The organism is Micromonospora sp. NPDC000207, assembly GCF_040300925.1.
Classification (GTDB): Bacteria; Actinomycetota; Actinomycetes; order Mycobacteriales; family Micromonosporaceae; genus Micromonospora.
The window spans coordinates 1-40,796 of the sequence record NZ_JBEPEQ010000050.1 but is presented as its reverse complement, the minus strand read 5'-3'; the positions used below and the strand labels follow the sequence as shown (position 1 = coordinate 40,796).

General features: G+C 69.2%; 62 protein-coding genes and 1 tRNA gene. 54 read left to right on the top strand and 9 right to left on the bottom strand.

Annotation, left to right across the window (positions count from 1 at the left end):
- Positions 1-476 (bottom strand): DivIVA domain-containing protein (locus ABT336_RS14705; RefSeq protein WP_350897098.1); only part of this gene is annotated, 476 nt, incomplete at its 3' end.
- 274 nt (positions 477-750) lie between these two features.
- Between ABT336_RS14705 and folP the strand changes: the two genes are divergently transcribed.
- The gene (gene folP / locus ABT336_RS14700; protein WP_350897097.1) at positions 751-1,620 is read left to right on the top strand and encodes a dihydropteroate synthase; all 870 of its coding nucleotides are present in this window, start codon (positions 751-753) and stop codon (positions 1,618-1,620) included.
- Positions 1,621-1,688: 68 nt separating this feature from the next.
- On the opposite strand, the gene ABT336_RS14695 is transcribed toward folP, so the two are convergent.
- The gene (locus ABT336_RS14695) at positions 1,689-2,066 is read right to left on the bottom strand and encodes an NADH-quinone oxidoreductase subunit A (protein ID WP_350897096.1); all 378 of its coding nucleotides are present in this window, start codon (positions 2,064-2,066) and stop codon (positions 1,689-1,691) included.
- Positions 2,067-2,182: 116 nt separating this feature from the next.
- Positions 2,183-2,365 carry a hypothetical protein gene (locus ABT336_RS14690; RefSeq protein ID WP_350897094.1) on the bottom strand — a complete coding sequence of 61 codons (183 nt, stop codon included), beginning with the start codon at positions 2,363-2,365 and terminating at the stop codon, positions 2,183-2,185.
- 355 nt (positions 2,366-2,720) lie between these two features.
- On the opposite strand from ABT336_RS14690, the gene ABT336_RS14685 reads away from it, so the two are divergent.
- Together ABT336_RS14685 and ABT336_RS14680 are read left to right on the top strand one after the other, a co-directional pair.
- On the top strand, positions 2,721-4,568 hold the full coding sequence (locus tag ABT336_RS14685; RefSeq protein WP_350897093.1) for a 2-oxoacid:acceptor oxidoreductase subunit alpha: 1,848 nt from the start codon (positions 2,721-2,723) through the stop codon (positions 4,566-4,568).
- Complete coding sequence (locus ABT336_RS14680; protein ID WP_350897092.1) at positions 4,561-5,595, top strand: 2-oxoacid:ferredoxin oxidoreductase subunit beta; 1,035 nt, start codon at positions 4,561-4,563, stop codon at positions 5,593-5,595. The genes ABT336_RS14685 and ABT336_RS14680 overlap by 8 nt, the downstream gene beginning before the upstream one ends.
- Before the next feature lie 182 nt (positions 5,596-5,777).
- Here ABT336_RS14680 and ABT336_RS14675 read toward each other — a convergent pair whose 3' ends face one another.
- Positions 5,778-6,794, bottom strand: coding sequence for a potassium channel family protein (locus tag ABT336_RS14675; RefSeq protein ID WP_350897091.1), 1,017 nt, complete (start codon positions 6,792-6,794; stop codon positions 5,778-5,780).
- Between the two features lie 299 nt (positions 6,795-7,093).
- Here ABT336_RS14675 and ABT336_RS14670 point away from each other — a divergent pair, with 299 nt between their 5' ends.
- Positions 7,094-7,591, top strand: coding sequence for a hypothetical protein (locus ABT336_RS14670; RefSeq protein ID WP_350897090.1), 498 nt, complete (start codon positions 7,094-7,096; stop codon positions 7,589-7,591).
- A gap of 174 nt (positions 7,592-7,765) precedes the next feature.
- Positions 7,766-8,401: a GAP family protein gene (locus tag ABT336_RS14665; RefSeq protein WP_350897089.1), complete on the top strand. Its 636-nt coding sequence runs from the start codon at positions 7,766-7,768 to the stop codon at positions 8,399-8,401.
- Between the two features lie 202 nt (positions 8,402-8,603).
- On the opposite strand, the gene ABT336_RS14660 is transcribed toward ABT336_RS14665, so the two are convergent.
- A tRNA-Ser gene (locus ABT336_RS14660) sits at positions 8,604-8,661 on the bottom strand.
- 283 nt (positions 8,662-8,944) lie between these two features.
- Here ABT336_RS14660 and ABT336_RS14655 point away from each other — a divergent pair.
- The 4 genes from ABT336_RS14655 to ABT336_RS14640 all read left to right on the top strand — a co-directional run bounded on the left by ABT336_RS14655 (position 8,945) and on the right by ABT336_RS14640 (position 12,236).
- Complete coding sequence (locus ABT336_RS14655) at positions 8,945-10,090, top strand: DNA cytosine methyltransferase (RefSeq protein WP_350897088.1); 1,146 nt, start codon at positions 8,945-8,947, stop codon at positions 10,088-10,090.
- A gap of 1 nt (position 10,091) precedes the next feature.
- Complete coding sequence (locus ABT336_RS14650; protein ID WP_350897087.1) at positions 10,092-10,847, top strand: GIY-YIG nuclease family protein; 756 nt, start codon at positions 10,092-10,094, stop codon at positions 10,845-10,847.
- Positions 10,848-11,003: 156 nt separating this feature from the next.
- Entirely contained in the window at positions 11,004-11,663 is a 660-nt protein-coding gene (locus tag ABT336_RS14645) for a very short patch repair endonuclease (protein WP_350897086.1), read from the top strand.
- Positions 11,664-12,053: 390 nt separating this feature from the next.
- Complete coding sequence (locus tag ABT336_RS14640; protein ID WP_350897085.1) at positions 12,054-12,236, top strand: hypothetical protein; 183 nt, start codon at positions 12,054-12,056, stop codon at positions 12,234-12,236.
- A 6-nt stretch (positions 12,237-12,242) separates the two neighbouring features.
- Here the strand turns inward: ABT336_RS14640 and ABT336_RS14635 are convergent, their stop codons facing one another.
- Together ABT336_RS14635 and ABT336_RS14630 are read right to left on the bottom strand one after the other, a co-directional pair.
- On the bottom strand, positions 12,243-12,902 hold the full coding sequence (locus tag ABT336_RS14635) for a YdcF family protein (RefSeq protein WP_350897084.1): 660 nt from the start codon (positions 12,900-12,902) through the stop codon (positions 12,243-12,245).
- Positions 12,903-12,912: 10 nt separating this feature from the next.
- Positions 12,913-13,677 carry a GntR family transcriptional regulator gene (locus tag ABT336_RS14630; RefSeq protein ID WP_350897083.1) on the bottom strand — a complete coding sequence of 255 codons (765 nt, stop codon included), beginning with the start codon at positions 13,675-13,677 and terminating at the stop codon, positions 12,913-12,915.
- Between the two features lie 495 nt (positions 13,678-14,172).
- Between ABT336_RS14630 and ABT336_RS14625 the strand changes: the two genes are divergently transcribed.
- The 13 genes from ABT336_RS14625 (at position 14,173) to ABT336_RS14565 (ending at position 24,630) form a co-directional block, all read left to right on the top strand.
- Complete coding sequence (locus tag ABT336_RS14625; protein WP_350897082.1) at positions 14,173-14,469, top strand: hypothetical protein; 297 nt, start codon at positions 14,173-14,175, stop codon at positions 14,467-14,469.
- Positions 14,462-14,704, top strand: coding sequence for a hypothetical protein (locus ABT336_RS14620; RefSeq protein ID WP_350897081.1), 243 nt, complete (start codon positions 14,462-14,464; stop codon positions 14,702-14,704). Before ABT336_RS14625 ends, ABT336_RS14620 begins: the two co-directional genes overlap by 8 nt.
- Positions 14,701-14,970, top strand: coding sequence for a hypothetical protein (locus tag ABT336_RS14615; protein WP_350897080.1), 270 nt, complete (start codon positions 14,701-14,703; stop codon positions 14,968-14,970). The genes ABT336_RS14620 and ABT336_RS14615 overlap by 4 nt, the downstream gene beginning before the upstream one ends.
- A gap of 96 nt (positions 14,971-15,066) precedes the next feature.
- The gene (locus tag ABT336_RS14610; RefSeq protein ID WP_350897079.1) at positions 15,067-15,792 is read left to right on the top strand and encodes a GntR family transcriptional regulator; all 726 of its coding nucleotides are present in this window, start codon (positions 15,067-15,069) and stop codon (positions 15,790-15,792) included.
- Positions 15,793-15,961: 169 nt separating this feature from the next.
- Positions 15,962-16,372 carry a hypothetical protein gene (locus ABT336_RS14605; RefSeq protein ID WP_350897078.1) on the top strand — a complete coding sequence of 137 codons (411 nt, stop codon included), beginning with the start codon at positions 15,962-15,964 and terminating at the stop codon, positions 16,370-16,372.
- A 208-nt stretch (positions 16,373-16,580) separates the two neighbouring features.
- Complete coding sequence (locus ABT336_RS14600; RefSeq protein ID WP_350897077.1) at positions 16,581-17,009, top strand: hypothetical protein; 429 nt, start codon at positions 16,581-16,583, stop codon at positions 17,007-17,009.
- Between the two features lie 146 nt (positions 17,010-17,155).
- Positions 17,156-17,383 carry a hypothetical protein gene (locus tag ABT336_RS14595; RefSeq protein WP_350897076.1) on the top strand — a complete coding sequence of 76 codons (228 nt, stop codon included), beginning with the start codon at positions 17,156-17,158 and terminating at the stop codon, positions 17,381-17,383.
- A complete protein-coding gene (locus ABT336_RS14590) occupies positions 17,374-18,801 on the top strand; it encodes an FtsK/SpoIIIE domain-containing protein (RefSeq protein WP_350897075.1) in 1,428 nt (475 codons plus the stop codon). Before ABT336_RS14595 ends, ABT336_RS14590 begins: the two co-directional genes overlap by 10 nt.
- Positions 18,798-19,496 (top strand): DUF2637 domain-containing protein, encoded by a 699-nt coding sequence (locus ABT336_RS14585; protein WP_350897074.1) that lies wholly within the window; start codon positions 18,798-18,800, stop codon positions 19,494-19,496. The genes ABT336_RS14590 and ABT336_RS14585 overlap by 4 nt, the downstream gene beginning before the upstream one ends.
- Positions 19,493-21,280, top strand: coding sequence for a replication initiator (locus ABT336_RS14580; protein WP_350897073.1), 1,788 nt, complete (start codon positions 19,493-19,495; stop codon positions 21,278-21,280). Before ABT336_RS14585 ends, ABT336_RS14580 begins: the two co-directional genes overlap by 4 nt.
- Positions 21,281-21,304: 24 nt before the next feature.
- Complete coding sequence (locus tag ABT336_RS14575) at positions 21,305-21,490, top strand: helix-turn-helix transcriptional regulator (RefSeq protein ID WP_350897072.1); 186 nt, start codon at positions 21,305-21,307, stop codon at positions 21,488-21,490.
- Positions 21,487-22,866, top strand: a complete 1,380-nt coding sequence (locus ABT336_RS14570; protein ID WP_350897071.1) for a tyrosine-type recombinase/integrase — start codon at positions 21,487-21,489, stop codon at positions 22,864-22,866. Before ABT336_RS14575 ends, ABT336_RS14570 begins: the two co-directional genes overlap by 4 nt.
- 414 nt (positions 22,867-23,280) lie before the next feature.
- Entirely contained in the window at positions 23,281-24,630 is a 1,350-nt protein-coding gene (locus tag ABT336_RS14565) for a tyrosine-type recombinase/integrase (protein WP_350897070.1), read from the top strand.
- Here ABT336_RS14565 and ABT336_RS14560 read toward each other — a convergent pair.
- On the bottom strand, positions 24,627-25,037 hold the full coding sequence (locus ABT336_RS14560) for a helix-turn-helix domain-containing protein (protein WP_350897069.1): 411 nt from the start codon (positions 25,035-25,037) through the stop codon (positions 24,627-24,629). The two genes, ABT336_RS14565 and ABT336_RS14560, sit on opposite strands and share 4 nt — an antisense overlap.
- Positions 25,038-25,177: 140 nt before the next feature.
- Between ABT336_RS14560 and ABT336_RS14555 the strand changes: the two genes are divergently transcribed.
- From ABT336_RS14555 to ABT336_RS14500, 12 genes are all read left to right on the top strand, one after another.
- Complete coding sequence (locus ABT336_RS14555; protein WP_350897068.1) at positions 25,178-25,429, top strand: helix-turn-helix domain-containing protein; 252 nt, start codon at positions 25,178-25,180, stop codon at positions 25,427-25,429.
- Positions 25,426-25,731, top strand: a complete 306-nt coding sequence (locus ABT336_RS14550) for a hypothetical protein (RefSeq protein WP_350897067.1) — start codon at positions 25,426-25,428, stop codon at positions 25,729-25,731. The genes ABT336_RS14555 and ABT336_RS14550 overlap by 4 nt, the downstream gene beginning before the upstream one ends.
- Positions 25,728-26,516, top strand: coding sequence for a phage antirepressor N-terminal domain-containing protein (locus ABT336_RS14545; RefSeq protein WP_350897066.1), 789 nt, complete (start codon positions 25,728-25,730; stop codon positions 26,514-26,516). The genes ABT336_RS14550 and ABT336_RS14545 overlap by 4 nt, the downstream gene beginning before the upstream one ends.
- A gap of 200 nt (positions 26,517-26,716) precedes the next feature.
- A complete protein-coding gene (locus tag ABT336_RS14540) occupies positions 26,717-26,962 on the top strand; it encodes a hypothetical protein (RefSeq protein ID WP_350897065.1) in 246 nt (81 codons plus the stop codon).
- On the top strand, positions 26,962-28,584 hold the full coding sequence (locus tag ABT336_RS14535) for a DNA cytosine methyltransferase (protein WP_350897064.1): 1,623 nt from the start codon (positions 26,962-26,964) through the stop codon (positions 28,582-28,584). Before ABT336_RS14540 ends, ABT336_RS14535 begins: the two co-directional genes overlap by 1 nt.
- A gap of 127 nt (positions 28,585-28,711) precedes the next feature.
- A complete protein-coding gene (locus ABT336_RS14530) occupies positions 28,712-28,888 on the top strand; it encodes a hypothetical protein (protein ID WP_350897063.1) in 177 nt (58 codons plus the stop codon).
- Positions 28,885-29,157, top strand: a complete 273-nt coding sequence (locus tag ABT336_RS14525; RefSeq protein WP_350897062.1) for a hypothetical protein — start codon at positions 28,885-28,887, stop codon at positions 29,155-29,157. The genes ABT336_RS14530 and ABT336_RS14525 overlap by 4 nt, the downstream gene beginning before the upstream one ends.
- Positions 29,158-29,509: 352 nt before the next feature.
- On the top strand, positions 29,510-29,965 hold the full coding sequence (locus tag ABT336_RS14520; RefSeq protein ID WP_350897061.1) for a hypothetical protein: 456 nt from the start codon (positions 29,510-29,512) through the stop codon (positions 29,963-29,965).
- On the top strand, positions 29,962-30,240 hold the full coding sequence (locus ABT336_RS14515; RefSeq protein ID WP_350897060.1) for a hypothetical protein: 279 nt from the start codon (positions 29,962-29,964) through the stop codon (positions 30,238-30,240). The genes ABT336_RS14520 and ABT336_RS14515 overlap by 4 nt, the downstream gene beginning before the upstream one ends.
- Entirely contained in the window at positions 30,237-30,494 is a 258-nt protein-coding gene (locus tag ABT336_RS14510) for a hypothetical protein (RefSeq protein ID WP_350897059.1), read from the top strand. The genes ABT336_RS14515 and ABT336_RS14510 overlap by 4 nt, the downstream gene beginning before the upstream one ends.
- A complete protein-coding gene (locus ABT336_RS14505; protein ID WP_350897058.1) occupies positions 30,487-30,885 on the top strand; it encodes a hypothetical protein in 399 nt (132 codons plus the stop codon). Before ABT336_RS14510 ends, ABT336_RS14505 begins: the two co-directional genes overlap by 8 nt.
- Positions 30,878-31,246 carry a hypothetical protein gene (locus tag ABT336_RS14500; protein ID WP_350897057.1) on the top strand — a complete coding sequence of 123 codons (369 nt, stop codon included), beginning with the start codon at positions 30,878-30,880 and terminating at the stop codon, positions 31,244-31,246. The genes ABT336_RS14505 and ABT336_RS14500 overlap by 8 nt, the downstream gene beginning before the upstream one ends.
- 287 nt (positions 31,247-31,533) lie before the next feature.
- On the opposite strand, the gene ABT336_RS14495 is transcribed toward ABT336_RS14500, so the two are convergent.
- The gene (locus ABT336_RS14495; RefSeq protein WP_350897056.1) at positions 31,534-31,731 is read right to left on the bottom strand and encodes a hypothetical protein; all 198 of its coding nucleotides are present in this window, start codon (positions 31,729-31,731) and stop codon (positions 31,534-31,536) included.
- A 124-nt stretch (positions 31,732-31,855) separates the two neighbouring features.
- Here ABT336_RS14495 and ABT336_RS14490 point away from each other — a divergent pair, with 124 nt between their 5' ends.
- From ABT336_RS14490 to thyX, 20 genes are all read left to right on the top strand, one after another.
- Complete coding sequence (locus ABT336_RS14490) at positions 31,856-32,032, top strand: hypothetical protein (RefSeq protein ID WP_350897055.1); 177 nt, start codon at positions 31,856-31,858, stop codon at positions 32,030-32,032.
- The gene (locus tag ABT336_RS14485) at positions 32,029-32,313 is read left to right on the top strand and encodes a hypothetical protein (RefSeq protein ID WP_350897054.1); all 285 of its coding nucleotides are present in this window, start codon (positions 32,029-32,031) and stop codon (positions 32,311-32,313) included. Before ABT336_RS14490 ends, ABT336_RS14485 begins: the two co-directional genes overlap by 4 nt.
- The gene (locus ABT336_RS14480) at positions 32,310-32,930 is read left to right on the top strand and encodes a hypothetical protein (protein ID WP_350897053.1); all 621 of its coding nucleotides are present in this window, start codon (positions 32,310-32,312) and stop codon (positions 32,928-32,930) included. The genes ABT336_RS14485 and ABT336_RS14480 overlap by 4 nt, the downstream gene beginning before the upstream one ends.
- Complete coding sequence (locus ABT336_RS14475; RefSeq protein ID WP_350897052.1) at positions 32,927-33,112, top strand: hypothetical protein; 186 nt, start codon at positions 32,927-32,929, stop codon at positions 33,110-33,112. The genes ABT336_RS14480 and ABT336_RS14475 overlap by 4 nt, the downstream gene beginning before the upstream one ends.
- A complete protein-coding gene (locus ABT336_RS14470; protein WP_350897050.1) occupies positions 33,112-33,936 on the top strand; it encodes a PD-(D/E)XK nuclease-like domain-containing protein in 825 nt (274 codons plus the stop codon). The genes ABT336_RS14475 and ABT336_RS14470 overlap by 1 nt, the downstream gene beginning before the upstream one ends.
- Entirely contained in the window at positions 33,933-34,640 is a 708-nt protein-coding gene (locus ABT336_RS14465) for an ERF family protein (protein ID WP_350897049.1), read from the top strand. The genes ABT336_RS14470 and ABT336_RS14465 overlap by 4 nt, the downstream gene beginning before the upstream one ends.
- Positions 34,637-35,539, top strand: coding sequence for an exonuclease domain-containing protein (locus ABT336_RS14460; RefSeq protein WP_350897048.1), 903 nt, complete (start codon positions 34,637-34,639; stop codon positions 35,537-35,539). Before ABT336_RS14465 ends, ABT336_RS14460 begins: the two co-directional genes overlap by 4 nt.
- A complete protein-coding gene (locus tag ABT336_RS14455) occupies positions 35,536-36,210 on the top strand; it encodes a hypothetical protein (RefSeq protein ID WP_350897047.1) in 675 nt (224 codons plus the stop codon). Before ABT336_RS14460 ends, ABT336_RS14455 begins: the two co-directional genes overlap by 4 nt.
- Positions 36,210-36,557: a hypothetical protein gene (locus tag ABT336_RS14450; RefSeq protein WP_350897046.1), complete on the top strand. Its 348-nt coding sequence runs from the start codon at positions 36,210-36,212 to the stop codon at positions 36,555-36,557. The genes ABT336_RS14455 and ABT336_RS14450 overlap by 1 nt, the downstream gene beginning before the upstream one ends.
- Positions 36,557-37,063, top strand: coding sequence for a hypothetical protein (locus tag ABT336_RS14445; protein ID WP_350897045.1), 507 nt, complete (start codon positions 36,557-36,559; stop codon positions 37,061-37,063). Before ABT336_RS14450 ends, ABT336_RS14445 begins: the two co-directional genes overlap by 1 nt.
- A gap of 10 nt (positions 37,064-37,073) precedes the next feature.
- Positions 37,074-37,445, top strand: coding sequence for a hypothetical protein (locus tag ABT336_RS14440; protein WP_350897044.1), 372 nt, complete (start codon positions 37,074-37,076; stop codon positions 37,443-37,445).
- Complete coding sequence (locus ABT336_RS14435; protein ID WP_350897043.1) at positions 37,442-37,585, top strand: hypothetical protein; 144 nt, start codon at positions 37,442-37,444, stop codon at positions 37,583-37,585. The genes ABT336_RS14440 and ABT336_RS14435 overlap by 4 nt, the downstream gene beginning before the upstream one ends.
- Entirely contained in the window at positions 37,585-37,953 is a 369-nt protein-coding gene (locus ABT336_RS14430; RefSeq protein WP_350897042.1) for a hypothetical protein, read from the top strand. Before ABT336_RS14435 ends, ABT336_RS14430 begins: the two co-directional genes overlap by 1 nt.
- Positions 37,950-38,324, top strand: a complete 375-nt coding sequence (locus ABT336_RS14425; RefSeq protein WP_350897041.1) for a VRR-NUC domain-containing protein — start codon at positions 37,950-37,952, stop codon at positions 38,322-38,324. The genes ABT336_RS14430 and ABT336_RS14425 overlap by 4 nt, the downstream gene beginning before the upstream one ends.
- A complete protein-coding gene (locus tag ABT336_RS14420; RefSeq protein WP_350897040.1) occupies positions 38,317-38,523 on the top strand; it encodes a hypothetical protein in 207 nt (68 codons plus the stop codon). Before ABT336_RS14425 ends, ABT336_RS14420 begins: the two co-directional genes overlap by 8 nt.
- A gap of 1 nt (position 38,524) precedes the next feature.
- Entirely contained in the window at positions 38,525-39,430 is a 906-nt protein-coding gene (locus ABT336_RS14415; protein WP_350897039.1) for a DUF5131 family protein, read from the top strand.
- Positions 39,427-39,789, top strand: a complete 363-nt coding sequence (locus ABT336_RS14410) for a DUF4326 domain-containing protein (protein ID WP_350897038.1) — start codon at positions 39,427-39,429, stop codon at positions 39,787-39,789. Before ABT336_RS14415 ends, ABT336_RS14410 begins: the two co-directional genes overlap by 4 nt.
- Positions 39,786-40,088 carry a WhiB family transcriptional regulator gene (locus tag ABT336_RS14405; RefSeq protein WP_502891180.1) on the top strand — a complete coding sequence of 101 codons (303 nt, stop codon included), beginning with the start codon at positions 39,786-39,788 and terminating at the stop codon, positions 40,086-40,088. Before ABT336_RS14410 ends, ABT336_RS14405 begins: the two co-directional genes overlap by 4 nt.
- A gap of 59 nt (positions 40,089-40,147) precedes the next feature.
- Positions 40,148-40,432, top strand: coding sequence for a hypothetical protein (locus tag ABT336_RS14400; protein ID WP_350897037.1), 285 nt, complete (start codon positions 40,148-40,150; stop codon positions 40,430-40,432).
- On the top strand, positions 40,432-40,796 hold a 365-nt coding region (gene thyX / locus ABT336_RS14395; protein WP_350897036.1), incomplete at its 3' end, for an FAD-dependent thymidylate synthase. The genes ABT336_RS14400 and thyX, both read left to right, overlap by 1 nt.

The following is a 40,796-nucleotide window of genomic DNA, read 5'->3' as shown; positions in this document are numbered from 1 at the left end:
GTCGGGACCGGCTGCGCGGCGTCCGCCGTCGTGGGGACCGGCTGCGCGGCGTCCGCCGTCGTGGGGACCGGCTGCGCGGCGTCCGCCGTCGTGGGGACCGGCTGCGCGGCGGGCTGCTCGACCGCCCGGTCCCGGGTACGGCGCAACGCGTCGGCCTCCTCGGTCCGCCCGTCCCGCAGGGCCGCGACCTCGGCCTCCAACACCTCGATCAACTCTGTCTTGTAGCCGATGTCGTACGCCGCCCGGTTGAGCGCCTGGTCGACCTGGTCCATCCGGTATCCACGCAGGGCGGTGTCGAAGCGGACCTCCCCCACGTCGGCCTCGCGCAACGGGCGACCACCGGGCAGCGGAGCGGAGCTTCCGTCCGGCTCGACCGGCACCAGGCCGGGATCCCGGCCGGTGACCAGGACCGTCACCCCGAACACCACGGCGCCGACGGTCAATGCCACGACCAACAGCAGGAGAACCTGACCCATGGACAGATCGTGGCATGCCGGCCCGTTCGGAGCGAGCCCTGCCACCCGATGGATCCGGATCAGTGCGTCGGACCGTCCACCCGGTGCCGTCCGCTGACGGCCGACCGGTGCCGGTGCACGGCCGGCCGACCGGCTAGCGTCGGACCGGCCGGACGAGGTGACCGGCCGACGCCGGGAGCCGGGCACCCCTCGCGACCAGCGTCGGCGACCCCGACACCGGCCGGACACTCACCCCTTCGCACCCCGGTGCGGTGACAGGAACCGAGGAGGCACCATGGCCGAGCCGCTCCGGCTGGGCGGGCGGAGCTTCGCCCCCGGCGAGCTGGTGGTGATGGCGATCGTGAACCGTACCCCCGACTCGTTCTTCGACCGGGGCGCGACCTACGCCGCCGACAGCGCGCTGCGGGCCGTCGAGAGGGCGGTGACCGAGGGCGCGGAGATCATCGACATCGGCGGGGTGAAGGGTGATCCGGGGGCGGAGGTCGACGTCGCTGAGGAGATCCGGCGCACCGTCGACACCATCGCCGCCGTCCGGGCCGCCTTCCCGGAGGTGGTGATCTCGATCGACACCTGGCGGGCGGAGGTGGCCACGGAGGCCGTCGCGGCCGGGGCGGACCTGCTCAACGACACCTGGTCCGGGGCCGACCCGGCGCTCGCCCGGGTCGCCGCCGCCACCGGTGCCGGGCTGGTCTGCTCGCACGCCGGCGGGCTCGCCCCCCGGACCCGTCCGCACCGGGCCGCCTTCGACGACGTGGTGGCCGACGTCGTGACCACTGTCACCGGGCTCGCCGAACGCGCCGTCGACCTGGGGGTACGCCGAGACGGCATCCTGATCGACCCGGCCCACGACTTCGGCAAGAACACCCGCCACTCCCTGGAGGTCACCCGCCGACTGGGTGAGCTGACGGACACCGGCTGGCCCCTGTTGGTGGCCCTGTCGAACAAGGCCTTCATCGGCGAGACCCTCGACCTGCCGATCCCGGACCGGCTGGAGGGCACCCTCGCCGCCACCGCCGTCTCGGCCTGGTTGGGGGCCCGGGTCTTCCGGGCGCACCAGGTCCGGCCCACCCGACGGGTGCTGGACATGGTCGCCTCGATCCGGGGCGACCGCCCACCCGCCCTCACCCGTCGCGGCCTCGCCTGAGCGGCGCGACGAACCCGTCGCAGCCTGGCCCGGCAGGGTGCGGCGGGCTCGCCCGGGCTGGGCGGGGGTCAGCTCCAGCGCAGCACGTTCTTGCGCCAGGCGTAGAGGACGCCGAGCGCCAGGACCCCGATGAAGACCGCCATCTCGACGACTGTGACCAGGCCGAACCCGGGCCGGGCGAAGACCACCGCCCAGGGGAAGAGGAACACCGCCTCGACGGCGAACAGCACGTACAGGTACGCGTACACGTAGTAGCGGATCTGCATCTGCGCCCAGTCGGACCCCACCGGATCGAGCCCGCACTCGTAGTTGGTCCGCTTGCCGCGCGGCTCGGCGGGCCGGGCCGGTCGCAGCACCCGGTTCGCCCCGAAGGCCACCAGGAGGAAGAGCACGCTCGCGATCAGGAGCAGCCCCAGAGTGGCGTACGAGCCGAGGTAGCCGGTCACGATGGGTCAGACTACCGGCCGCACAGCGCGACCGCCCCGAACACGTTACGCATTTGTTTCCTTCCGGCTCGCTTTCCCGGGGGGCGATTGCCAAATAATGGGTCTCCATCGCACGGTCACTGCGGTCGGACGCCCCGCACCCGGATGATTCCGGCGCCGGTGGCTCCCGACCACGGCGTACCCGGGCCGGTGCCGGCGACGGCACCGCGTACGGCAAGCTGGGTGACCTGGGCGTTGGCACCGGACGGGGCGGCGGCGGCATCCAACGGCACCGGGGCCGTCGTCGCCTCCCCGGACATCCGACACGGACGTCCACGACGTCTCGCCCGACGACCACGAGGGCCGTCGGAGACCGCTTCACGGCCACCCCGGCACCCCGACGACGCGGTGCTGCGCGTGATCTGAATTACGGCGGGCGAGGCAAAGTGGGAGGTTTAGTCACCAACCACCCCTCGATCGAGTCCCAGTCGGCGGACCTCCGGGCCGATCAGACCGCCCACGGGACGTAGGCTCTCAGAGGAGAACCACAGCAGGCCGCGTCCCGCCACCGGGCCGGCGGCGGGGAAACCGAGGAGGTCGTGTGTCCGGGCAAGGCGAGGTCACCTTCATGTTCGGCCGCCCGGGGGACCGCACCCAGCGAAGCGAGGTACAGCCGTGACCAAGCAGGTCCGCCAACTGGATCGGGTGATCATCCGGTTCGCCGGGGACTCCGGCGACGGCATGCAGCTCACCGGTGACCGGTTCACCTCGGAGACCGCCCAGCTCGGCAACGACATCTCGACGTTGCCGAACTTCCCCGCCGAGATCCGGGCTCCTGCCGGCACCCTGCCGGGGGTGTCCAGCTTCCAGGTGCACTTCGCCGACTACGACATCCTGACCCCCGGCGACTCGCCGAACGTGCTGGTCGCGATGAACCCGGCGGCGCTGAAGGCCAACCTGGCCGACCTGCCCCGGGGCGCGGACATCATCGTCAACACCGACGAGTTCACCAAACGGAACCTGGCCAAGGTCGGCTACGCCAGCAGCCCGCTCGACGACGACTCCCTCGACGCGTACGCGGTGCACCCGGTGGCGCTGACCTCGATGACAGTCGGCGCGCTCGCCGAACTCGCGGTGTCGAAGAAGGACGCCGAACGGGCGAAGAACATGTTCGCCCTCGGCCTGCTCTCCTGGATGTACTCGCGGCCGTACGAGTCGACGATCCGGTTCCTGGAGCGCAAGTTCGCCAAGCGGCCGGAGCTGGTCGCGGCGAACATCGCGGCCTTCCGGGCCGGCTGGAACTTCGGCGAGACCACCGAGGACTTCTCAGTCCGGTACGAGGTCAAGCCGGCGAAGATGCAGCCCGGCACGTACCGCAACATCACCGGGAACGCGGCGCTCTCGCTCGGCCTGGTGGCCGCCGGGGTCCGCTCCGGGCTGCCGGTGTTCCTCGGGGCGTACCCGATCACCCCGGCCTCGGACATCCTGCACGAGCTGAGCAAGCACAAGAAGCTCGGCGTGGTGACCATGCAGGCCGAGGACGAGATCGCGGCGGTGGGTGCGGCACTCGGCGCCTCCTACGGCGGCGCGCTCGGCATCACCACCACCAGCGGTCCCGGCGTGGCCCTCAAGAGCGAGACGATCTCCCTGGCCGTGGCGTTGGAGCTGCCCCTGGTGATCGTGGACGTCCAGCGGGCCGGCCCCTCCACCGGGCTGCCGACCAAGACCGAGCAGGCCGACCTGAACATGGCGCTGTTCGGCCGACACGGTGAGGCCCCGGTCGCGGTGATCGCCCCGAAGTCCCCGTCGGACTGCTTCCACGCCGCCCTTGAGGCGGCCCGGATCGCCCTGACCTACCGGACGCCGGTGATCCTGCTGTCGGACAACTACGTCGCCAACGGCTCCGAGCCGTGGCTGCTGCCCGATGTGGAGACCCTGCCCGACCTGCGGGTCGACTTCGCCACCGAGCCCAACGGCGAGGACGGCACCACCTTCCTCCCCTACCTGCGCGACCCGGTGACCCTGGCCCGCCCGTGGGCCGTCCCCGGCACCCCGGGGCTGGAACACCGCATCGGCGGCCTGGAGAAGGCCGACAAGACCGGTGACATCTCGTACGACCCGGCCAACCACGACTTCATGGTGCGGATCCGGGCCACCCGGATCGAGACCATCCCGGTGCCGGACGTCGAGGTCGAGGACCCCGACGGCGACGCCCGGGTGCTGGTGCTCGGCTGGGGCTCCACGTACGGGCCGATCGGTGCCGCCTGCCGGGGGCTGCGTCAGCGGGGACTCCCCATCGCCCAGGCGCACCTGCGGCACCTCGCCCCGATGCCTGCCAACCTGGGCCAGGTGCTGCGCTCGTACGACCGGGTGGTCATCCCCGAGATGAACCTCGGGCAGCTCGCCCACGTGATCCGGGCGACGTACCTGGTCGACGCGATCGGCTACAACCAGGTCCGGGGCCTGCCGTTCACGGCCGCGGAGCTGGAGACGATGCTGGAAGAGGTCCTCAAGAATGTCTGAGCCAGTCACCCTGAAGCTCACCGCCAAGGACTTCAAGTCCGACCAGGAGGTGCGCTGGTGCCCCGGCTGCGGTGACTACGCGATCCTCGCCGCCGTGCAGCAGTTCATGCCGGAGCTGAACATCCCCCGGGAACGGATCGTCTTCGTCTCCGGGATCGGCTGCTCGTCGCGGTTCCCGTACTACATGAACACGTACGGTCTGCACTCGATCCACGGTCGGGCCCCGGCGATCGCCACCGGCCTGTCCGTCTCCCGGCCGGACCTGTCGGTCTGGGTGGTCACCGGGGACGGCGACGCCCTCTCCATCGGCGGCAACCACCTCATCCACGCCCTGCGGCGCAACGTCAACCTCAAGATCCTGCTGTTCAACAACCGGATCTACGGGCTGACCAAGGGGCAGTACTCGCCCACCTCCGAAGTCGGCAAGGTCACCAAGTCGACCCCGGTCGGGTCGGCGGACGCCCCGTTCAACCCGCTCTCGCTGGCGCTGGGCGCGGAGGCCAGCTTCGTCGGCCGGACCATCGACTCGGACCGCAAGCACCTCCAGTCGGTGCTGCGCGCCGCCGCCGAGCACCAGGGTTCGGCGTTCGTGGAGATCTACCAGAACTGCAACATCTTCAACGACGGGGCCTTCGAGCAGCTGAAGGAGCCCGGCGTCCGGGACGACCACCTGATCCGGCTGGAGCACGGCCAGCCCATCACGTTCGGCAAGGACGGGCAGTTCTGCGTCGTCCACCCGCCGGGCGGGTTCGGTCTGGAGGTACGCGACACCGCCACCACCCCGGCCGACCAGATCGTGGTCCACGACGCGGGGGTCGCCGACCCGGCGTACGCCTTCGCCCTGTCCCGCCTCCCCGGCCTCGACCTGCGCAACACCCCGATCGGGGTGTTCCGGTCGGTCGACCGACCCACCTACGACAAGTCGGTCCAGGAGCAGGTCGCCGCCGCCAAGGCCAGCACCACCGACAGCCCCGAGCAGCAGCTCACCGGGCTGCTCGCCGCCGGCGACACCTGGACCATCGTCTGACGACGGTGGGGTGACCGCCGTACCACGTCCGTAGCAGAAGTGGCCCTCCCCCGGGAGGGCCACTTCTTTCGTCTCCGCCCCCGGTGGGTGTGCAGGTCAGGGCCTCGCCCTTGGAACGCCCGGGTCGGGATCCTCGCCCTCGGAACGCCCGGGTCAGGGGCCTCGCCCTCGGGACGTGCAGGTCAGGACGACGAGGTGGACTGCTGGGGGCGGTCGTCACGGACGTGCACGAGCATGTCGCCGGTCTCGATGGCGGCGGCGGACCGGTCGGCGAGGGTGACCACCTTCCCCCGACGGACCAGGGCGATGACCAGGCACTCCAACTCGCGGGGCGACCGGCCCACCTCGTCGCGCTGCGCGGACCGCATGGCCAGGGCCATCCCCTGACCGGGGGTGAGCAGATCCTCGACCACGTCGATCAGCGGCGGGGCCGAGGTCGACAGGCCGAGCAGCCGACCGGCGGTCGCCGACGAGACGATCACATGGTGGGCACCGCTCTGCTTGAGCAGCGGAGCGTTCTCCGCCTCCCGGGCCGCGGCGATGATCCGCACCTGACCGGCAGTCAACTGACGGACGGTGAGGGCTACCAGCACCGATGCGTCGTCGCTGTCCGTCGCGATGATCACCGCCTTGGCGCTGCGGACGTGCGCCTCGTTGAGGGTGGCCGACCGGGTCGCCGAACCCTCGATCGCGACCAGCCCTGCCGAGGTGGCCTGGCGCAGGGCGAGCCCGCTCTTCTCCACCACCACGATCCGGGACTTGTCCAGGCCGTTCTCCAACAACGCCGAGACCGCGCTGCGGCCCTTGGTGCCGTAGCCGCAGATGATGACGTGATCCTTCACCGTTCTCCCCCAACGGGACAGCCGGAGCCCGGTCCGGTACTGCTCGGTCAACACCTCGAGAGTCGTGCCGACCAGGATGATCAGAAAGAGGACCCGGGCCGGGGTGATGAACAGGACGTTCACCAGCCGGGCCGAGTCGCTGGCCGGGGTGATGTCGCCGTACCCCGTGGTGGAGAGCGACACCACCGCGTAGTAGAAGGCATCAAGGAGGGTGATGCCGTCCTCGTTGACGTCCCGGTAGCCGTTGCGGTCGAGGTAGACGACGGCGACGACGGCGAAGACCAGGCCCACGGCGGCGGCCAGGCGAAGGCTGAGAGCGCGGAGCGGGCCACGCCGCTGCGCCGGAAAATGGATCACCGTCGAACCGGGACCACTGCGGTCAGGTGCACGTCCACAACATAGCGGGTACGGCCCCGACCCCATGCCGTGGTCTGCCCGTCCGCCCCTCGGCAGCTCTTGCCCGGCGAGGGCCGTCACTCCCCACCCGGCGGCGACCGTGACTCCCAGCCCGGCCGCCGCCGTTACCCACCGGGAGCTGACTCCAGGCCGGTCCCGATGCCACCAAGCCGACTTCCCACCGTGGCCGATCGGCAACCGTCGATCACCATGCTGAGGGGGCGCGACGGACGGGGACACTGGGACTGATCTGCGCGTTGATGCTGGCCGGGCTGACCGGCCGCAGCGCGCCCACCGAGGGCGCGGTCGGGGTGCGGCTGAACGCCGACGGCCGGCTGGTCGGGGTCTTCGACTGGTGCCGGGGCAAGGCCGGGGCTGACATGATCGCCCTCTGTCTCAGCGACGACCTCGGCGGGGTCACCGACGAGGTGACCCAACTCAGGTGGGAACCCGGCCTCAGCTCCCCCACCACGGAGGAGGTCGTGCTGCTCGGCCTGGCGGCCGACTGGCAGACGGAGCAGGCACCGCCCACGTTGAACGACAGCCAGGTCCACAACCTGCGCGCGTGGAACGAGGACGAAGGAGCAGTGCAGAGCTTCCCCTTCCGGATCAGCGAGCTGCGCGGCCGGACCGGCCCCGACGTGATCCTCACCAAGCAGTGGGAGGGCGACGGCAGTGAGCACGGTGGTGGCTACGTGGCCACGTTCCACACACCCGAGGGCTTCGCCCGCCACGCCGACAAGGTGTGCGACGACTGAAGGTCCACACGCCCGGCCCCCGCACCGGGGCCGACCCTGCTCACGCCGGGGCCAACCCTGCTCGCGCCGGGGCCGACCCCGGTGTTCGACCGAAGGCCCGCACCTGGCCCCCTCGGTCGGTCTGGATCCTCGGAACAGCGACCTGGCGAGGGTCGACTCGGAGAGGATGTGACAGTGAATCTGCTGGGTGTCCTACCGCTGGCAGTGGTGATGATCGCCGGTCCGCAGATCATCGCCGCGATCTTCCTCGCCTCCAGCCGGGACCCGAAGCGGAGTTCGCTGGCCTTCCTGACGGGCGCCGGTCTCGCCATGCTCGTCGCGCTGACAGCGTGGTACGTCGTCTTCCACCTGGTCCGTGTGGCGGGGAGCGGACATGACAGACATGACGGCACGCGTCGCGCGATCGACTGGGTGGTCCTGCTGGTTCTGCTGGCCCTGATGGTCAGGGTCTTCGTCCGCCGCAAACGCACCCAGCCGCCGAAGTGGATGGGCAGGCTGCAGCAGGCCAAGCCCCGTTACGCCTTCGGGCTGGGCTTCCTGCTCTTCATCGCCATGCCCAGCGACCAGGCCAACATGCTCGCAGTCGCGGCGAGCCTGGCAGGCCACGACAAGCCGTGGTGGCACCTGCTGCCGTTCCTGTTTCTGACACTGCTGCTCCTGGCACTGCCACTGCTCGCCCTGCTCGCGTTCGGCCAGCGGGCGGCAGCGGCGCTGCCCAAGATCCGGAACTGGGCCAACGACCACTCGTGGGTGGTCAGCGAGGCGGTGATCCTGATCTTCATCGCGATCGTCGGCTCCCAGATGGTCTGACCAGCGCCCCCACTGCGGACCTCCCCAGGAGGGCAGGGCCTCGAGACAGACAGTCGGATCTCGGCAGATCCAAGATCATTTGCACGTACTTTGCACGGATAGCTACAAGCGATGACTTCGGGAGGCATCCGGCTACACAAGTCAGCCGATCGACGAGGGGAAGTATCCGCAGGCCACATGGCTTCTTTGCCGATCTTCGAGGTGCCCCCGGCAGGATTCGAACCTGCGACACACGGTTTAGGAAACCGACTCAGCCAGGCTGGTGACTGCCCCCGTGACCTGGGTGTGCAAGCCGCCCACTAGCACAACCAATCAAGATCGTTGCACGCCCTCTGCACGGAGCTGTGGCTGCCTGGGGACGCGACTTGAGGGCGCTGCATCCTTGCCACCTCTTCGGCCGGACCCGTCACGGGCCTGACCAAGGGCCGGCCCTGCCCAGCCTACGGGTGCCCCCGAGTGACCATCTATGCACCATCTGTACGTTTGAGCGCATGCCGGTGCGCCGGTGCAGCGGTGAGCCTATGGCGCCTGTAGAGTGCTGCCGTGGTTGAAGAGTCGGCAGGTGATGCGCAGCCGGCCATCCGGGCAGCGGAATTTTTTGCGGGCATCGGGCTGGTCAGGGAGGCCCTAGAGCCACTTGGTGTAGAAGTGGTGTGGGCCAACGACATCGAGAAGGCAAAGCGCGACGCGTACGCCGCCAACCACGACGCCGCACACTTTCAGCTAGAGGACGTCCGCGAAGTCCGGGCCATCCACCTGCCGCCAAACGTCGAGCTAGCGACAAGCAGCTTTCCTTGCATAGATCTGTCACTTGCCGGCAACCGCCGTGGCCTTGTTGGCTCCCAGTCAGGGATGTTCTGGGAGTTCGCGAGGGTTCTGGAAGAGATGCAGGACCAAAGCCCGCGCGTGGTCCTGCTGGAGAATGTCCATGGCTTTGCCACAAGTCATGGCGGCAAGGATCTCGCCGACGCCCTTGCCAGGCTTTCCGAGCTTGGCTACTCCTGCGACGTGTTCGCTGTCGATGCCCGCCACTTCGTGCCACAGTCACGTCCTCGGATGTTCATAGCAGGGGTCCGAGGTGGACTCCCGCCGGAGGCGCAGACTGGCATCCCCCCGCTCTCGGACGTCCGCCCCGCCTGGGTGCAGCGGGTGCATGCCGAACATCAACACCTTCGCATGCACTATTTGCCGCTCCCTCGACTTCCCTTGGGTCCGCAGGACTTGTCTGAGGTCGTCGAGAAGATCGGCGAGGGTGACTCTCGCTGGTGGGGCCACGACCGGGTGTCTGCCTTCGTGGAGTCCCTCAGCCCGCTGCAAGCTGCTCGGATGGAAGCTCTGCGTGACTCCACGGGTATCTCCTGGCGGACCGCCTACCGCAGGACGAGGAAGGGTGTTGCTGTCTGGGAGCTTCGGCGGGACGCGATCGGTGGCTGTCTTCGTACCACCGGTGGTGGCTCCAGCAAGCAAGCGCTCGTTGAGCTGGGGAGGGGTGAGATCCGTGTCCGCTGGATGACGCCCCTGGAGTACGCGCGAATGATGGGCGCGGGCTCCTACAAGCTCAGCGGCGGAACGCCAAACCAGGCGCTGTTTGGCTTCGGAGACGCTGTCGTCGTAGACGTGATCCGTTGGATCGGTCAGCACTACCTGCTTCCTGTGCTGCGCTGGCACAAGGTGCCGCAAGCCGCGTAGCATGCTCGGACTGTCCGAGGACGTCTGGAGCGCCGTGGCAAGAATCTCGAAGAAGGACCAGCCGCCGCGCGCGGTGCAGCTCATCCGCGCCGAACTGGTCAAGGTTATGGCACTCGATGACCCCAACGGCCTGGGGTACCGAATCGGCGACGCCGTTGGCGTCTACGCATACTTTGACTACGACGATGAACCGATTTATGTCGGCCAGACTTCGTCCTCCTTTCGCGACCGAGTCTCCCGCCATCTCACAGGACAACGATCGGATGCGGTCGCAAAGTTCATCCTCGACCCTTTCGAGGTGGCCTCGGTATCGATGTGGAGCCTGCCACACGTTGCCGTAGCGGAGAGCATCAAGAAGCCAGGGCACATAGCAGGGGCAGCCGAAAAGAAAGCTCTCCTAAATCCGTACGAGTACACGGTATACAAGACCCTCGAAACGCAATCAAAGTTTCACGCCATCTTGAACGAGGGGGTTATCCAGCCCACCGAATTGGTCGAGCTTCCGCCGGTCGTGCACGCACGAATCATTCCAGAGGGACTATGGGAGGACAGGAAGCACTCAGACGTACGCATCGCCCGTCGGGCAGCCACCATCTCCCGCCTGTCTCAGATGATCTCGGAGCGTGAGGTGTCGGGCGGGATGCGCCGGACTCTTCTCCTGCAAGCTCGGCGGCTTACATGGCTTGCTCAGCAACGCATCCACGAAGTCGGCGTCGAGCTGCCCGACGCGGAGGACGCGACGATTGGCGACGAGTAGATCCGGCCTTCGGTGCCGTAGTATTGAAGGGTGCCACGACGCCGCGTGGAACTTGCTGCCGACGACCCGCGTCACGGGACCACGAACGGTTACGGCAACCTCGGGTGCCGTTGTGCGCTCTGCCGTGAGGCTAAACGGCAGAGCCACAGCCGATACATGCGAGAGGCGCGGAAGACAAAGGGGCTTGTCAGCAACACAACCAGCCACGGCACGTCGTACCGCTATGATGTCGGCTGCCGGTGCGACGAGTGCAGAGAGGCGCACAACGCTAAAAGTCGGGAAACCAAACGGCGGCTTCGAAAGCAGCGGCTCAGTGGGAATGGTGAGCCATTGACTGAGCGACTCCCGCCACCGCCGCCGCCCTCGGCGGCGTCTGCGTCCATGCGTTCAAACCGGCATCGAGACACCCTGCCTGAGCTGCGGCTACGCAGAGCACTTCATGCACTGGGCCACCGTTACCGGGTTGCGCTGCCGGTCACGGCGGCTGGAGTGCGAGTCCGTCCTGATCTCGTTTATCCCAAGCGGAAGCTTGTAGTGTTTGTCGATGGCTGCTACTGGCATTGCTGTCCGGAGCACGGCAGAGCGCCTAGTGATCCAACGGGGTATTGGAGGGCGAAGCTTCAGCGCAATGTTGAGCGAGATCTTGCGGTCACCAACGCTCTTCAGGCGGAAGGATGGCATGTCATACGCGTTTGGGAGCATGTTCCTCTTGACGATGCGGTGGCTCTCGTCGAGGCGGCCTGGCAGAGAAGCTGCCGCGCCACCCCGCATCCTCCATCTGATGAAGCGGCTGCTCCGGCGTCTCCTGCTCGGTAGCCCACATCTGTCATCCCCTCTGCCGTCGACCCGCCCTCCTGAGGAGCGGGCCGCCGCCCGGCTCGCCACGTCTCCCAGCGGCTTCGCTCGGTGAGCTGGATATCCGGTGGCAAGCCGCGCAGCGGCGCGGCAGCCGATCGCCCTGCCCTCGACGGCGGCCACGTCGCTCGCGATCGTCACGGCCTGGCTGTCCATCAACGTATTGGTCTAACCGTCCGGCGCGCCGGCCGATGCCGGCCGGAGGCCGCCAGCAGGCCGAGTGCGCCGGACGGGCCGCGCCTGTGCGGCCCTTGATCCTTACTGAGATTGTTTCGGCAACGGGTGGGGCTTGACCGTGGCTCCGTCAGCTACACCACCGGTGGGGTCTGCCGGTTGGCTAGGCTCTGCGTCATGAGGCAGGCGAATGCGGGTCGGGCGTACGCGGACGGCACGGCTATCGAGTCGGTGCTGAGTGAGTTCATCGAGGCGGTGCAGGCGGGGAACTCGGTGCCGCTGGCCAAGGACGGTGAGGTGGTGGCGGTCGTGGTGTCGCCTGAGGTGGCTGAGGCTGGACGGCGTGCGCTGGGCCAGTAGCCGCCCCTACACGAGTCGGCTGGTGTAACCGGCGTCGACCAGGCGGGCGTAGGCGGCGCGTACCTCGTCGGGGACGTGTTGGGGGATGGCGTAGCCGAGTTCGGCGTACTTGCCGATGCGTTGGGTGTCGCCGACGAGCATGTCCATGACCTTCTTGGTGTTGCCGATGCTGGTTAGGTAGTCGTCGAGTGAGAGCGGGTGGGACGCGCAGATTACGTCGACCTCGGGCCAGAGTTTCTTGCAGGTGGCGTAGGCACGGCGCTGTTGGTACGGCCGGGACATGAGGATCACCGACCGGGCGGGGACCTGGTGCTCGGCGAGAAGCGTCCGGGTGTTCTCGATGTTCTGGCCGGTGTTGGTGGCCTGGGTGTCGATGAGGATGGCGTCGGCTGGTACGCCGTGGGTGATGGCGTGTTCGCGGTAGTGGACGGCTTCGCCTCGGGGGAAGGTCTCGATGGTGGTGGGGGCGTTGGCCCCGGTGAAGACGAGGGTGGGATACATCCCTCGGTGGTAAAGGTCGGTGGCCACTTTGGCGACGCCGAGGTCGTGGCTGCCGAGCCCGACGCCCACATCCACGGGCACGATGTCGTGGTGCATGTGGTGGTAGTCCCACAGGCATTCGACGTCCGCCCGGTGTGCGGCGGGAATGGTTGAAGGCGTCGTCATCGGTGGTCTCTCAGTCCGGGATCTTGAAGGTGTACGTCCAGGTGAAGCGAGACGCGGCGTGGACTCCGCGCGCGAACTCGACCGGTCGTCCGTCGTAGGTGACCGTGGTGCGGTGCAAGATCATGACCGGCTCACCTGCGGGGAGCTGGAGAAGTTGGGCTTCCTCGGGTGTGGGCATGCGGGCGCGTACGGTCTCGGTGATCGCGTCGGGTTCGAGTCCTCGGCTGGTGAGGATGCCGAATCCGCCGCCTTGTCCAGCGGGGCCGGGTGTCGGGTCGACCAGGGATGTGCCCTCGACATCCTCGCGCCGGTAGTAGCTGGTGAGGGTGTGCGTCGGCACGTCGGCTTCTCTGACCAGGCGGGCGCGTTCGTAGACCGGTGTGCCGGGGGTCAGTCCCAGTGCTTCGGCGGTCTCGGCGTCGGCCTCGGTCAGGCGTACCTCGTTGGTCTGGTCGCCGGGCGTCCAGGGGCGGCCGGTTGCTTCGCGGTCGGCGGCGAACGCGACGAGTCCTGACTTCCACTTGCTCTTGGCGTAGCGGTCGGTGCCGAGTCGTTTCATGGCGACGCGTGGCCGGACGACGGTGCCACGTCTGCGGACGGGTGTGACCAGTCCTTCGGCTTCGAGGACGCGGACGGCCTGGCGGACGGTGTTGATGTTGACGCCGTGTTCGGCGGCGATCTCATCCTGCTTGGGCAGGGTGCTGCCCTCGGGGTAGTCGCCTCGTTGGATGGCCTCGCGCAGGAGCGCGGCGAGATCCCGGTACCCGATGCCCATCTGCTCCTCCTGGCCGGTGCGGTGTGCAGAGCTATCTCTACCAGCAAGTGTGCCCACGCCGCGAACATTAGAGCTAGTTCTATTGGCAGCGCCATGGCCGATCGGGTCACATAGAGCTAGTTCTAATGACTGGGTGGTGGGAGATCGTGATGCATGGTCCTACGGAAGTGCCGACTACGTCCGGATCATCCTCGATCCCACCCGGCTGCACCGTCCGTACCGTCGCGCCCGGCGTGGTTCGAGTCGGTGAAGCGTGCTCCTCCTGCGCTGGTAGATCATGGATCTACGTGCGCCAGCGGGTCGACGTCCGCGCTCTCGTACACGGGCTTTCCTCCGGCCGTCGGCTGCACCGACGGCCCTGCCTGGACTGCGCTGGCTCCGGTCGCGCGCCGGTTCGCTGAGGTCGGCGGCGGTATGGATCCGCGCAATGAGCGTCGGCCCAGGGTAGGCCCGCCCGCCCCGGTGCCCCGCAGCCAGAGCACTCCTCGGCCGGGCATGCCGGTGTCGGGGGACCTGGTGTTGCTCGACCAGCGGGCGTCGGTGCAGTTCGCCGGTGCGCGGTCGATCTGGCTGCGGGTGTCGTCGGTGTCGGACCGGCCGACGTACTTCGGGTGGGTGTGGTTGACCGGCTACGCAGTCGACCCGGTCACCGGGAACGCCACAGCGCGGCGTGAGGTGTTCGTGCGGATCGCCGGAATGCAGATCCTTCCCCGCAACGCTGCGGCGCGGAGCCCGGCTGCCGTGCGGCGGCGCAACGCCGGGCCGGGAGCAGACCGGGGGCGTCGTGTTTGACCTGCGGATCCGGCTGGGGTCGGTGCTACGGATCGAGGCGGCCGACCGGTACCGGCCATCGGACGGACCCGTGACGGTGTGGGTGACCGGCGTCCGCCTGGTCCTCAACCGGCCAGAACGCGACGAGTGGGTGTGGGTCGAGGGAATCAAGATCGGCGACACCAGCGGCCAGGGAACGCAGACCCAGATCCTGATCCGCGCCAGCCGCCTCCCGAACGGGGGGCCGGTCCGGTGACCACCTACCTGTCGGCCGCAGCGCGGGAGCACCTGGCGGTAGCTCAGTCACAGCTCGACCGACACACCCCCACAGCGGCCACCGGTCGATGCGGTGGCTGCGGTGAGGCGGGGCCGTGTCGGCAGCGGCGGGCGGCGTTACGGGCGTTCGGCCGGTACGGGGTGCTGCCGCGTCGGTGGCCGGGGGCGTCTCGTCCGGATCTGGTTCGTGGGGTGCCGTCGTGGTCGGGGTGGCTTGCCGCTGTGGTGGATGCGGCGCTGCGCTGACGGCCTCGGGGACGGTTGTCCTGGCTTGTTCTGTCATGCACACAACTCATAAGCTGCGGTTATTGTCGCAGCGTTTCGATAGTGGGGTGGCCCGCGATGGCGTACGAGATTCCGACGCCGAAGTATCTGCGCGTGTTGAACACGCTGCGCAAGCGCATCGAAGACGGCGACTACGCGCCCGGGGCGGCACTGCCGTCGGAGAGCCAACTGTGTACGGAGTTCGGGGTGTCCCGGCCGACAGTGCTCAAGGCCCTGGGCATTCTGAAGCAGGACGGGTGGATCGAGTCCCAGCAGGGCAAGGGCAGCTTCGTCCGGGGCCGTCCCGCCTCCGGCCGGACCTCACCCGGTTACGCCCGGGACGCCGTCGAACTCGACGAGACGGGCGAGACGGAAATCCTCCACGTCGGCCCGGTCCTGGCCTTGCCCCGGATCGCGGCTGAGTTGCAGATCCCGGACGGAACTCCGGTGTACGAGCGGCGTCGCCGGACGGTGTCGGAGGCGGGGCCGGTCGACCTGGTGGCCACGTTCGTGCCGGTGGACATCGCCGTCGGCACCGACATCACCAAGCCCGACCCGATCCCGGGCGGTCTGCTCGACGTGATCGCCCGGCACAAGAACCTGCGCGGCGACTACGCCACCGAACGCCTGACCGCCCGCCGCGCCACCGCAGACGAGGCGCAAGCCCTCGACGTCCCCGCCGACGAGCCGGTGTTGAGCATCGTCATCACCGTCCACCAGGCGTCCGGCGACCCCATCATGACGTCGGTCCTGGTGATGCCGGGTAGCCGTCACGAGATCGAAGACACCTACGCCCTGTCCTGACAGCCCTGGTCACAAGGGGCGTCCGGCACTCACCTCGCGGCATCCTGAGGTTGAGGCAAGCTTTCCCGCCTGGCGCACTCGTACGTTTCCTCAAATTCAGGTGTCCCGCTCGGCGTCTGATGGCCCACTCCACCGGTGTCAGCTCAGTAACGTCCGCGAGGAGACACCCGTGCCCGCTTCCCGCACCGCGCTCGTATACCGCCCGTTGCAGCCTGATCGGCTGCGCCTGCGGATGCCCTTCGATCGTTCCAACCGGTCGTGGCTGCACCAGACTCTCGGCGATCGCACCCGGCCCATCTGGAACGGGGAGATGAACCGTTGGGAGATCGCCCGCGCTCACTTCTCCGTGCTCGTGCGCCCTCTCCTCGACCGGTTCGGCCAAGTCGACGTCACTACCGAACACTCGACTAACCAGCGCTGCGATCTGCGCTGCCGCGATGCTGACGGGAAGGACTGCACCTGCTCCTGCTTCGGTGAGCACCATGGCGGCGGTCTGTGGGGCGACGGTTGGACTCAAGTCGGTCAGACGACGCTCGTCCGGTCAGGTGTGATGGTGCGGCACATGCGGCTCACCGCCTAGAGGAGGCCATCGGGCTGGGGTGAACTTGCCGCCGGGGCGGAGTTCACCCCAGCTCCGGCCCGTGTCTCGCCGGAACTTGGCCGGACTCTCCACATTGTGCAACGGGCTCACCTTTGGTCTTGCTTGTATTTACATGCTGACGTAACTTGTTAGACCAACCGGTTGTACTAAGTCGACCGATGAGACCTGGAGGCTGTTCGTGGTTCCGATGACGTTGAAGGTGCCGGTCCCGTCTGAGTACGTCTTCCCTGCTGGGGCGCTGTGTCTGGGGGTTTCGCCGCAGATCGATTTCGAGCGGCGTGGGGAGGCTGACAACCAGGCGCGGGACAAGGAGTCCGGTGAGCGGGTGTGGGTGGTCCGGGTGATGGACCTCGACCCGGAGGCCGGGAAGTTCGGCCGGTCGACCGAGGTGAAGGTGAAGGTGGTGGCCGGTCAGCAGCCGGTGCCGCCGCCGTCGACGGTGCCGGGTTACCCGCCTGCGGTGGAGTTCGAGGGCTTGACGTTGACCCCGTACGTGGATTCACAGCGGTGCAAGCCGGGTCGCTCGTCGGGTGACTGCCGGTCGCGGATGGCGTACTCGCTGCGGGCGACGGCGTTGCGGCCCGCGTCGGTGGTGCCGGGGGCGGCGGCTGCCTGACCGCTTCTGACTGTGCGCGCGGGGCGGGTCGTTTCCCCGCCAAGAGTCCCGACCCGTCCCGCGCTCTCCCATCCCTCGTGTGTGAAGGAGGGCGTGATGCCCACCGTAGTTCCTGCTGCCCTGCCCTGGTCGGGGTGGTGGTTCTGATGTCCCGTACCCGTCTGGTCGGCCTCCGTTACGCGTTCCGGGAGGTCGAGGCGATCGTCCGTGTGGCGTTGCGGCTCCCGGCGGCGTCGGCGCGGGTGTGCGCGATCCGCTGCCCGCGCTGTGGCCGGTGGGTGAAGCCCCGCCGGTACGACCTGCGCCGCTCGTCCTGCCGTTCGTGCGTCCGCACCTTGGGCCGTCCGCGTTGGGACGGTGAGCTGTGCCTCTGATCAACGTGATCCCGGGCGAGAAGATCCCGGTGGCACCGATGAACATGCGTCTTCCTGCGTGGCGGGTTCCGGGCTGGCTGCTGGTGTTCTGGTGGCTCGCCCGGGGCCTGTTCCGCCTGACCGTCCTGGCGGTCCGCTACTGGTGGCTGACCGCCCCGACGCTGTTCGCCCTGTGGGTGTGGGCGGAGTTCGGCGGCCTGGTCCTCGTCGGCGTGGTCCTGGTCCTCGTCGCCGGTGGCCTCGCGTGGTGGCGGTGGCACCCGGCTTCGTGGCTGCGGTTCGCCTGGTATCCGGTCCTCGGTCGGGTCCGGGGGCTGGTGGTGTACCGGCGTCGGTGGGCGGCGGTCATGGCCACGTGCGGGCTCGCGACGGCGTTCGCCGGTGACCGGTACGTGCCGCAGCTACTACGGGTCCACTGTGATCGGTACGGCGATGAGCTGACCGTACGGATGCTGCCGGGGCAGATCCCGGACGACTGGGGCCAGACGGCGGAACGGCTCGCGTACGCGTTCCGTCTCCGCGACGGACACGCCCGCTCCACGGGGCGACCCGACCGGGTGGTGGTCCGGTTCCTTCGGCGTGACCCGCTTGCCGGGGTCGTCGCGCCGCTGCCCGTCGCCGACGTGCCGGACCTCGGGGGTCTGCCCCTCGGCGTCCGGGAGGACGGGCGGACGTACCGGCTGCGGTTGGCCGGCTCTCACGTCCTGATCGCGGGGGCGACCGGGTCGGGGAAGGGCTCGATCCTGTGGTCCCTGGTCCGGTCCCTGGCGGGCGGGGTCCGGTCGGGGCTGGTCGAGGTGTGGGCGTTCGACCCGAAGGGCGGCATGGAGCTGGCGGCGGGGGTGCCGCTGTTCGCTCGGTTCGCCTACGACGATCCCGACGGCATGGCCGGGGTCCTGGAAGAGGCCGTGAAGCGGATGCGGATGCGGGCGGCCCGACTGCGCGGGGTGACCCGTCAGCACGTGCCGACGGTCGAGGACCCGTTGCTCGTCCTGGTCGTCGACGAGCTTGCCGCGCTGACCGCGTACATCACGGACCGGAAGGTCCGCGACCGGATCAAGGAGTCCCTCGGCCTGCTGCTGTCGCAGGGTCGGGCGGTCGGGGTGCACGTGGTGGCGGCGTTGCAGGACCCCCGTAAGGACGTCCTGCCGTTCCGGGACCTGTTCCCCACCCGCATCGGGCTGCGGCTGACCGAACCGGAACAGGTGGACATGCTCCTCGGCGACGCCGCCCGCGACCGGGGAGCGACCTGTGACCGCATCCCTGAGGCGTCACCGGGGGTGGGGTTCGTCGTCCTCGACGGGGTCCGCGAGCCCGTCCGGGTCCGGTTCTCCTTCCTCACCGATGACGACATCCGTGACCTCGGCCGCACCTACCGCCGTCTGGACCACACCGGAACTGCGCAGGTGGCGGCGTGAAGGCGAACACGGAACGGGTCGAGGGCGTGGTCCTGGTGCTCATCGTCCTCACCGTCGGCGGCCTGGCCGGGGCGGCGTCGTTCACCCACGTCAAGGACTGGACCATGGCCAACTCCCCGACGGGTACGGGGGACTGGTTCGGGTGGGCCAACGCCGCGATCTCCGAACTTCTTCCCCTCGCCGCGCTGCTCACCATCCGGCGGCGGCGTCGCACCGGCGGACCGATCGGGTACCCGATGTTCCTGCTCGTCTGCGCCGTCTCACTGTCCCTGGCCGCGCAACTGGCCGTCGCCAAGCCGGGCGTCTCCGGGTGGCTGCTGTCCGCCGTTCCCGCGCTGGCGTTCCTCGGCCTGTCCAAGCTCGTCTTCTCCACCACACCCCCGCCGGTCGACCACGGCCGACGGGCAAAGGCACCGACCGTTGTCGGCCTCGTCGACGAGCCGACCCCGGCCGACGACACCGACGACCAGGCGGCCATCCGCAACCGCGACGACGTCGACCCGAACCCGTGGCCGACCGTCCCCGCACCCCTCGACGCAGTGACCGTCGACAAGCACCCGTGGCCGATGGCTCCGGTGCTCGACGAGCCTCGCCCGACGGTCCGGCGGGCCGGTGTCGTCCCCGTACCGGCGGCAGCCTTCCCGACCCGCACCAACAGCAACGGTGTTCTGCGGAACCTGGACGGCGAACGATGAACCAACTCGAACTCATCCCCACGACGAACCCGACCCCTGAGCCGGTGGTCGAGCAGCCTCGGCCCGGGTCACGGGCCGACCGGATGCGCAAGCCCCTCGCCAAGGACGCGCTCAAGCAGCTCGCCGAAGACAACGGCGTCTGCGTCCGCCCCCTCGCCCTGCGGCGGACCGACACCGCCACCGGGCAGACCGAGGTGGTCGAGGTGCCGTGCGGGGCGACCATGGCCGCCAAGTGCAAGCCCTGCGCCGAACGGGGTCGGCGGCTGCGCATCCAACAGATCCGGGAAGGCTGGCACCTCGCCGACGAACCCGCCGTGCGTCCTGATTCGCCCGGCGAGGACGCGCTCGCCCTCGTCCGGGTCCGCGCACACCTGGAATTCGAGCGGGAAGCCCTCCACTACCAGCCCATGACCCCCGACGAGCGGGCCGCGCAGATCGCCGACGTCGACACCGCGATCGGGGAGCTTGACGAAGCCCTCGCGGAAACCAGCCTGCGCGGCCACCTCACCCCCAAGGAGCGCGACGAGCGGCCCCGCCGGAAGCGGTCGACCAGGCGGCGGCAGGACTCACCTGACCTGCCCCGCCTGCCGGTCGACCCGCGCACCGTCGGCCGGGCCTACGCCGCGAAGACGGGCAAGACCCACCGGCCCTCGATGCTGGTCACCCTCACCCTGGGCTCTCACGGGCCGGTGCACGCGCACCTGCGGCGTGGTGCCTACGTCGCCCCGTGCGAATGCGGGAAGCGGCACGGCCCGTATGACGACGTCCTCGGGACCCCGGTCGATCCGGCCTCGTACGACTACCGGCGGGCGGCCCTGGATGCGATCCACTTCGCCCGGGTCCTGGACCGGTGGTGGCAGAACGTCCGTCGGGCGGCCGGGTGGAACGTCCAGTACGCGGGCGCGGTCGAGCTGCAACGCCGACTCGCCCCACACGCACACTTCGCCGTCCGGGGCACCCTGCCCCGACGGCTGCTGAAGCAGATCGCGGCGGCCACCTACCACCAGGTGTGGTGGCCCCGGTTCGACGAGCTGGCGTACCCGGTCGACAAGCCTCCGGTCTGGGACGTGGACCGACAGGCGTACGTCGACCCCCGGACCCGGGAACCGCTGCCCACCTGGGGTGAGGCCCTGGACGCCCTGGAAGAACCCGACAGCCGACCCGCCTACGTCGCCCGCCTCGGCCGGATCGACGCCCGGGGCATCGAGCAGGGCACCAAGGACGCCGATCGGTCGATCCGGTACGTCACGAAGTACGTCACCAAGGACCTGACCGACCAGGCCAAGCCCCGCACCGACCCGCAGAAGGCCCACTTCGACCGGCTCCACGCCGAACTGTCCGTCCTGCCCTGCACCCCCACCTGCGCCAACTGGCTGCTGTACGGAGTCCAGCCCGACGGCGTCAAGCCCGGATTGACGCCCGGCCGGTGCACCGGGAAAGTCCACCAACGCTCCACCCTCGGCTTCACCGGCCGACGGGTCCTCGTCTCCCGGCAGTGGTCCGGCAAGACCCTCGCCGACCACCGGGCGGACAACCGGTCCTGGGTCCGGGCGATCCTCGCCGGGGGCATGGCCGACACCGAAGCCAACGACCAGGCGGCCGACGACACCGACGGACCCAACCGGTACCGCTTCGAACTCGCCCGCCCCGAAGACCCCGACGTCCCACCCCTCGAACACCGACTACTCCGGTCCATCTCGGCCCGGATCCGGTGGCGGGCGGACCTCGACACCGCACGACTACGAACAGCGGCCAACACGGCTCCCCTCTCCCCTGCTGCCTGAGCCTGGAAAAGGAAACAACCCCTCATGGAAAGTGACCTGTTGACCGTTCCGGAAGTCCTCGGGGTCCTCAACGGAGTGTCGCGGCGGACCTTCTATCGCTGGCGTGAGCTGGGGGTCGCCCCGCAGTGCATCAAGCTGCCCAATGGTGAGCTGCGCATCGAGCGGCGGGACCTGCGGACGTGGATCCAACAGCACCGGGAAGCGGCGTGAAGTCCCGGGAGGTGCGGATCCGGGGGATCCAGGTCAACGCGCTGGCGGGCCGAAAGAAGTCGTACACCGTCCGGTGGATAGTGGGGACCGGGCCGAAGTCTCGAACGTTCGGTACCCGGGCGCTGGCAGACAACTTCCGGTCGGACCTGATGCAGGCGGCGAACCGGGGTGAGGCGTTCGACGCCGACTCGGGGTTACCCGAGTCGTTGGCCGCGCCGAAGGAGTCGGTGAGCTGGCTCGGGTTCGTCCGCCGGTACCTCGATATGAAGTGGCCGGGCGCGGCGGCCAAGTCCCGGGAGAGCACGACGGACGCGCTGGCGACGGTGACGGCCGCGCTGGTGCGGGACCTGGCCGGGCGCCCTGATCCGGCGGTGCTGCGGCGGGCATTACGGGAGTGGGAGTTCCCGCCCGCCGCTCGGCACCTGGACCGGCCGACGGAGGTGGGGGCGGCGCTGCGGTGGTTGGACAAGGCTTCGCTGCCGTTGTCGGCGTTGGCCGACTCGGCGGTGGTGCGGCCCGCGTTGGACGCGCTGGGTTCGACGTTGGACGGGCGACCGGCGGCGGCGTCGACGGCCAGGCGGCGGCGCTCGGTCTTCTACAACGTTCTTCAGTACGCGGTCGAGCTGGAACTGTTGGACTTCAACCCGGTCGACAAGCTGCGGGTGCGGTCCAGCCGACGGAAGGTCAGCGGGGAGGTCGACCGGCGGGTCGTGGTCAACATCCGCCAGGCGCGGGAGCTGCTGACCGGAGTGAGCTACGTCGGTCGGCGGGGGAAGGATGGTCGGCGGGGTGAGCGCCTGGTCGCCTTCTACGCCTGCCTGTACTTCGCCGCGCTGCGGCCGAGTGAGGCGCTGGGCCTACGGGAGCGGGACTGCCACCTTCCGGCGACGGGGTGGGGGCTGCTGACGGTGGAGAAGTCCCGGCCTGCGGCGGGAAAGCGGTACACCGACAGTGGCGAGGTCCACGACGACCGGGGGTTGAAGCACCGGGGCGAGACGGAAGCGCGGGAGGTGCCGATCCCGCCGGAACTGGTGGCGATTCTGCGGGCGCACCTGGACCGGTTCGGGGTGGGCGTCGACGGGCGGCTGTTCCGTAGCGGCCGGGGGAACGTGGTGGCTGCCTCGACGTACTCGCGGGTGTGGCAGGAGGCGCGGCGGCTGGCGCTGACACCGGATCGGGTCGGCTCGCCGTTGGCCGGTCGCCCGTACGACCTGCGGCACGCCGGGGTGTCGATGTGGCTCAACGCCGGGCTACCGGCACCGGAGGTCGCGCAACGGGCCGGGCACTCGGTGGACGTCCTGCTCAAGGTGTATGCGAAGTGCCTCGACGGGGACCGGAGCCGGATGAACGAGCGGATCGAGACGGCGCTGAGCTGATGGTCGCCGGTGGCGTGGGAGAGGTCGTGGCGGATGCTGCGGCCTCTTCGCTTTTGAGTGCTGTGACCTGCGGGAACGGACGCTCTCAGAGGTCCAAGATCATTGCACGTATTTTGCACGGAGGGCTGCAAACGGTGGCTTCGGGTGGCATCCGGCTGCGCAGGTCGGCCGATCGATCAAGGAGAGTGTCCGCAGGCCAGAACGTGTTTTTGCTGATCTTCGAGGTGCCCCCGGCAGGATTCGAACCTGCGACACACGGTTTAGGAATCGGTTCCCGAACAGACCCTTGACCTGCGCCGGAACCCGCAACCCCTGCTCAACAAGGGTTCCAGGACGACACCGGACGACACGAGACGACACGCGAGACGCACTTCGTGACCCCATGGGGGCACCGAATCCGACTATCGTCCCGCCATGGCCACGATCGAAAAACGGGGATCCAGCTACCGGGTCACCTGGCGTCTCGGCGGCACCCGCGACGGCGCCCGACAGTCCGCGTCGTTCACCGCCCCGAAGCTGGAAGCCGCCCACGTCCTGGCCAAGCGTGCAAAGAAACTCACCGAGGGCCACGGCCACCGGATCACCCGCGCCGAAGTCCTCAAAGCCATCCTCGGCGAGGACGCCAGCCCACCCGACGGGGCGATCACCTTCGCCGACTGGACGAAGCTGTGGCAGGCCAGCAGGGAACCCGTCAACCCGGACGCCCCCGGCTACGACGACATCCAACCCGACACCCTCGCTGGGTACATACAGGTGCTGACGACCCGGATCCTGCCCTACCTCGGGCACAAGTACCTGCACGAGATCGACGAGGACGTGATCATTGACTGGGTCAAGACGTTGAAGGCGACCCGGGTGCGGCGGACCAAGGCCAACCCCGGCGGTCACCCGATCTCGGCGCAGTCGCTACGGACCGCCCACGGGGTGCTGCACCTGGTCCTCGGGTCGGCGGTCCCCCGTTTCATCCCCCGCAACCCGGCCGCCCGCCCGGCAGGGGTCCGCAAGAACCGGGTCGGCCTGCCGAAGGTCACCCCGTTCGAGGGCATGTTCCTCACCCCCAACGAGGTCGACCGGATCCACGCCTCCTGCGACCCGCACATACAAGACCTGTGGTTTGTGCTCGTCAACACTGGCATCCGCCTCGGGGAAGCCCTCGTCCTGCGGATCCAGGACGTGACCATCGAGGGCGACGAGCCGGAGCTGCGGGTGCGGCGGGCGTTGAAGAAGGGCGGCCGGATCGGCCTCCCGAAGTCTGCGAAGTCGTTTCGGGTGGTGCCCGTGTCGACTGAGGTGGCGAAGGTGCTGACGGCCCGGTGCAAGGGCAAACGCCCCCGTGACCTGATCTTCCCCTGCCCCGGGAAGAAGAAACTGAAAGGGGCGGAGCGGACGTGGGCGGAGAACAACCTGAACCGGCGGCACTGGGCGGTGGCGGTAGCGGAGGCCATGCGCTGCGACGAACACCCCCCACCGCCGCCACCGAAGCCTCGCCGTGGGCCGGCCCGCAAGCTCCGCTCCGATGAGGTGTCGACGTGCGGATGCCCCGGGGTGCTGCGCCGCCGGCCGCGCATGCACGACGGCCGGCACACCCACGCCAGTGACCTGATCAAAGCGGGCTGGCAGTTGCACGAGGTTCAGGACCGGTTGGGGCACGCGTCCCCGCTGACCACGTTGACGATCTACGGGCACGCGTTGAAGGGCAAGCACAGGGCCCGCCTAGACAGCTTGGCGGCGTCCAGGGCGGCCGTCGATGACGAGGAAGGTTAGGCGCCCCGCTGCCGTCTGGCCTCTATCTCGTCGGCTTCCCGCAGTTGTTGGATCTGGTCGAGGACGGATGCCGCCCACCGTCGTAGCGGCTCCGACCTGGCTGGGTTGGCGCTGATCGCCCGGACTTTCTCTTCGAGACGGTCCAGGGTGACGTCGGGTGCGGCGACGACTGGTTCGCCGCCGTCGTTGACGAGTCTGATGCTGCCAGGTTCCCATTGCAGGACCTGCTCGATCCCGGCGTAGTTGTGAGGCTGTGTTTTGCGTGCGTCGGCTTCGACGTTCGCCCATGTGCCTCTGGACACGCCTGCCATGTCGGCGGCGTCGTTCTGTGACAGACCTAAGCTCTCGCGTCGCGCGCGGACGAGTTCCCCGAGAGTTGGTCGCTTGCGCTCCCCAGCGTTGACCACATGTGCATGGTGTCAGTCAAGGTGCATCTTGGTAAGCACCGGGTCACGTGTTGTGCATGGTTGACAAGAGTTGATCTAAATTAGAGATCAAAGCGGTTCAACTCTAGCCAACCGTTGTGCAGCTTTGTACAGTGTTGGGCATGAGCAACCAGCATGCCAGCGTCGCCCATGCCAGCGTCGTCATCGACGGCGACAAGCTGCGCCGCACGCGCAAGGCCGCCGGGCTCACCATCACGCAGCTCGCCGCCCGGCTCGGCATTTCCATCGGATACCTCTCCCAAATCGAACGCGGCACCCGCCGCACCGTCCCCCCCGCCCGCTACAACCAAATCTGCGCCGCCCTCGACATCGCAGACCGCGACCACCTCGACATGCAGGCAGCAGCCGCATGAACGGCATCGAGCGGCCATACACGCTCCCCGAGGTGGCCGCCATGACCGGCCTGTCCCTGCGCATGATCGAGCGCGGCTGCCGCAACGGCACCATCGAACACACCCCCATCGGCGACGGCACCAAAAAGCAGCACCGGCGCATGTACCCGCACCAGGTGCAGAAGCTGCTGGCCGACCGCGCCAAAAGGTCCACCGCCAACGTGCGCGCCGTGGCCGCGCCGGATCCGGACGACGACATCGCTGCCGCGATCGCCGCCAGCCGCCAGCTGCACACCCGCCGCACCGGGCTGCGTGCCGCATGACCGACATCGCCCGCATCCCATTCCACGGCACCGACCTGCTCGCCGTCGAGGTCGACGGCCGACCCCACGTCGTCCTCCGAACCGCCTTCGAGGCGATCGGCCTCGACGCCGACCGGCAGATCCGGAAGGTCAAGGACCAGCCCTGGGCAACCACCGCTGTTACGGAGGTGGTTGCCGCAGACGGCAAGACCCGCGACATGGTCACCGCCGACGTCCGCACCTTCCTGATGGCGCTCGCCACGATCCCCGCCTCACGGGTCGCCGAGCACGCCCGCCCCCTCCTGATCGCCTACCAGCAGGAGGTGGCCGACGTCATTGAGGCGTACTGGACCCGGGGTGGCGTCATCAACCCTCGCGCCAGCGGCGACCAGCTTGAGGTCATCATCGGCCACTCCGAACGGCAGATGCGTGTACTGCGCCTCGCCGACGGGTTGGTCAGCAAGCAGTGGCTGGAGGCGAAGACCCGCCACGTCGTGGCCCGCGCCCTAGGTGAGGAGCCCGAGGTGCCCGCCGAGATGCGCCCGCTTACCACCGGCGAGTACCTGGAGGAGCGCGGGCTGACCGGTTCAGATGTTCGGTCGATCGCGTCGGTGTTCGGCAAGCGCCTCAAGGCCGCGTACGTGACCGCGCACGGCGAGGACCCGCCGATGGTGGATCGGTTCGTCGGCGGCACCACCCGGCGGGTGGCCGGCTACACGGAGGCGGACCGGCCGCTGTTCGACGAGGTCTGGGAGCGCGGGTGGGCCGCCGACTACGACCCGCCCATGGCGCTACTCAGTGCCTAACCGGAGACCCCAGATGCAGCACAGCACCTACACCCACCGAAGCGGCCCCGTGAGGGACCTGGGGGAAGCGGTGGGGCCGGTAGGACATGCAGCCGCCGGCCCCACCCTGCCCAACCCCTGACACAGACGAGCGCCCACGGATTGCGGCCGTGAGCGCTCAGCCATCAACCGACCGAACACCTGCAAGGAGACATCGGCTAATGACCGTTCCAGTACAGCACATCACCCGAACGGCTGACAGGCGTGCCCTGCCGTCGCCGTCTGACGCCGAGGCGTGGACCGCCGCACTGGTGGCCGACATCGCCGATGTGCCGCCATGCCAGTCGCCAGCCGAGCTGGTCGCCACCTACGGCACCGCCGACCCGAACGAGCTGCGGGCCGCGTTCGCGCTCACCGACGACGTCGAGGCCGCCGAAAGGTTCGCCGCACAGAAGGTGGCCGCCTGATGCCGACCATGGCCGAACTGTGCGCCGGTGGGGGACTCCTCACCCGCGCTCTCGAAGACGTGTTCGGGGTGACCTCGGTGTGGCATGCCGAAACCAACCCGGCCGCCGCGCGTGTCCTCGCCACGCGCTGGCCGGGAGTGCCGAACCTCGGCGACATCACGAACCCGCCCGGCGGACCGTACGGCGTCCCCCGCCGCAGGCTCAACGCACCTCGCCGTGCGAGGCAGGCAGCGAAACGTCACGCGCGCCGAGTTGAAGGCTGGAAGGCGATAGCCAGGCCGGTTGACCTGCTCGGTGCCGGATTTCCGTGCACCCCGTTCAGCCCGTCCGGCAAGCGGGGGGGGTCCGCCGATGAGCGGCACCTGTGGCCGACCGGCGTTGTCCCCGCAATCGAGGCTCTGATGCCGCCGGTCGTGGTGTTGGAGAACGTGCCGAACCTGCTGCGTATCGAGCGGGGCGAGGTATTCGGTTTCATCCTCGCCGACCTGGACCGGCTGGGCTACACGGTGGCGTGGACGGTGATCGGGGCATGCAAGGTGGGTGCCTGCCACCACCGGCATCGCCTGTTCGTGCTGGCTGTCCGCTCGCCTGCTGTTCGGGTGCCGTCGTCGGAGCCTGCGGCGGAGCGCAGTGGTGACGTGTGGCTGCCGGTGCAGCGGGTGCTGTTCGGTGACGTGCAGGCGATCAAGTGGCCGCCGTCGGGGATCTCCCGTGCTGGCCTGGTGTGGCCGCTGCCGGTCGACACGTGCGGGGACAACGGTGTGGACCTGCTGCCCACCCCCCGTACCAGTGACACGAACGGTGCTGGGGCGCACGACAGCGGCGGCCCTGACCTTCGGCCTGTCGTCTCTCTACTCCCCACCCCTACCGCTGGCGAGCGACGCGGCCGGCACACCTCTCCGGAGACTGCCGCCCAACGCATGGAATCGGGGCGCCGCAACCTCGAAGACGCGATCGCACTGCTCCCGACGCCTCGCGTGTCTGCCATCCGCACCGGCCGGTCGGCGATCCTGAACTCGGCGTCCTCGCCGTCGATCGAGCAGGCGCTGGAGTTGGCACGGGGCGAGGTGCCACGTGAACTTCAGTCGCTCGACGAAGCACCAGCGTCGTGGCATCCGCTACCCACCCCCCGGGCCACCGACACGGGCACTCCCGGTCGTAGGGCGTCGGAGGGTTTCCGCCCGCCGCTGTCGCAGGTGATTCTGCCCATGTTCCCCACTCCCACGGCCCGCGTCGCGGGCCGTGGGAAAGGCAAGCCGTACCCCGAGGGCCGCCCCCTGTCCGAGGTGGCCGCCCTTCTGCCCGACGGCGACTCGCTCGCGGGCATGTTCGGCAAGTACGAGCTGGCCGTGCGTCGCCACGAGGTCGCGTTCGACCTGGCCGTGCCCGCGCCGACCGAGCCGGGCCGCAACGGCAACCCGCGCCTCGCTGCCCCGTTCCCCGAGTGGATGATGGCCGCCCCTCCCGGCTTCCTGACCGATGTGGTTTCCCGTAACGACTCGTTGCGGATCGCCGGGAACGGTGTGTTCGGCCCGGTGGTGGGCTACGCCCTGTCGTCTCTGCCGACATTCCCGGTCGCGTTGTCGCTGCTGGCTCCGGCCGTTCAGGGGGTGGCGGCGTGACCCGTTTGTCTCCTGCTGTGCGCCGTCACCGGGCCGCCCGGTCTGTGTCCTGGCTGATCGTGGCGGCCGGGTTGCCGGTCGCCGTCCAGGTTGGTGTCGTCGTCTACCGGCTGGGGGGTGGCTGGTGATGATGGTGTTGCGTCTCGCCCCCACCGCGCCGGGTGGCCGTCAGGTCGTGGTTGAGGTGGGTCCGGCTGATCTGCCCCACGCCGAGCGTCTGGCTGCCCGGATGGGCCTCCTGGAGTCGGTGCGGTCCGGCCAGCGTGCGGTCGAGATCGTGTCCACCGCCGGGGGTGCGCGGTGACCGCCACCCCCGGCCGGGCCGCCCGATACGAGTCGGATCGGACGTGCGTGCACTGCGGTGAGCCGCTGGTGCGTCTGCTGGTTTCTAACCGTGCGGCCATGGAGGCGTCTCGCTGGTTGCACACCCCGAACCGGTTGGAATGCGTCAACCGGTGGGGTGAGGCCACCGGCATGGAGGCGAAGGCTGCCGATGTGCTGCCGCCGCTTGTGGACCGGGAGTTTCTGGCCCGGAATTTGCCAGCCGCCCGTCTGCGTGGCCGGCGCCGCTGATGTTCATCCTTCCGCGCCTCGCCGCCTGGACCTGTGTGGTCTGGGCGGCGGGGCGCACCCCCATCCCCTAGCACCACCCGGAAGGGAGCCTCACCGTGAACACCCCTCGCTCTATCGAGTCCCGTGAATGGGATTCGCGCACCAACCAGCACCCCCGCGCCGTCGGCGTCGCCCAAGTCCCCACCCCCACCGCCCCGAACAACCGGGCGCGAGACATCGACGGCGAAACCGTCGCATTCGCCCCCGCCGCCATGGCCGCCCTCAACAAAGGACCCGGCTACACCTCCCGCCGCCTGACTGGTGCCGACCGCAACCGCGTGCCCACCTCCGCAGAGACATGGGGGCTGACAGCGTGAACAGCGCAGACTCGGCCATGAACGTGGTCGTGATCCTCGGATTCGCCGCCGCCGGTGGACTCGTCCTCGCCGGGTTCATCGGACTGGCACGCCGCGAGCGTCGCAACGCCGACGCCACCGTCGAAGTCAAGTACGCGAAGGTACTCGCTCCCACCCGGGAGGCGCAGCACCGAGCAGACCTGCGCCGCCAGCAGCCGTCGCCGCCGGTAGACGGGCAGATCCACGCGTGGACCCCGCCCGCCCTCACCACTGCCGCCCCGCCCGTGTGGCCCGGCAACACCGTGCACGTCGGCCGGCACGCCGTCACCACAGCAGACGACCAGCCCGCCCCCGTCGAGGCAACCCCCATCGACACACGCACATGGTGCGATGCCATCGAAGAGTCGGTGCGGCGTCGGCGGGACGACCCCGACCGCACCCAGTTTCTGCACCCCCTGGTAGGCCGCCGGTGACCCGCCCCATCCGCTGGGTGTGGGCGTGGCTGTCCAACCAGACCACCCTCGCCACCCTGCTCGTCGACACCGAAGCCAACCGCGACCACCTCGCCGCACGCCTCGCCCAGGCGCGCCTCCAACACGCGGCCGAAATCGCCGAGGCGCGCAGGCAGGCATGCGGCCGGTGCAGCGGCATCACCCCCGGACACCCGGACGACGGCATCACCTGGGTTAAGCCGACCGGCCGACGTGGGTGCGGGGCCACCCCGAGCACGAGCGGAGACGACCAGTGAACACCGCCCAACCCATCGAGCTGTACCCCTCCGACCTGCTGATCGGGTTCGTGGCCTGGCTGGCGGTGACCCTGGTCGCGGTCGGCCTCTCCCTGTGGCTGCTCCCGCCCGCGAGTGAGCCGGAGCGCACGGAAACCACCGAGACCCCGGACGGTGGGCCGAGGTTCACGCCGGGCGTGGTGCGAGTCCCAGCAGTCCGCCGCCCTGACACCACTGCTGTCATGCCCGCCGCCCGGGAGGTGCACCGTGGCTGACCAGATCATCAACCTCACCCCGCACGACATGCACGTCTACCCGCCCGACTGCCCGGACCGCATCGAACCCGGCAGCGTCCAGCCGATCGCAGTCATCCCGCCCGCCCCAGCAGAGATGCGCGCCCCACTCGACAAGACGCGCATCCGGGTGGAGTCGCCCTTGACGTTCAACGGCGCGGAGATTCCGGTCAACGTGGTTCAGCATCACGGTTCGTCGAACCTGCCGCCGCCCGAGCGGGGGGTGTGGTTCGTGGTCGCCCTGGTGGTGGGGTTGGCCAATCCGGACCGACGGGATCTGCTCGTGCCGGATGAGGCGGTTCGCAACCTCGGCGGGTCCATGATCGGCTGCCGGTCGTTCGGGCTGCCGTACGGCGGTGAGAGTCGTGGCTAGGCCGAAGGACGGCAGGTTGTGGGCGCTCCTCGCCGACGAGTTCCGGCAGGCAGGCGTCAACATCCACGACGCCTACAGACACGCCCGAACCGCCGTGGCGATCGTCCGACGCGAACGGACAACCAACGGGGCCCGCACCTGGGCGCCCGGCGACACCATCCCCCACGACGTTGCGCGGGCATACGACCTCGACGGGCACGTGTGGGTGCGGCAGTCCACCAACCCGGCGAGCACCCTCCGCGACTCCTGGAAAATGCGGGACTTCGACCCGGACAACCACGCCCCGGAATGCGGCGGGGTTCTGCTCACGCCGCATCTGCTGGACGCGTGGGGGCCGCTGACCGAGGTGCGCCGTGGCTGAACAGCGTCCGGCGCGCGCCTTCTATCGGGGCTACCCGTCGTCCCGGGTGACCCGCCTGCACATCATGCGCGAAGACGGCAAATTCCCGGGCCGGTCCGCGCTGTGTGGGGTGCACGGGTGGGGTGTCCGCCGGTCGGAGCCGATCATCGTGGATCCGATGCCCGCTGCGCCGCCGGCAGGGTTGTCGTGGTGTCCGCCGTGCGTTGGGCGGCTGGCGGAGCGGGTTGGGGTGCTGCCGGGGTGGGCGGCCGAGCTGGCGGCGGGTGCCCAGTGAACGCCCCGCCCTCCTACTTCTCCGGCAGTTTCGGGATCGGCTTGGCCGGTCGCGCCGGGGGTTCGTCCTGGTCGTGCACAAGCCATCGCAGGAACGCAATCACGTGCGCGTTGAGGTCTGAGTTGACCTCGGCAACGGCGATCTTCGCGCGTTCGCGCAGCTCGGCTGGCGGTCGCGGCGTGATGGCCGGATGGCGGTGGACGCTCGGCATGGGCATCAGTTTGTCAGAGGGGCTAGCCACCGCTGCAAGGTACCGTGTAATCTTTGAGGTGGCTAGCCACCCTGATCAGGGAATGAGCTGCCAAGAATCCTCCTACCTCTGGAGTCGATGGCGCATGTCCTACGTCAAGCCCAAGCCGGGTCGGTACCGCCGCCTCAAGGACGGTGTCGAAGTCCAGGTCACCAACTGCACCGGCACCGAGTGGAACTCCGAAGTCGCCGTCCAGGGAGCCCGGCTGTCCCACGTGCGGCTGGAGAACTTCTGGAAGAAGTACGAAGAGGTGACCCAGTGACCGCCGTCGTGTTCACCCCGGCCGCCCCGGCCCTGAACATCCACGCCGCCAAGGACGCGCTCTACCGCAGCGACAACGGCATCAAGGCCCGCCCCGGTGACGCCGCCCTGATCGCCGACTACGACAGGTTCCTCGGCGCGCAGGAGTACACCTTCTGGGCTTCCGTGGATGCCGACGAGTACGCGATGTGGCTGGCTGAGCAGTGCCGCTACTGCGGGCCGAAGGGCGCATCCGGTCCGGACTGCGGTGACTGCCCCGAAGGCGCGGAGGTGGCCGCGTGAGCCTCGCCACCGCAATCATCAACCCCTACTGGGACACCATCCGCGACCACGCCACCAACGGCCAAGTCGATCCGTACCCGTGGCCCGCCGAGAACAACTCGCCGCGCCGCACCGCACTCACCGACCGCTACGCCTGGACCATCACCGACCCGGCCACCGTAGCTTTCGTCGCCGAACACCTGAACGGTCTCGCCATTGACCCGCTCGCCGGCACCGGCTACTGGGCGTACCTGCTCGGCCAGGCCGGCGTCGAGGTGGTCGCATCTGACCACCAGCCGCCCAACGAAACCACCAACCACTACCACCACGCCGGGGTCACCCACACGCGGGTGAAGCAGGACGACGCCATAAAGGCTGTCGCCCGTCGCTGCGCCGGATGGTCCCTTTTCCTGGCGTGGCCGCCCTACGACGAGCCGACCGGCACGAACATCATCCGCGCCTACGAGGGCGACCGGATCGTGTACGTCGGCGAAGGCTACGGGGGTTGCTGCGGCGACGACGCAATGTTCGAGCTGCTGGGTTCGGAGTGGGTTCAAGTGGCAGAGCACCGGCCGGTGCAGTTCGCCGGGATCCACGACTTCGTGACGGTGTACGACCGGCGGGCGGGTGGCCTGTGACCGCCGCCGCCTTGGTGGAGTCGCCGACCGGCACCCCTCCCCCGCTGCCCCCGGTACCGCCCCCACCCACCGGGCACGCCTACCCCACCTGCGGGCGGCCGACGCCGGGCCTGCTGGCCCTCTGCTGGAAGCCCGTGTGCCTCACCGCCTACCTGAACGAGGACGCGAGGTACGACGACTGATGACCATCACCGTCCCCGGCGTCTACGACATGACCGAAGACGACTACCACGCCCACCCCGCGCTCTCGTCCACCGGCGCCCGGAAGCTCCTATCCCCGTCCTGCCCCGCCCTGTTCCACCACGACCGGGAGAACGGATCCGAGCACAAGCGGGAGTTCGACCTCGGGCACGCCGCCCACATGCTCGTCCTCGGTGCCGGGCCGGAAATCCACGTCGTCGACGCCGGCAACTACCAGACAAAGGCCGCCCGTGAAGACCGCGACGCCGCCTACACCCGAGGTGAGATTCCGCTCCTGCCCGCCGAGTTCGACACCGTCCAGGCCATGGCCGGCAAGCTGCGGCAGCACCCCCGGGCCGCCGAACTGTTCGCCCCCGACGGGGTCGCCGAGCAGTCCCTGTTCTGGGTCGACGCGGAAACCGGCGTTCAGTGCCGGGCCCGGCTGGACTACCTGACCACCAACCGGATCGTCGACTACAAGACCACCACCAGCGCGAACCCCGGGCACATCGCCAAGGCCGTCGACAACTTCGGCTACCACCAGCAGGACGACTGGTACCGCACCGGGGCGATCGAACTGGACCTTGTCGCCCCGGACGCCGCGTTCACCTTCGTCTTCCAGTCGAAGACCCCTCCCTACCTGGTGACGGCGGTCGAGCTGGACGACACCGCGTTGAAGATCGGCTACGAGCGGAACCGGCTCGCCTTGCAAATCTTCCGCGACTGCACCGAAACCGGCGTGTGGCCTGCCTACAGCGACGGAATCGAAGTCATTTCCCTGCCCGCGTACGCGGAGCGCCGCCACCACGAGGGGATCCTCCTGTGACCGACACCATCACCACCAGTGGCATCAACGCCGCGCTGGCCGAACTCCAGACCCAGCTTCCGCGCATCACGAAGGACCAGACCGCGAAGGTGAAGTCGGAGCGGACCGGCGCCCAGTACAGCTACACGTACGCCGACCTCGCCCAAGTCTCCGCCCAGGTTCTACCCATCCTGGGCAAGCTCGGCCTAGCCTTCACCTCCCGGCCGACCGTGAACGACGGCAAATTCGTGCTCGTCTACGAGCTGCGGCACGTGTCCGGTGAGGTCATCCCCGGCGTGTACCCGCTGCCTGAGCGCGGCACCCCGCAGGAGATCGGTTCGGCGATCACCTACGCCCGCCGGTACTGCCTGTGCGCGGTCACCGGTGTCGCCCCGGACGACGACGACAACGACGCCGTGGTGGCGCAGAAGGGCGCGGAGCGGCGCCGGGACGCCCGCAGCCAGCCGCAGCAGCCGGCCGAGCAGGGCAAGCAGCCGATCACCGGTGAGCAGCAGAGCCGCCTCCAGAAGGTGTTCACCGAGCTGGGTGTCACCGACCGGGCGGACAAGCTCAAGTACGCGGTCGACGTGGTGAAGCGTCAGGTGTCGTCGGCGACGGAGCTGACCCACTTCGAGGCGGGCCGGGTCATCAAGCAGGCGGAGCGGGATCTGGCGCAGCAGCGGGCGGCCAAGCCGCAGGCTGAGGCGGTTGGGAGCCCGGCGTGACCTGGCACCTCGGCCCGATGCTGGCCTACGACTGTGAGACCACCGGCGTTTCGGTCGAGACCGACCGGATCGTCACCGCCGCCGTCGTCCTCATCGAGCCGGGCCACGAGCCGCACATCCGGTCCACCGTCATCAACCCCGGCGTTGAGATCCCTGAGTCCGCCGCCGAGATTCACGGGTGGACGACCGAGCGGGTACAGGCTGAGGGCCGGGAGCCGGCCCAGGAGTTGGAGTGGATCGCCGCCGACCTGGCCGCCGGTCTCGCCACTGGCACCCCGCTGGTCATCGCCAACGCCCCCTACGACCTGACGCTGCTCGACCGGGAGTTGCGCCGACACAACCTGCCCACCATCGACGTGCGGCTCGACGGCAAGCCGATCAGCTCGGTGGTCGACCCGATGTGCCTCGACAAGGCCCTCGACCGGTACCGGCCGGGCAAGCGGAAGCTGACCGACCTGTGCTCCACGTACGGGGCGCGGATTGACACCGCCCACGACTGCACGGCTGACGCGCTGGCCGCTGCCCGGGTGGTGTTCATGATCGGCCAGCGGGCGCAGAAGGCCATCGCCGATCCGGGGGCGGTCCGGGAGTTGTACGCGGACCGGCGGTACCCGGAGAACATCGTCGACAGCTTCCAGAAGTTCGGCCGGCTGACGCTGGCTGAGGTGCACGCCGCCCAGGTGGTGCTGTACGCGAAGCAGGCCGAGGGGCTCGCCCGGTACTGGCGGCAGAAAGCGACGGAGGACGAGTACCGGGCCGCGTCGGTTACCGACCTCGGCGAGCGGGATCTACTGCTGCGCGACATCGAGGATCTTCGGCGACGGGCAGACGGCGTGTCGAGCGAGTGGCCGATTCGTAACTTCCAGGCCGAAGCGGCAGCAGCCGGTGGTGCAGCATGAAGGCATCTGAAGTTGTTGCCGGCGCGCGAGCGGGCCGATGGACCGTGATCGGCTCCCGCCGGCCGGGCGAGATGTTCGTGGATTGCCGCTGTGATTGCGGCACCGAGGCGCGAATCAACTACAGCAACCTTGGACGGCACTCCCGATCCTGCGGCTGCCTCTCGCGCGAGGTTGCAGCCACCACGCACACGACTCACGGTGGCTACGGCACGCCCGCTCACCGCTCATGGCGAAACATGCTGGACCGCTGCACCCGAAAGAGCAGCACGCAGTACCCGTACTACGGGGGCCGTGGCATCACCGTCTGCGAACGGTGGATGAGCTTCGAGAACTTCCTTGCCGACATGGGCGAACGCCTCCCTGACCACACCTTGGACCGCATCGACAGCAACGGTCCGTACTCACCGGAGAACTGCCGGTGGGCGACCATGGCCGAACAAGCCAACAATCGCCGCCGTAGCGGCCCGGTCCGGACTGACGCGTGCTCGAATGGGCACGCGTGGACTCCCGCTAACACCCGACTCTCGCGCAAGGGTGCTCGCCGCTGCCGGACGTGCGAAAGGAGCGCGGCCAGACAGCGTGCGGCCGCGCGGGCCGACGCGAAGAAGTTGCGGGAGCGCGCCGACGGCGTCAGCACCGACTGGCCGATCCGACCGTTCGGTGGTGCCTGATGGCTGACGTTCTCAACCCGGTCGACATCGAGGCCGCTATCCGGTCCTGCTCCGACCGCATCGCCAACGGGGTGCGGGTGTGCTCCGAACGGTACGACGCGTTCTTGAAGGCCGACACCGCCTATGACCAGGCGTTCGCTCGGGCGTACATGGCGCATCAGGGGCCGCAGACGGAGAAGAAGTACGCGGCCGAGCTGGCGACTGCGACTGAGCGTGCTGCTCGGGACGCCGCCGACGTGGCGTACCGGTATGCGGATCGGACGGCGAAGGCCCTGGAGATGGAGCTGCGCGCCTGGCAGAGCGTGAACGCCTCGGTGCGGTCCATGTATGCGGTTACGGGGCACTGATGGAGCGCCGTTCCCCGCTGCGGGCGATGTCGGAGAAGAGGCGTCAGCGTCTCGCCGAGCAGGGCAACCGCAGCCCGTTCTCCACCCTCACCAACGGCACTCCGGCCCGCAGCACCTTCCCCACCCGCAAGACCAACACTGGCCCCACCCCGTCCGTGCGGACCCTGGTGGCCGCCCGATCCGGCGGCTGGTGCGAATGGCCCGGCTGCCCCCACACCGCCACCGACCTGCACCACCGGCTCAACCGCAAAACCGGCGGACGGCACGGTGCTGCCGCTGCCCGCATCAACGGGGCGGCGTGGCTACTGGCCGCCTGCCGCCCCCACCACGAGCAGGTGACCAGCCCCACCGGTGACGTGCGGGTGCGGGTGGAGGCGATGGGCTGGCTGCTGCGCGAGCACCAGGACGCCGAGACGACGCCGGTGTTGACCCGCCACCACCCGCTGCCGGTGCTGCTGACCGCCGCCGGCTCCATGACCACCACCCCCAACCACATTCCTGCCTGAGGAGGCACCCATGGGATACATCGCACACGACGCCATCATCGTCACCACCGACGCCGACTGCCGGCCCGGCGGTCTACCCGACATCAACGCGTTCCGGGCATCGCTGCCCCCGCCGTTCCAGCCGCTGGTCATCGGCCCGGTCAAGTCGATCGTCAACGACTACGTCTCCTACGTGTTCCTGCCCGACGGGTCGAAGGAGGGGTGGGACACCTCCGACGAGGGGGACGACTGCCGGGCCCGGTTCGTGGCGTTGTTCGACCAGCGGTACGAGGAAGACGGGTCGACGCACGACAAGTGGGTTGGTGTCCGGTTCGGTGGGTCCGCTGAGTACGGGGACGCAGCGAAGATCACCGGTTCGTACGAGGCGGGGGTGGCCGCGTGAACGCCGCCGACTACCAGCGGGCCAACGCCCTGCCCGAGGACATGTCCGTGTTCGACGACTGGGCGACCGTGCACACCACCGACGACGGGGTGGCCATCCGGTTCGCCGTCAAGGAGCAGGTACGGGCGGTGAAGCCCTGATGGCCGCCACCCTCACCGACAACCCCGGCGCCAACCTGCTCGGCGAGTACATGTCCAACATCTCCCAGGAGGTGTACGCCGCCGGCTGGATGACCAGCACCGAATGGAACCTGTGGCACGCGCTGCTCGACTGGCGTGCCACCGGCCGTGCCTACTGGTGGCCTGCCGATCACTCTGACGACATCACTCGGCACATGCCGCAGCTCGACTGGTTGCAGAAGCAGACCGGCGGCTGGGTGTGGTGGCTGGACGACGGAATGCGGTTCGTGCCGGAGGACCGGTGGCTGCGTCTCGTCGCGGCCCGGGATGCCTCCCGGTGGGGATGGCAGACGAAGAACAGTGAGCTGAATGTGGCGGTGGCCCTGTGACCGGCCGCAAGCCCGAAGACGCGTTGCAGCGGCAGGTGCTCGAAATGTGCAAGCTGCTGCACCTACACACCGCCCACTTCCGGCCCGCCCTCACCCGCACCGGCCGGTGGATCACCCCGGTCGGCGGCGACGGCAAAGGCTGGCCCGACCTCACCATCGTCGGCCCCGGCGGCATCCTCTTCCGCGAACTGAAGTCGGCCACCGGCTCCCGCACCCCCGAGCAGCGGCAGTGGGCCGGATGGCTCGCTGAGGCCGGGGCGGATGTGGCGGTGTGGAAGCCCCGCGACATGGAGTCGGGGCGGATCAAGGCCGAGCTGGAGGCGATCCGCAGGCCAGTCTCCCGCCTGCTGTCGGAGGTGGCCGGTGCCTGACGCCCTGCTGGCCACCCGGCCCGCCCTGCCCTACACCACCCGCCACGGCCTGACCGTTCAGCGCATCGGCGCCGCCATCTACATCGGCGGCCAGTGGTACAGCCCGACCGAAGCCCGGGACCTGGGTGCCGTCATCGGACGCGCCGTCGCGCAGGTCGGCGCCATCCGCACCCCCAACCACACCCCCGAAGGAGCCTGACATGGCCGACACCAACATCGAGTGGACCCAGCGACCCGGCACCATCGGCGCCGTCTGGAACCCCACCACCGGCTGCGACAAGATCAGCGACGGATGCACGAACTGCTACGCGCTCACCATGGCCAAGAGACTCAAGGCCATGGGCCAGGACAAGTACCAGAACGACGGCCACCCGGTAACCTCCGGCCCCGGCTTCGCCGTCACCGTCCACTCCGACGAGCTGGGCACCCCCCTCAAGTGGCGCAAGCCGCGCACCGTGTTCGTCAACTCGATGAGCGACCTGTTCCACGCCCGGGTGCCGAGGTCGTTCGTGGCTCGTGTCTTCGCGGTCATGGCCGCCACTCCGCAGCACACCTACCAGATCCTGAGTAAGCGGCCCGAGCGGATGCAGCGGCTGATCGGTGAGGAGATCGACGGCGGCGGCCAGGCACTGCTGGAAGCCGCCGAAGCAAACGGCTTCACCACCGTCGCCAACACCCTCTACGAGGCGACCTGGCCACTGCCGAACGTGTGGCTGGGCACCAGTATCGAGTCCGACGAGCACACCGGCCGGGCCGATGCGCTGCGCAACACCAACGCCGCCGTCCGGTTCATTTCCGCCGAACCCCTGCTCGGGCCGCTGCCGTCGCTCGACCTGACCGGCATCGACTGGCTGATCGTCGGCGGCGAGTCCGGACCCGGCTCCCGACCCCTCGACCTCGGCTGGGTGCGTGAGCTGGCCGCCAAGGCGCAGGACGCGGGCACCGCCCTGTTCGTCAAGCAGCTCGGGTCGGTGTGGGCGCGAGACACCTCCGTCGGCGGCGAGGCTGTCGCCCGGACGGATCCGAAGGGCGGAAAGTGGGAATCCTGGCCGACCGATCTGCGGGTCCGCGAGTACCCGGCCCAGCGTGTGGCGGTGACCGCGTGAGCCCGCAGCGGATCCAGCGCCTGCGCACCCCCGGGTGGCGCAAGCCGCACAACGCCGTGATCATCGACCGCACCAGCCGCTACGGCAACCCGTTCAAGGCCGCCGACGCCGTCGCCAACGGGTTCGCCGACAACGAGGCCGACGCCCGCAAGGTGTGCGTGGACTCGTACGACCGGTGGCTCGACGGTGAGCCGGAGTACGCCAGCGTGGAGCCGGCCCGCCGGCAGCGGATCCTCGACGACCTGCACCTGCTCGTCGGCAAGGATCTGGCGTGCCCGTGCGCGCCGGGCGAGCCCTGCCACGGTGATCCCCTGATCCGTAGGGCTGCCCGCCTCGGCCGTCAGGCGGTGTCGCTGTGAGGGGCCGGTCGTCTGCCGCCAACTACCTGTCCACCGACCACGGCGACCGGTGGCGTGACCGGGGAGTCTGCCGCGACGACGATCCCGAGCTGCACTTCCCGATCGGCACCTCCGGACCCGCCCTACTCCAGACCGAGCAGGCCAAGGCCAACTGCCGCCGCTGCCCCGTCATCGACCAGTGCTTGCAGTGGGCCCTGGGCAGCAACACCGAGTACGGGGTGTGGGGCGGCATGACCGAGGACGAGCGGCGTGCCGTCAAGCGCCGTGGCGGCCTGACCGTACTGCGGACCGCCGCATGACCACCTGCTCGACGGCCCGCCCCCTCACCGGGGCGGGCACCACCCACAGGAACAGGAACATGGACTACCGCACCTACGAACGCATCATCGACGCCGCCACCAACGGCAACATCACCCGCAACCCCGACTACGAGTACGTGAAAACCGGGCAGCGGCGGACTGTCAACGTCACCGAGCAGGTGCACGCCGCCGAAGCACGCGGCTACCTGAAACTCGGCTACGACGGCTCGGTGACGGTCACCGCCGCTGGTGTGGCGTGGCGGGGCCGGGAACGACTGCGGGCGCGTGGTGGGTGCCCGGCAGCGAAGGCCCCAACGTTCTCCGACGGCCAGGCGGTGGCGTGATGACCCGAAACGTTCAGCCCGCCGTCCACCTGATCGGCTGGACTCACTTCAACGCGCCGCTCATGGAGAATCTGACCGGCTGGTCGACCGACGCCGACGGCGGCCAAGCCCTCGCCGAGGCTGCCGGACGGGCTTGCTACCAGAGCTGGAAGAAGCCGAACCCGGCCACCGCGACGAACGCCGGCTACCTGGCGCACATCCTCGAAATCGGGCACCTGTCGGTGCTGGAGCACGGGTCGGTGACCTTCTACTTCACCGGGGTCTCCCGTTCCTTCACCCACGAGCTGATCCGGCACCGGCACTTCTCGTACTCCCAGCTGTCCCAGCGGTACGTCCCGGAGCGGGACGCGGCCATGGTGGAGCC

What these genes read in the sequence shown, in the direction of transcription:
- folP (WP_350897097.1), top strand. Translation starts at nt 751, where the DNA reads ATGGCCGAGCCGCTCCGGCTGGGCGGGCGGAGCTTCGCCCCCGGCGAG.
- ABT336_RS14690 (WP_350897094.1), bottom strand. Translation starts at nt 2,365, where the DNA reads ATGTCCGGGGAGGCGACGACGGCCCCGGTGCCGTTGGATGCCGCCGCC.
- ABT336_RS14680 (WP_350897092.1), top strand. Translation starts at nt 4,561, where the DNA reads ATGTCTGAGCCAGTCACCCTGAAGCTCACCGCCAAGGACTTCAAGTCC.
- ABT336_RS14670 (WP_350897090.1), top strand. Translation starts at nt 7,094, where the DNA reads ATGCTGGCCGGGCTGACCGGCCGCAGCGCGCCCACCGAGGGCGCGGTC.
- ABT336_RS14650 (WP_350897087.1), top strand. Translation starts at nt 10,092, where the DNA reads ATGCTCGGACTGTCCGAGGACGTCTGGAGCGCCGTGGCAAGAATCTCG.
- ABT336_RS14645 (WP_350897086.1), top strand. Translation starts at nt 11,004, where the DNA reads ATGCGAGAGGCGCGGAAGACAAAGGGGCTTGTCAGCAACACAACCAGC.
- ABT336_RS14640 (WP_350897085.1), top strand. Translation starts at nt 12,054, where the DNA reads ATGAGGCAGGCGAATGCGGGTCGGGCGTACGCGGACGGCACGGCTATC.
- ABT336_RS14635 (WP_350897084.1), bottom strand. Translation starts at nt 12,902, where the DNA reads ATGACGACGCCTTCAACCATTCCCGCCGCACACCGGGCGGACGTCGAA.
- ABT336_RS14630 (WP_350897083.1), bottom strand. Translation starts at nt 13,677, where the DNA reads ATGGGCATCGGGTACCGGGATCTCGCCGCGCTCCTGCGCGAGGCCATC.
- ABT336_RS14625 (WP_350897082.1), top strand. Translation starts at nt 14,173, where the DNA reads ATGCCGGTGTCGGGGGACCTGGTGTTGCTCGACCAGCGGGCGTCGGTG.
- ABT336_RS14610 (WP_350897079.1), top strand. Translation starts at nt 15,067, where the DNA reads ATGGCGTACGAGATTCCGACGCCGAAGTATCTGCGCGTGTTGAACACG.
- ABT336_RS14600 (WP_350897077.1), top strand. Translation starts at nt 16,581, where the DNA reads ATGACGTTGAAGGTGCCGGTCCCGTCTGAGTACGTCTTCCCTGCTGGG.
- ABT336_RS14595 (WP_350897076.1), top strand. Translation starts at nt 17,156, where the DNA reads ATGTCCCGTACCCGTCTGGTCGGCCTCCGTTACGCGTTCCGGGAGGTC.
- ABT336_RS14580 (WP_350897073.1), top strand. Translation starts at nt 19,493, where the DNA reads ATGAACCAACTCGAACTCATCCCCACGACGAACCCGACCCCTGAGCCG.
- ABT336_RS14575 (WP_350897072.1), top strand. Translation starts at nt 21,305, where the DNA reads ATGGAAAGTGACCTGTTGACCGTTCCGGAAGTCCTCGGGGTCCTCAAC.
- ABT336_RS14565 (WP_350897070.1), top strand. Translation starts at nt 23,281, where the DNA reads ATGGCCACGATCGAAAAACGGGGATCCAGCTACCGGGTCACCTGGCGT.
- ABT336_RS14555 (WP_350897068.1), top strand. Translation starts at nt 25,178, where the DNA reads ATGAGCAACCAGCATGCCAGCGTCGCCCATGCCAGCGTCGTCATCGAC.
- ABT336_RS14550 (WP_350897067.1), top strand. Translation starts at nt 25,426, where the DNA reads ATGAACGGCATCGAGCGGCCATACACGCTCCCCGAGGTGGCCGCCATG.
- ABT336_RS14545 (WP_350897066.1), top strand. Translation starts at nt 25,728, where the DNA reads ATGACCGACATCGCCCGCATCCCATTCCACGGCACCGACCTGCTCGCC.
- ABT336_RS14540 (WP_350897065.1), top strand. Translation starts at nt 26,717, where the DNA reads ATGACCGTTCCAGTACAGCACATCACCCGAACGGCTGACAGGCGTGCC.
- ABT336_RS14535 (WP_350897064.1), top strand. Translation starts at nt 26,962, where the DNA reads ATGCCGACCATGGCCGAACTGTGCGCCGGTGGGGGACTCCTCACCCGC.
- ABT336_RS14530 (WP_350897063.1), top strand. Translation starts at nt 28,712, where the DNA reads ATGATGGTGTTGCGTCTCGCCCCCACCGCGCCGGGTGGCCGTCAGGTC.
- ABT336_RS14495 (WP_350897056.1), bottom strand. Translation starts at nt 31,731, where the DNA reads ATGCCGAGCGTCCACCGCCATCCGGCCATCACGCCGCGACCGCCAGCC.
- ABT336_RS14490 (WP_350897055.1), top strand. Translation starts at nt 31,856, where the DNA reads ATGTCCTACGTCAAGCCCAAGCCGGGTCGGTACCGCCGCCTCAAGGAC.
- ABT336_RS14470 (WP_350897050.1), top strand. Translation starts at nt 33,112, where the DNA reads ATGACCATCACCGTCCCCGGCGTCTACGACATGACCGAAGACGACTAC.
- ABT336_RS14455 (WP_350897047.1), top strand. Translation starts at nt 35,536, where the DNA reads ATGAAGGCATCTGAAGTTGTTGCCGGCGCGCGAGCGGGCCGATGGACC.
- ABT336_RS14450 (WP_350897046.1), top strand. Translation starts at nt 36,210, where the DNA reads ATGGCTGACGTTCTCAACCCGGTCGACATCGAGGCCGCTATCCGGTCC.
- ABT336_RS14445 (WP_350897045.1), top strand. Translation starts at nt 36,557, where the DNA reads ATGGAGCGCCGTTCCCCGCTGCGGGCGATGTCGGAGAAGAGGCGTCAG.
- ABT336_RS14440 (WP_350897044.1), top strand. Translation starts at nt 37,074, where the DNA reads ATGGGATACATCGCACACGACGCCATCATCGTCACCACCGACGCCGAC.
- ABT336_RS14430 (WP_350897042.1), top strand. Translation starts at nt 37,585, where the DNA reads ATGGCCGCCACCCTCACCGACAACCCCGGCGCCAACCTGCTCGGCGAG.
- ABT336_RS14415 (WP_350897039.1), top strand. Translation starts at nt 38,525, where the DNA reads ATGGCCGACACCAACATCGAGTGGACCCAGCGACCCGGCACCATCGGC.
- ABT336_RS14400 (WP_350897037.1), top strand. Translation starts at nt 40,148, where the DNA reads ATGGACTACCGCACCTACGAACGCATCATCGACGCCGCCACCAACGGC.